The sequence below is a fragment of the Streptomyces sp. ADI96-02 genome (genome assembly GCF_003846185.1).
In the GTDB taxonomy this organism is placed as follows: Bacteria; Actinomycetota; Actinomycetes; order Streptomycetales; family Streptomycetaceae; genus Streptomyces.
The window spans coordinates 139,855-187,529 of sequence record NZ_ML123034.1 but is presented as its reverse complement, the minus strand read 5'-3'; the positions used below and the strand labels follow the sequence as shown (position 1 = coordinate 187,529).

Sequence of the window (47,675 nt, the reverse complement as noted above, 5' to 3'; positions counted from 1 at the left end):
TCGGAACCCGCGTCTCTCGGTTCGAACGACTGCGTCCCGCTGCCCGACGGCAGCGGGACGCAACCAGGGGCCCTCATTTACCAACAGTGTCACACGGCCCGGCCCCGGACCGACGGCACGGCCGCCCGGTCAGCAGGAGCGGAACACGTAGCCCTGCTGGCCGGCGGGCCGCACGTCCACGTCGCGGCGGACCACGGAGAGCTTCGCCCCCAGGGCCGAACACGTCTTGGTGAAGTCGCTCGACCGGTACTCGATGACGAAGACGCGGTTGCCGTACGCGGAGGCGTAGTCGGCGCACTCGTCGTACCGGCCGCACTCCTCGGCCACCGCGAAGTCGAAGCCGATCGTCCTGCCCTGGCTCAGCAGGTCGGTGGTGTTCTTCTGCCCGATCGCCAGACCGGCCGCGTGCGCCCGCGAGGCCAGCAGCTTGGCGAAGGCGGCGTTGTGCGTCCGGGTCAGCAGACCGTCGGAGCGCTCGTACGAATCGAGGTTGTCCGGCTCCACGGCCTGGTAGCCGGCCTTCTTGCAGCCGTCGATCCAGCCTCCGACGATCTTCGCGAGCCGGGTGCGCTTGGCCGAGGTGGACGTGTCGAGCAGCGCCTCGCCCCACGCCTCGTCGTTGACCAGGTCGCCGTTGCCGTCGCGCAGCAGCAGGTCGGGGTTCTTCTTCTGCCACCAGTCCATCTCACCCGGCTGAGTCTGGAAGGCGTTGACGTAGCAGACGTTGTACAGGCCGCGGGCCGGCTTGTCCCCGCGGTCCCGGGAGACGGCCTTGACCCCGGCGGGCGGCGTGTAGGCACCGCCGATCTGGTAGTCGAAGGCGGCGTTCGCCTTGGGGAGGACGACCTTGGGGGCCGCTTTCACGGCGGAGCCCGTCGCGAAGGCGTTGGACAGCATCAGGCCCGCCCCGGTCGCCACCGCGACACCGGCGGCGACGCCCGCGAGGGTGCTCCTGCGGCGGAAGAACGGGGGGACGGCGTGCTTGGACATGCGTACTCCTGTGCGTGGTCTGAGAACCTGCCCCCGCATCATGGACGGCCGATCATGAGTGAATCGTGAGCGTCATCGCCGCGCCCGCACTCCGCCGCGTCCGCCCGCGCGCCGACGCCGCGACCGGCCCGGTGCGAGCCGCAGCACGAAGACCGCGCCACCGCCGGGCCGGGCCCGCACGGTGAGGCTTCCGCGGTGGACGGTCGCGACCCGGTGCACCAGCGACAGGCCGATGCCCGTACCGCCCCCCGGCGAGCGGAAGCGCTCCATCAGCTCCGGCAGCCGCCCGGGCTCCACACCGGGGCCCCGGTCGGCGACCGAGACCGACGGCCCCAGCACGGACACCAGCAGATCAGCCCCGCCCGGCGCGCCCGGAGTCCGGCCGTGCCGTGCGGCGTTGTCCAGCAGGTTGCGCACCGCCACCCGCACCAGCCCCGCGTCGGCCTCGACCACGGACTCCTCCAGGCACAGCTCCAGCCGGTGCCCGCCGTCCGGCAGATCCGCGCAGACCTCCTCCACGAGCTGGTCCAGGCGCAGCGGCGTCGGCCGGACGGAGTCCACGGCCGCGTCCAGCTGCCCACGGGTCAGCAGGTTCTCCACCACGTCGGCCATCCGGTCCGCCGCCCGCCGGATGCGCGGCAGGTGAACGCCCAGCCCGCCCGCGCCGCCCTCGGCCACCTCCACCGAGCCGCGCATCACGGCCACCGGCGTCCGCAGCTCGTGCGCCGCGTCGGCCAGCAACCGCTCCTGCTGCTCCAGCGCCTGCCAGGCCGGACGCATGCTCCGGCCCGACAGCACGTGGCCGGTGAGCCCGGCGAGGGCCGTGAGCGCCCCGCCGCCGGCGGCCAGGGACAGGATCAGACTGCGGTGCTCGGCCGAGCCGCGTTCCGGGTCGCCGACCGCGACGGCCGCGCCCGCCATCGCGTCGGTGGCGTCGTGGTGGAAGGGCACGGCCAGCAGGTAGACGGGGTCGCCGGACCGGTCGTGCCCCGTCGAGCGCACCACGTCGTCCGCCCGCATCGCCGAGCGCGCCACCCGTTCCGCGGTCGCGTCCGCGACGTCGAACCGGCTGACCCGTCCGCGGAACACGAAGGCGTGCGGCCCGCCGGGCGGGGCCTCCAGCACCAGGATCTGCGGGGTGCCCGTGGTCGCCTCGTCGTCCTGGAGACCGTCGAGGCGGAGCCGGTCCTCCTCGTAGTAGACCAGCGAGGCCGCGACGGAGGCCCGGCGGCGCATCTCGTCGTACTCCGACGCCTGCCGGGACCGGTCGTCGGTGCGGATCACCAGCCAGCACAGGCAGCTCAGCCCGAGGGCGGTGATCAGGGTGTACGCGGCGGTCAGCCGCAGCTGGAGCCGGCGCAGCCGCCGTCTGGCCGGCGACCGCCGACGGCGTTCGGGGCGGCCCGCCATCAGGACGGCCCCCGTCCCGCGCTCATCAGGAACCCCTGACCGCGCACGGTGTGCACCAGCCCCGGCGAGCCGAGCTTGCGCCGTACGCCCGCGATGACGGCGTCCACCACGTTGGAGACCGGGTCGGCCATCTCGTCCCAGCAGTGCTCCAGCAGACCGGTGCGCGTGACCACGCTCTCCGCGTTCACCAGGAGCTGCTGGAGCACGGCGTACTCCTTCGGGCTCAGGGACAGCAGCACCCCGCCCCGCCGCACCTCGCGCCGGGCCAGGTCCATCACCACGTCCGCGCAGCCCAGGAAGGCGGGCAGGCGCTCGGTCGCCCGCCGGGTCAGGCTGCGCACCCGCAGCACCAGCTCGCGCATGGCGAAGGGCTTGGCCAGGTAGTCGTCCGCCCCGCTCTCCAGCCCGAACAGCCGGTCGTCGAGCGTGTCCAGGGCCGTGAGGCACAGGACGGGCACGGACCAGCCGGTCCGCCGCCGGCGCTCCAGCGGGACCAGGGTGTCGCCGAAGGGCACCATGCGGTCCAGGACCACGCAGTCGTACGCCGTGACGTGCAGCATCACATCGGCGTCCGGCCAGTCCGGCGCGCAGTCCACGGCGAAACCCGCCTCGCGCAGGCCCGCGGCGATCACCGCGCGCAGGTCGTCCTCGTCCTCCACCAGAAGTACGCGCAAGAGATCGCCTCCGGGAGTTGTCGGCAGGGGAACGGGAACACCCCTCCCCGAGGCGGCCCGGACGGACCGCCCGACGCGCCCGGGGGCCGGGAGAGACGCCATCCTAGGACGCCCCGGACCTCCCGTGACCTGCGGGGCCCGCGCCCGGCCCGCCGCCGGGGCGCAACGACACGGCGGCCTCGGCCGTCACCGCCCCGGCGACGGCCGCCAGGGACGGCGAGTCGAGCTTCCACTGCTGCCAGTACAGCGGGACGTCGACGGTGCGCCCCGGAGCCAGGTCCACCAGACGGCCCGCCGCCAGCAGGGCCTCCGCCTGGACGTCGGGCACCATGCCCCAGCCCATGCCGGCCGCGACCGCCGCCACGAACCCCTCGGAGGTGGGCACGTAGTGCCGCCGACCGCTCGCGCGGTCACCGCCGAGCCCCCGAACGAAGGTGTCCTGGAGGTCGTCCCGCCGGTCGAAGCCCACCACCGGCGCGGCGGCGAGCAGATCGCGCGGAGTCGTGCCCGCCCTCGGCCCGAACCACCGGTCGGCGAACCCGGATCCGGCCACCGGCAGGTAGCGCATCACGCCCAGGCCGCGCACCGAGCAGCCCGTCACCGCCTCCGGCGACGAGGTCACCGCCGCCATCACCCGTCCCTCCCGCAGCAGGGCGGACGTGTGGTCCTGGTCCTCCCGGCGCAGCTCGTAGCAGACCTCCGCCGTCTCGGGCACCCGGCGCAGGGCCGGGAGGAACCAGGTCGCCAGGGAGTCCGCGTTCACCGCGATCGACAGCCGGGCCGGCTCACCCGGGCCCGACATCCCGAGCGACGCCATCGCGTCGCGCTCCAGCCGGGCCAGCTGGCGGGCGAAGCGCACCACCACCTCGCCGGACTCCGTGGGCCGTACGGGCTTGGTCCGCATCAGCAGCACCCGTCCCGTCCGCTGCTCCAGCGCCTTCACGCGCTGGCTGATCGCGGACGGTGTCACGTGCAGCACACTCGCCGCCGCGTCGAACGTGCCCTCGTCGACGACGGCCAGCAGCGTGCGGACCTGATCAAGGGGAAGCTCCGGCATCACAAGCGCTAATGATACGTAAGAATTCTTAGCTGTACGTCAGCCCCCACGTCTCCGTAACGTCAGCACCATGACCAGCACGCTCAGCACCGCCGCCGCCGGATTCGCCACCGGTCTCTCCCTCATCGTCGCCATCGGCGCCCAGAACGCACTCGTCCTGCGCCAGGGGGTGCGCCGCGACGCCGTCCTGCCGGTGGTGGCGATATGCGCGCTGTCCGACGCGGTCCTCATCGCGCTCGGCGTCGCCGGAGTGGGGGCCGTCGTCGTGGCCTGGCCCTCCGCTCTGACGGTCGTCGCGCTGCTCGGCGGCGTGTTCCTGATCTGCTACGGCGTCCTCGCCGCACGACGCGCGCTGCGTCCGTCGGCCCTGCTCGCGGGGGATGCGCCGAACGGGACGCGGCGCGGCCCCGTGCTCGCCTGCCTCGCCATGACGTGGCTCAATCCGCACGTCTACCTGGACACCGTGTTCCTGCTCGGCTCGGTGGCGGCCGACCGGGGCTCCGGGCGCTGGGTGTTCGGCCTCGGAGCGGTCCTCGCCAGCCTGTGCTGGTTCGCCGCTCTCGGGTTCGGCGCCCGGCTGCTCAGCGGCGTCCTGGCGCGTCCGTCGTCCTGGCGGGTCCTGGACGGGCTCGTCGCGGCGATGATGATCGGCCTCGGCGCCAAGCTGATGCTGGGCGCCTGAGGGCCCCGGCGCGTTCCGCGGCGCGGCGCGGCGTCAGAGGGGGTACGGCGCGAGGCGGACCAGCTCGTCGGTGCGCTGGGGGGTCAGATCGAGCGCCGCGAGCACGGAGGGCGTGGTGATGCTGGGCAGCACGTGGTGCTGGAGCGTGAGGTAGCGCTTCTGGAGATCCTCGTAGTTGGTCAGGGTCTGGGAGACCGCCTGGATGCCGGCGAACGCGGCCACATAGAGATCCGCCGTCTCTGTGGGGTTGACGTGGGTGAGGAGTTCACCGTTGTGTTTGGCTTGCGCGAGGAGGCGGTGGGTGGCCTCCTGCCAGCGGAGGAAGGGGCCGCTGCGGTCGAGGCCCTGAGCCTGCTGGTCCATGGACAGGCGAACGCCGGCGCGGGCGAGGAGGCTGGTGCGCAGGCGATGACTGAAGAGCAGCCCCAGATCGATGAGTTCCTGGAGCTTGAGCAGTTGCTCCGGGACGGATTCCGGCGGCTCCTGGGCGTCGAGGACGCCGAGTGCGAGGTCTTCCTTGGATGTGAAGTGGAAGTAGAGCGCGCCCTTGGTGACGCCGGCGACCTTGAGTATCTGGGTGATCGTGGCGGCTTGGTACCCGTGTTTCTCGAAGGTCTCCGCTGCTGCCATCAGGATCGCTCGGCGGGTACGGATCGCCCGGTCCTGCTTGGCCATCCTGCCTCCTTCGTTGCGCTGGGCCGGTGGTGGTGCGACCGGGAGTCGGGCATGGGGGCCGGGGACCTCCCCGCCGGGGTAGAAAAAAACCGCTTAGTCTGTATGTTATCAGCGCACCGCTGGAACAACCCACTCGCCAACACATGACCCCTGGGGGGAGTTATGCCCGAAGCAGCAGTCCTGATCGATCCCGGGACGGTAGAGGTCCCGTTCGTCGAGCACGTCCCGGACGGGGGGCCGGTGCACCCCGTGAGGATGGAACTGGTGCATCGGAGCCGGGCGGAGGACGCCTTCGCGCGGAGCTGGGTACGCCGGGGCCCGGACCGGTTCTCGGTCGCGGCCGTCCTGCCGCACGACCATCCGTTCTTCGCGCCCGTTCCCGGGGACCGCCACGACCCGATGCTCCTGACCGAGGCGATGCGGCAGGCGGCGATGCTCGCCTTCCACGCCGGCTACGGCGTCCCGCTGGGCCATCACTTCCTGATGGCGGACCTCGACTTCGCCTGCCGCCTCTCCCGCCTGCGCGTCGCCGGCGGGCCCGCCGAGGTCGACATCGAGGTGACGTGCTCCGAGCTGAAGTGGCGCGGCGGAACGCCGGTGCAGGGGCGCGTGGACTGGGTGGTGCTCCGCGGCGGACTGGTGGCGGCGACCGGAATGGGCGCGACGAGGTTCACCAGCCCGCAGGTGTACCGGCGGATGCGCGGCGGCTCCGCGACACCGGGCACCTGCATACCCGATGCGCCCTCGGTCTCGCCGGTGCCGGCGGGCCGGGGCCGCGTCGAGGACGTCGTCCTGACGGAAGGCCCGCTGGAGGGCGTCTGGGAACTGCGCGTGGACACCCGCCATCCCACCCTGTTCCAGCGGCCCAACGACCATGTGCCGGGCATGCTGCTGCTCGAAGCGGCCCGGCAGGCCGCGTGCCTGGTCGCGGGGCCGGGCGGCTTCGTGCCGGCGGAGGGCAGCACGCGGTTCCACCGCTACGCGGAGTTCACCAGCCCCTGCTGGATCCGGGCGGTGGTCCTGCCCGGCGCGGCTCCCGATACGGTGACCGTGCAGGTGACGGGCCATCAGGACCGCAGCCCCGTGTTCTCCACCGTGCTCTCGGGGCCGCGCCTCACCGGCTGACCGAGCCCGGTCCGGGCCGCGACGGGGCCGCGCCGACAGGCCCTGAGCCGGCCGCCCGGCGAAGGCGGTGCCGCGGCGGCGCGACGACGCGCCCCGCGTGATGGTGTCGGGACGAGAGGAAGAGGTGGATGGTGCTTCTGGTGACGGGGGCGACCGGACCGGTGGGCCGCGAGGTCGCCGCACTGCTGGCGGCTGCGGGACCGGTGCGGATCCTGGCGCGGAATCCGGGACGGGTGACGGTACGGGGGCCCGGTGTCGAGGTCGTCGCGGGGGAGTACGCGGACCGCGGCTCCCTCGACCGGGCGCTGAAAGGCGTCAGCGGAGTCTTCCTGGTGACGAACAGCCCGGCGGAACCGGACGACGAGCGGGTCGCCGGAGCGGCACGCGCGGCAGGCGTCGGCCGTCTGGTGAAGCTGTCCATGATGGCGGTGGAGGAGCCCGGCGCGGACGACTTCATCACCCGGCGCCAGCGCGGCAACGAGCAGGCCATCAGGGAGTCCGGCGTGCCCTGGACGTTCGTCCGTGCCAGGACGTTCATGTCCAACACCCTCTCCTGGGCTCCGGGTATCCGGTCCGCCGGTGTGGTGCGAGCCCTGTACGGGGACTCGCCGGTCGCGTGCGTCGATCCGCGGGACGTCGCCGCCGTCGCGGTCGCCGTGCTCACCGGAACCGGCCACGAAGGCCGGGCGTACCCCGTCTCCGGTCCCGAGGCGATCACCGCGCGGGACCGGACGGCGCGGCTCTCCGAGGTGCTGGGAAGGCCCCTGCGCTATGAGGAACTCCCCCTGGAACAGGCGCGCGAGGCGCTCTTCGCGAAATATCCGGCCCCGGTGGCCCAGGCGTTCGTCGAGAGCGCGGAGCGTCAGCGCGCGGGAGCCAAGGCGGCCGTCGTCCCCACCGTGCGGGAACTGACGGGCCGTCCTGCCAGGACGTTCCGCACCTGGGCCGCCGACCACGCGGACGCCTTCGCCGCCGACCCGCCGGCATCGGGCTGAAGCCGGTCGCCCGTACGGGAGTTGGCCCGGTTGCGGACGGCCGCGCGGCGGTCCGGCTCTTCGCTGGAAATGAAACCGCTGAGTTGGTTTGATAACTCCCATGATGCCGTCTCACCCGCTCGGCCCGCAATCCCCGGTCCGCCCGGCTCTCCGCCCGGGCGGCGCTCCGGCCGTTCGGGACTTCCCTGGGAGGCTCCGGTGACCAAGCAGGAACGTGCCACCCGTACGCGCCAGGCGCTGATCCGGTCCGCCGCGGAGGCGTTCGAACAGCACGGATACGCCCAGGCGGGGCTGACGCTGATCAGCTCCGGCGCGGGCGTGAGCACCGGGGCGCTCCACTTCCACTTCGAGAACAAGGCCGCCGTCGCCGCCGCGGTCGTGGCGGAGGCGTCGCGCGGTCTGAGCGACGCCCATGACGCCGTCCGGCGCGGAACCGACACCGCGCTGCAGGCGCTCGTGGACATCTCGCACGCCCTCAGCGCCCTGCTGCGCCGGGACACCGTGGTCCGGGCCGGATTCCGGCTCAGTTGCGACGAGGAGTGCGCCGAACCCGCTCTGCGCGCCCAGTGGCGGTGTTGTGTCCGTGACCTGCTGGACGAGGCCGCCGTCGCCGGCGCGCTCGCCGACGGCGTCTCCCGTGCGGACGTGACCGCGGCGACGGTGGCCGTCACGACCGGGTTCGAGGTGCTGGGGCGGCACGACCCGCAGTGGCTCGCCGCGGAACGGCTCACCGGCTACTGGCGTCTGCTGCTGCCCGGCCTGGCCGTCGCCGAGGTCCGTGCCCGGCTGAACCCCGCGGGGACCGCCCCGTCGTACGCGCCCGAGGCCGTCGGCGGCGGGTCGTGAGAGCAGCACGGCCGGGCCCGTGCGGCGACCGCCCCGCGCTCACGGCCGCGTAGGGGCGGACCGGGCCCTGTCCCCGCCGCGTGGGAAACGGCTGGGCCCGGCCCCCCGCTCCCGGTAGTTTCCGGCCGCATGGCTGACACCCGCGCCCCACGCTCACACTCGCGCGCCTCGCCGCGCTCTACGACCGGCTCGACCCGGACCGCGGCGATCTCGACGCCTACCTGCGGACCGCGCGCGACCTCGGCGCGCGTCGCGTCCTGGACATCGGCTGCGGAACCGGCGTCTTCGCCCTGAGACTGGCCGATCGCGCCGTCGAGGTCGTCGGCCTCGATCCCGACCGGGCCTCCATCGACGCGGCCCGCGCCAAACCGGGCAGCGAGCGCGTCCGCTGGATCCGCGGCGACGCGACCTCGCTGCCGCCGCTGCGCGTCGACCTGGTGACGATGACGGCGAACGCCGCCCAGGAGATCATCGGACGGTCCCTCTGGCGGCGGACGCTGCGCGGGGCCCGCGAAGCACTGCGCCCCGGCGGCCGTCTGCTCTTCGAGAGCCGGGACCCGGCCATGTGCGCCTGGCAGGAGTGGAACCGCGAGACGTCCCGCCGGGTCACGGCGGTACCCGGGGTCGGCGAGGTCGAGAGCTGGGTCGAGCTGATCGAGGCCGACCTGCCGCTCGTCTCGTTCCGCTGGACCTACGTCTTCGCCGCCGACGGCGCGGTCCTCACCACGCGGTCGACGCTCCGCTTCCGTGAACGCCGCGAGATCGAGAAGGACCTGGCCGAGGCAGGGTTCCTCCTGGAGGACGTCCGCGACGCACCGGACCGCCCGGGCAGGGAGTTCGTCTTCCTCGCCCGACGCCCGGAGCGCACGCACGCGAGAGCAGCCGCGACGGAACACGGGTGACACACCTCTGACGCCCGCCCGGGGCCCGTCGCCTACGACCCCGGCGGTATGCGGGTCAGGTCGGCGCGGATCGCGTCCGATCCCCAACTCGCCAGCATCCGCAGGGCCTCGGCCGACGCCGATCCCGGTTCGCCGTGGAACGTCACCAGGAACTGCTCCTCGTCGTCCGGCAGATGCAGCGTCTCGTACGACAGGGACAGCTCGCCGGCGAGCGGATGCCGTATCAGCTTGACGCCGTGGCCCTTCTCCTTGACGTTGTGGGTGGCCCACAGCCGCCTGAACTCCTCGCTCTTGACGCTGAGTTCACCGACGAGCGCCGACAGCTCGGGATCGTCGGGATGGCAGCCCGCGTACAGGCGCAGATAGCTGACCGTGTCCGAGGCCTTGGCATCCCAGTCCACGAACAGGTCCTGGTAGGCGGGGGAGAGGAACACCAACCGGGCCCAGTTGCGCTCCTTGGGCGGCAGCGCGCCCCAGTCGCCGAACAGCGCCGCCGCCAGCGGGTTCCAGGCGAGGATGTCGGTGCGCGCGCCGGATACGTACGCCGGAACGCCGTCCATCGTGTCCAGGAGCTGCCGCAGGCCGAGCCGCACCTGCTGCACCCTGGCCGGCCGCCGCTTCTTCTTGTGCCGCGCCGGCTTGGTCATATGGGTCAGATGCGCGTGCTCGGCGTCGGTCAGCCGCAGGGCGTGCGCGATGGCGTCCAGCACCTCCGCCGACACATTGCGCCCGTTGCCCTGTTCCAGGCGGGTGTAGTACGCCACCGACACCCCGGCCAGCTGCGCCAGCTCCTCCCGCCGCAGTCCCGGCACCCTGCGGTGCCGGCCGAACTCGGGCAGCCCGACGTCCTGGGGCTTGAGCCGGGCCCGACGGGTGCGCAGGAACTCGCTGAGCTCCGCGCGCCGGTCGAACGTCTCGGGGCCGGAGGGTACGGGCTGGTCGTCCATGGCCTCCATGATGCCTGGTCCCACGACCGGGAGGCTGTCCCCGCCAGTAGTAGGACCGCTGGTCCTAGGCAAAGCGGTGACCTGGGTGAACGCGCGGTTGATCGGCATGCTGGAAGGCGTTCCAGACGCACCACCAGAGTTCCGCACGCATCACCAGAGGAGAACCACCGGCATGACCACCGTTGCCGCTTACGCCGCCCCCAGCGCCAAGGCCCCGCTGGAGCGTACGACCATCGAGCGCCGCCCGGTGGGTGAGTTCGACGTCCTGATCGACATCAAGTACTCGGGAATCTGCCACTCCGACATCCACCAGGCCCGCGACGGCTGGGGCGAGGGGATCTTCCCCATGGTGCCCGGCCACGAGATCGCGGGCATCGTCGCCGAGACGGGCTCCGGTGTGACGAGGTTCAAGGTCGGCGACCGCGTCGGCGTCGGGTGCATGGTCGACTCGTGCGGTCGCTGCGACGCCTGCGCCTCCGGCCGCGAGCAGCACTGCGCCGAGGGGAACACGCCGACCTACAACGCGCTCGACCGGAACGGCGAGCCCACGTACGGCGGCTACTCGACGCACATCGTCGTCCGCGAGGGCTTCACCGTCGGCATTCCGAACGGGATCGCACTCGACGAGGCCGCGCCGCTGCTGTGCGCGGGCATCACCACGTACTCGCCGCTCAAGCGCTGGGGAGCCGGCCCCGGCAAGAAGGTCGCGGTCCTCGGGCTGGGCGGCCTCGGCCACATGGCGGTCAAGATCGCACACGCGCTCGGCGCGGAGGTCACCGTGCTCTCCCAGTCGCTGCGCAAGAAGGAGGACGGTCTGAAGCTGGGAGCCGACCACTACTACGCGACCAGCGACCCCAGGACCTTCGAGGAACTGGCCGGCCGCTTCGACATCATCCTCTCCACCGTATCCGCGCCACTGGACTTCGGCGCCTACCTCGGCCTGCTGCGGACCGACGGAATCCTGGTCAACGTCGGCGCCCCCGAGGAGCCGATCTCGCTGAACCTCTTCTCGCTGATCGGCGGCAACCGCTCGCTGGCCGGATCGCTGATCGGGGGCATCGCGGAGACGCAGGAGATGCTGGACTTCTGCGCGGCCCACGGGCTCGGAGCCGAGATCGAAGTGATCGAGGCGGCCCGTGTCAACGAGGCGTACGAGCGGGTGCTCGCGAGCGACGTGCGCTACCGCTTCGTGATCGACGCCGCGACGATCTGACGCGTCTCGCCGCCGTACCGGCCGGGCCGGTACGGCGGCGCGGGCGGAGTCTGAACACCGCGATCCGCGCTCAGGTCGAAAGCCCCGGGCGCGGATCGCGGTCAGACCGAAGGACCTGCGGCGGACGCGACGGGGACGGCGCGGCCGGCGGCGTGGAGCACGGCCGGGAGGAGCCCCGGGAACAGTGCTTCCAGGTCGTCGTCGCGCAGTCGGCTCATGCGCGAGGTGCCCGCGTAGTGCTGACGGATGACTCCCGCCTCACGCAGCACCTTGAAGTGATGGGTGGAGGTGGACTTGCTCACCGGCAGATCGAAGGCGATGCAGGCCATGTCCTCGTGCCCGTCGGCCAGATCGCGCACAATGCTCAGCCGGATGGGATCGGCCAGCGCGTGCAGCACCGCCTCCAGGCGCATCTCGTCCTGGCGCGGATGCGCGAGCTGCCGCCCGGTCCCGCCGTCCCGCTCGGTGCTGGGCATCGATGGCCTCCTTCTGCTGTCTCCTCCCAAAGTACGAAGTTCTTCGTATTTTGACAAGCGGCGGGCGGCCGGTGCCCCGCCCGCCCGGTCCTCGCCGCGCCCGAGCGGCGCCGCGCACAAGCAGCGCCGCGAAGGCCGCCGGAGCTCCGAGGCGAAGGGGCCTCGGAGGCCGGCGAGGGGAACTTGGAGGTCAGAGCTGGAACTCCGCAGGGGAGAGCCCCAGCGTCACGCACGCCTCCCGGATGATCATCGCCTCGGCCTGGGAGAAGTCTCCGTCGGCGCCCGCGATCACCAGGCCGGTCTGGATCACGGCCCTTGCCTCGGCCGGCTTCTTCGCGGCCTTGGCGATCTCCTGCAACGCGTCGTTCTTGCCCTGCGCGAAGTTGAAGGAGAGCTGGTCCACGTGCTTGTTGAACCGCTGGCGCAGCTGCTCCGGCGGGAAGTTCTGCAACACATCGTTGCTGAGGATCATGCCCTCGACGCGCTGCCGCTCGGCCGGGTCGACGTGCCCGTCCGCCGCCGCGACCAGCGCGCACATCGCCATGCTGGCGTCGCGGTACGCGCCGCTCTTCAGCTCCGTCTTCAGCGAGCCGAGCTGCGTCTTCAGCACGCTGACCAGTTGGGCGCGTGAATTCCCGCCTGCCCCGCCCGCTCCGTCGACGCCGCTGCTCCGTCCTCCGCTCGGGCCGCGCCCGCCCTGGGACTGCTGCAGAGTCTTGGCCTGGTCCTTGAGTCGGTCCCACACAGCCATTGGCATTACCTCGGTATTCGTCACAGTCATCGGTCACGAGCCCGTATGCGCTCACCGGTCCAACGCCCGGCCTCGGGTAAAGGTTCCGCAAAGTCGACCGTCCTCGCGCACGGCCGCCGCCCCAGGGTGATCCTCGCCGCTGAAGGGCCCCGCCGATCGGCGCGGATCGGCGGGCGCGCGCCGACGGTGGGTGGCGGTGCGGGTGGCCGGAAGCGTGTCTTGACGTGGGCATGACCGAACGCGAGGCTGTGTGCGTCGCACAGCTCCACCCCCCACCCCGTCGGCCCCAGGAGACTGCCAGCATGCGACTCGCCAACGCACGGACACCCGGCCGGACGCGAAACAGACGGACCGCCGCCCTCGCCGCCCTGCTCGCCCTCGGCCTCGCCGCCCCCGTGGCCGCCGTCACCAGTGCCGACGCCTCGACCCGCAGCGCCGCCGTCGCCGCGGACGAACAGGTGCGGCAGTACGAGATCACCGGGCGGACCACGCCCGCCGCCCGCACCGCGATCGCCCGCACCGGCGTCTCGGTCGACGAGGTCCACGACCACGGCGTCGTCGTCACTGCGGACCCGGCCCAGGCCAGGAAGCTCCGGTCCCTCGGCCACGTACTCGACGCCCTGCCCGCCCCGGGCGCCGAACCGCACGCGAAAGGACCCGTCGGCGCCCTCGACTTCCCGTCCGCCGACTCCCGCTACCACAACTACGCGGAGACGAACGCCGAGATCGACGCCCGAATCGCGGCGAACCCCTCGATCATGAGCAAGCGGGTCATCGGGAAGACCTACCAGGGCCGGGACATCGTCGCGATCAAGGTCAGCGACAACGTCGCCACCGACGAGGCCGAGCCCGAAGTCCTCTTCACCGCCCATCAGCACGCCCGCGAGCACCTGACCGTCGAGATGGCGCTCTACCTGCTGCGCGAACTCGCCGAGGACTACGGCACCGACTCCCGGATCACCCAGGCGGTCAACGGCCGCGAACTGTGGATCGTGCCGGACCTCAACCCCGACGGCGGCGAGTACGACATCGCCACCGGCTCGTACCGCAGCTGGCGCAAGAACCGCCAGCCCAACTCCGGCTCCACCGCCGTGGGAACGGACCTCAACCGCAACTGGGGCTTCAAGTGGGGCTGCTGCGGCGGCTCCTCCTCCAGCCCCTCATCGGAGACGTACCGCGGAGCCGCGGCCGAGTCCGCGCCCGAGACGAAGGTCGTGGCCGACTTCGTCCGCAGCCGGGTGATCGGCGGCAAGCAGCAGATCAAGGCGGGCATCGACTTCCACACCTACAGCGAGCTGGTGCTGTGGCCGTTCGGCTACACCTACAGCGACACGGCCGCCGGCATGACGGCCGACGACCGCAACGCCTTCGCCGCCGTGGGGCAGAAGATGGGCGCGAGCAACGGCTACACCGCCGAGCAGTCCAGCGATCTCTACATCACCGACGGATCGATCGACGACTGGCTGTGGGGCTCGCAGAAGATCTTCGCCTACACCTTCGAGATGTACCCCGGATCGGCCTCCGGCGGCGGCTTCTACCCGCCCGACGAGGTCATCGAGCGGGAGACCTCGCGCAACCGGGACGCGGTGCTCCAGCTGATCGAGAACTCCGACTGCATGTACCGGTCGATCGGCAAGCAGGCGCAGTACTGCTCCTGACCGCTCGTCCGCCCGACAGGAGCCGGGCTCGGGAAGCGGGAGCCCGGCGCGACGGCGGGATGAGGGCCTTCGACGCGTGGTGCGTACCGGCGCACCGCGCCGGAGGCCCTCATCCGCGCCCGGACGGTCGGCGGGGGGCCGGGATCAGCCCCAGGTGAGCGGGTCGAGCCGGAGGTAGAAGCGCTCCCGGCCACGGTCGAGCGCGATCCCGTACCGGCGGCCGAACGCCTCGTCGGCGGCGAGCGCCGCGTCCTCGTCCGCCCATGTCTCACGGGAGTTGGCGAGCAGGAGTGCGATGTCGGCGTACGGATCGGCCCGTCCGGCGCGGCCGAGGTCGATGAAGCCCGACACCTCCAGCGTCCGCGGATCGAGGACGATGTTGGGCAGGCACAGGTCGCCGTGGCAGACGACGGCCTCGGCGGCCTCCTGCGCGAGGCGCTGTCCGACCTCCGGGGCGATGCGTGCGAGCAGTTCGCCGCCAGGCGTGTTCCGGTCGTCGTCGGGCAGGAAGTCGGGATCGACCGCGCCTCGCGCGACGACGTCCCCGGCGAGCGCGAACATCCGCTCCAGGTCGCGGGAGAACGGGCACCGCTCCACCGGCAGCCGGTGCAGGTGGCGCACGGCCTCCGCGATCGACTCCCACGCCGCGCCGAGCGTCCGGGCGGAGACGCGATCCGCGCCCACTCCCTCGACGGTGCTGGTCACCAGGCAGGCGGCGCCCTCGGCGCGGACGCGCCAGTCGAGCACCCGCGGAACCGGAACGCCCTGTGCGCCGAGCCACTCGACGCGGTCGCGTTCGTCCTGCAACGCGGCCGAACGCGCGGCGGGAACACACTTGGCGTAGCGCGAACCGTCGGCGGAACGATAGACCCCCGCCCCCGACTCGCCTCCGGTCACCGGCTCCCAGTCGCCCCCGTCGGGATCGGCGCTCAACATCTTCCGGAACATGGCATCGGTCACGGTGATCACTGTATGCGGCGGCGGTGGCGGCCAGGGGCAGGATTGCGCCGAACCACCGTGCCGGGCCGGGGACTTCCACATCGGCGACGAGGTGACGATCGCCGCCGAGGTGCGTCGCTACCGGGACGCCGGGGGACGGAGGTGGTGTTCTCCGGGACGGAGATCGCGGGAGACGCCGACCGCCGCCGTACCCGGGCGCTGCTGGGAGACCTGGCGGGCCGAGCGGCGGCGGCCGACCGGAGGCGGTTCCGGCCGTCGCCACCGGCGGCGCGGACGCTTCGGCCGCGGGCGGCTGCGGAGGACAAGTTCGTTGAAATCAAAAGATGTTGCGCGTTCGGAGCAGTGCTCCGGGCGGTTCCGTGCGCTGCCGGTGGGGCGCGTGGCGCGACGGCGCGTCCGAACAGGTGCATCTCGTCGCGACGCGAGCGCGCCCCGCCCGGATGCCGGCCGGCGCCGGGCCATGGTGAGTGCACCCGCACCACCCGCCAACGAGAAGGAGCGCACATGCTTCGCCGTATCGCCGTCACGCTGGCCACCGTCGCCACCGCCGGTCTCGTCGCCGCCGCCCCCGCCGCCGCCACCGGCTGGGAGGGCGGGAAGATCGGGGCCGAGTACGCCGCCGTCGAGGGATCCCGCGCGAGCGGTGAGATCCTCAACCTCGGCGGCCCGTACGGGATCACCTACGTCAAGGGCGAGAGGGAGCACTTCGAGGCCGAGCGCGGCCAGTTCCTCGCCGAGTACGCGCAGGGCCGCTGACCCTCACCGTTCCACACACCTCAGCACGCAGGGCCCGCTCCGGTCGTCGGGGCGGGCCTTCCGCGTACCGGGCGGCCGGGGCGGCCGACGGCTCCGCCCACGCACCGAGGCGCCGTGGCGCCGGTGCTACCCGGCAGCCCAGTCGCGCATCGCGCTGCGTGAGGCGAAGTCGGCCACATTCCGGTCCAGGGGCTTGTCCGCGTACTGATGGATGCGCCACTCCGCCTCGATCCGCGGGCGGCCCGCGGAGACGTAGTCGGCGATCCAGAGCCCGTCGCCCGCGTAGTCGGTCCGATCGTACGTGCGCCAGAAGGTGCGGTTGCAGTACAGCAGGGCCCGGTGGTCGGGTCGGCGCTTCTTGAGCTCCCGCAGGAAGCCGTCCTTGTCCGCGTTGCTCGCCCGTGTGCCGTCTCCGGTCTCCTCCCAGTCGACCGCGAGCAGGTCGCCGTCCTTCTCCGGGGTCTTGCTCAGGAAATAGGTCACCTGGTCCGCCACGTCTCCCGGCCACAGGAAGTGGTAGAAGCCGACCACGCATTCGGCGTCCCGTGCCCGCTTGACCTGTTCGTCGAGACGCGGGTTGACGTAGCTGCGGCCCTCGGTGGACTTGATGAGGACGAAGTCGAGGCCGTCCGTGTCGTAGTTGGGCTGGTAGGCGCTGACGTCGACACCGTGGAGCATGGGAACCGCCTCAAGAAGTGGATCACTGGCATTCCGTTTCCTGCCCACCCCTTGCTTGCCCGGAACGGTTCCATCCGTCCTGTTCGAACCACGGTGCCGGACCTGAGCGCGGGGGCGCGTGCGCCGGTGTGAGACGGGGGCGGTCGGACCTGAGCGCGCGAGCGGACCGCCGACGGTGAGAGTGTGACCTGAAATGTTCGGTCGCCGCCGTGCTGCGAGAAGCCTTTACGAGGTGTTCGGGGGTGTGGAGGTGGTATCCAACAGGGCTGTGTCTTCGTTGGTGTGGGTAGCATCAGCTGCTCACGTTGTTGGACGCACACCGAAGGACGAGGACTTCATGTCTGGAAACACCCCTACGTCCGGCCTCACCGCGGATTACGCACAGCGGATCGCCGACGATCTGTCCGCCAACAGGAGCGAGCAGGATCGGATGCGTACCGAACTCTCCAGGCTGCAGGCGGAGCTCGTGCAGTTGGAGGAGAGTGAGCAGGTGCTGGTGAAGATGCAGCACGTTCTCGGCAGCGGCACGCCGGGCAGCACCGCTGGCACGGGCACCGGCACGGCCGCCCGGAGCGCCAAGGGCGGCAAGACCGCGACCGTGCCGAGCGCCCGCCGCGCGAAGGCCGGGAGCGGCGCACCCCGGAAGTCCGAGGCGAAGACGACCGCCCCCAAGCGGCCCGCCAAGAAGACGGCCAAGAAGACGGCCAAGAAGGCCGCCAAGAGCACCCACGCCACCGAGACCACGTGGCGTGAGCTGATCACGGATCACCTGGCCGGGCAGGGCGAGCCCCGCTCCGCCGCCGAGATCACCACCGCCCTCGCCGAGGCGCACCCGGACCGCAAGGTCCAGGTGACGGTCGTGCGCAACACCTTGGAACAGGGTGTCGCACACGGCCTGCTGGAACGTTCCAAGCAGGGGCGCTCCGTCTTCTACAGCCCGGCTGCGGCCAAGGACGCCGCCCCGGCGGAGGCGGAGAAGGCGTCCGCCTGACGATGTGTCACGGCGGCGTCGCGGGTGGTGTGCGCGCGTACCCGGGGAGCGGCGAGCCGTCCCACGGCGCGTCCCTCTCCGGCTGACGCCCTCTCAGCGCGGATGCTGGATTCATGACCATCACCTTCATCACCGGGGCCAACAAGGGCCTCGGCCTCGAAACCGCCCGGCGGCTGACCGGGCTCGGCCACACCGTGATCATCGGAGCGCGGGACGCCGAGCGCGGTCGGAGCGCCGCCGAAGGGCTCGGCGCGCGGTTCGTCCGCATCGACGTCACCGACGAGGAGTCCGTCGCGGCGGCGGCGGCCGACATCCGGGATCACGAGCACCGCATCGACACCCTCATCAACAACGCCGGGATCACCGGAACGCACGCACCCGCCGAGGAACTGACGGGTGCGGAGGCCACTGAGGTCTTCGACACCAACGTGATCGGCGTCGTCCGTGTCACCTCCGCGTTCCTGCCGCTGCTGCGCGGATCCCGGAGCCCGGCGGTGATCAACGTCAGCAGCGGCATGGGATCGCAGGCGCTCACCCACGACCCCGACCGGATCGAATCCCGGTACGCCGCTCCGCTGTACACGGCCTCCAAGGCCGCGGTGACGATGCTCACCACGCAGTACGCCAAGGCGCTGCCCGGTATCCGGGTGAACGCCGTCGATCCCGGATTCACCGCCACCGACCTGAACGGCCGGCGCGGCACCCAGACGATCCGTGAGGGAACCGACGCCATCGTCGCCCTCGCCACGGAGCCGGCCGACGCCGGCACCGGCCGCTTCGTCGACCGCTTCGGCCCCGTCGCCTGGTAGACCGTGCGCCGGGCGACACCTCGCCGCGTGTGTTCCGACTCGTCCGCCGCCCGCCGCCCTATCGTTGCGCCGATGAGCCAAGGACACGGGAGAGGACGGCGCCGCGGCCGGCCGGACACTCGGAAGACGATCGTCGACGCAGCCCGCAGCCGCTTCCTGGAAGACGGCTACCACGCTGTGACACTCCGCTCCGTCGCCGCCGACGCGGACGTCGACATCGCACTCATCGGCTACTACTTCGGCTCGAAGAAGGGACTGTTCGGGGCGGCCCTCGCCCTGCCGGCGAACCCCGCCGAACTCCTCGCCGACCTGCTGAGGAGCGGCGACCACTCCGACTTCCCCGAACGGGCCGCACGCACCGTGCTCCGCGCCTGGGACGATCCCCGCACCGGGCCGGAACTCCTCTCGCTGCTCCGGCGCGCCGGTGTGGACGGGTCCCTCTCCGTGCTGTTGAGGGAAGTCCTCGAAGCCGAAGTGATCCGCCCCCTCGGCGCGTTGCTCGGCGGGAGCGACGCCCCGCAACGGGCCGCGTCCTTCTCGGCGATCATGACGGGCCTCGTCACGAGCCGCTATCTGCTGCGACTGGACCCGATCGCCTCGATGAGCACCGAGGACGTCGTCGCCCACATCACGCCGCTGCTCGGCCAGGCGCTGCGCGGCCCCGGGCGCACCCGCCGGCCGCCGGCGGCCACCGTCTGAAACCCGGCGACGCCCTGCTCGGCGGACCGTTTGTCAGAGCGGTTGCGACAGCGGTCGCCCGGTCGCCCGGCGTACGAAGTAGTCCTCCGCCGCCGTCGTGCCCCGGCCGTCGCGTCCGATGCTCGCGAGATAGCCGTCCGGGCGGACCACGAACGTTCCGCCGTGCGCCCCGAAGCCGTAGCGCCGCGCGATGCGCCGTTGCGGGTCGACCACGTCGACTCCGGGCCCCGGCTCGTCGCCGACCAGGAGTCGCCGGGTGCCGGGAGGCGTTCCGGGAGGCGCGGGGCGGGCATCGGCGTCAAGACTCTCGGGCAGGACGGTGACGACGGTGTGTCCCGGACCCTCCGCGAGGAGGCTGTGCCAAGGCGGCTGCCCCTCTGCCGTCCGGACGTCGGGAGCGGCGTCCCCCGGCTGGGGCCCGTGCCCGCGCTCGCCGCGTACGACAAGCGGACTGTGGCGGTAGTTGACCGTGATCTCCTCCGTCATGTCGGCCACACCGTGCTTCAGCGGAGCAAGGCCGGACGCCGTGTGCAGCAGGATGTTGCGCACGGTTCGCTCCGCCGGGCGCCGCAGCGTGCCGAGGTCGGTCAGCCGGGTCGTCTGTTCTATGACGCGCTGGGCGACGGGGTGCCGCTCGGCATGGTAGCTGTCCAGGAGTTCGGACGCCGCCTCGCCGCGCACGACCGCCGCGAGCTTCCAGGCGAGGTTGAAGGCGTCCTGCATCCCGGTGTTCATGCCCTGCCCGCCGGCCGGGCTGTGGATGTGCGCCGCGTCGCCGAGCAGCAGGGCCCGTCCCCGCCGGTAGCGCGGTACCTGCGCGTGGTGGATGTCGAAGACCGTCGACCAGTGCGTGGAGGTGACGGCGATCCCTCCGGCGCGTGCGTCGAGGACGTCCTGTACCTGTGCGGGCGTGGGTTCGGTGGTGGGTGTGTCGAGCGGGACCTGCGCGATGACTCTGACGCGGCGCTCCCTCATGGGGAACACGAGGAGCGGGCCGCCGCCCTCCGGCGGGAAGAACGTGTGGATCGCGGACGGGTCGAGCCGGTGCGTCGCCTCGACGTCGGCGAGGAGGAACCGCTCGCCCGTGAACGAGCCCACCAGCCGCTGCCCGGTGCCCGCCCGGACCGTGCTGTGACTGCCGTCGGCGCCCGCGATCCACGGCGTCTCCGCGGTCTCGCCGCCGCCATCGGGGAGGCTCAGCCGCGCCCGTGCTCCGTCGCCGTCCTGGGCGAACTCCGTCAGGGTCACTCCGCGCTCGATCCGCACGCCGAGTGACCGGAGACGGCGGGTGAGGATGAGTTCGGTGTCCGTCTGGGGGAGTACCAGGGAGAAGGGGAACGGGCTGTCCACCGTGTCGAGTTCCACGTGGGCGAGGACGTTCGGACCGTCGTGCATCTCGACGGCCGAGGCGCGTATGCCCGCCGCGAGGAAGTCGTCCAGCGCGCCGACCCGTTCGAGGGCTTCCAGCGTGCGGGCGTGAACGACGATCGCCCGGGACTGATCGGTGGGCCGGGGCAGGCGGTCGACGACCCGGACCGGTATCTCCCGGCGCGCGAGTTCGCAGGCGAGGACGAGGCCCACGGGCCCGGCGCCCACGACGAGAACCGGCGGGGCATTCCCTGTGCGCATGGTTCCTCCAGGCGGTCGTGAACCCGTTCCCCCATGAGTACTACGTCGCCGTCCGCGACGGGAGGCTGATGAATTGGGCGGCGCAGTGGGAAGCCCCCGCGCGAGGGCGGGACGAGCCGGGAAACCGGCGGTGTCCGGCCCCTTCCGCCGGGGCGGTTGCGCGGTCGCGGTCGGGACGGAGCCGTCGGCGTTGAATTTCCCGGGCCCCGGGACGGGCTGTCCTCCGCCCCGACGGGCCTGGTAGCCGCCGGGGCGGAGGAGTGAGGGGGGGCGAGCGCGTGCCCGGTGCCGGAGCCAGGCCCGACCGACCGGACGGCTCTCAGCGTCGCGCCATGAGGAACGCCCTGGTCACACGGGACTGGTGGTCGAGGGCCCGCCGTATCCGGGGGCCGGTGTGCGCGGTGCCGCGGCCGACCTCGGTGCCGCGTGCGGCGCCGGTTGCCGGCGCGACGGTGGTGTACACGTGCTCCTGGCCTCCGTACCCGAGGGCGAGGGTGGTCTCGACGACGGTGGTCTCGCGCCGGTACCGGAGGGTCACGTTCACCGGGTAGGGGCGCGGGCTGCGCAGGATCTCCGGGCCGGTGAATCCCAGCTCGGCCAGGACCGGCCCCATCGTGTTGACGGCCTCGGCCGTGAAGGCACGCACCCGTACGTCGACGCAGGCGAGCACGGGGGAGGAGAGCTCGGCCGGGCGGCCCGGTGGGGCCGACGCGGCGAGGGGAGTCCTCGAAGCCTTCACCGCGTGCCTCCCGTCCCGCCTCGGATCACTGTTTCGGTCTTCGGCCCTGCCGCCCCGGCGGGACGCCGTACCAGCGGACGCCGGAGCACCGCGATGCGGCCTGCGCCCACTATTGCCCTTTCCTCCGTGAATGTCGTTAGGGGAAATCCCTAGGAAGGATGGCTCCGGGAGCGACGATCATGTCGGGCTCCCGGCGATTCCGCTCCCGGCTCCGGCTTTCCGGCACCGGCTCCGGTACCGGCTTCCCGTCTCCCGTCTCCCGCTCTCCGGCCGTACGCCCGCTGCCCCGCCGCGGGTCGCCGTCGGGCGAACGCCATGTACGCAATCGCGTTCCGGGACATCGTGTCGATCGGCTGGGCGGCCGGAATCCCTTCTCCAACCAGGGCGTGAGGTACCGGGGTTCGCGCGACGACCGGGCGCTGAACGCGGGCGTGGAGCCGGATCGACGGAGTCGGAATCGCTCCCTGAGCCCTCGCGCCGGGTCCGCCCGGCACCCGCTCGCGGCACTGGGGCCGGGCGGTGCGGGGCGGACCCGGTGGCGGCCGGCGCGGGCTACTCGACGACGAGCTGGACGTCGATGTTTCCGCGCGTGGCCTTCGAGTACGGGCAGTACGCGTGGGTGGCCTCGACCAACTGCCGCGCCACCTCGCCCGTCAGGGAGTCCGGCAGCTCCACCCGCATCACGACGGCGAGGCCGAAGCCCGAATCGTCCTTGCCGATGGAGACCTCGGCGGTCACCGAGGCGTCCTTGGCGTCGACCTTCATCTCCCGGGCGACGGCTGCCATGGCGCTCGCGAAGCAGGCGGCGTACCCCGCGGCGAACAGCTGCTCGGGGTTCGTGCCCTTCCCGTCGCCGCCCAGCGCCGGGGGCATCGCGAGCGGGAGGTCGATCTGACCGTCCGAGCTCACGGCACGGCCTTCGCGACCGTTGGCGGTGGCGGCGGCGGTGTACAACGCGTCCATGGGTGACCTCCTCGATGGCGGGCGGCGACCGGTTCGGCCGCCCCACGGGGATAAGAGTTGCACACAACTAAATTGTGCACAACTTAGTTGTGTGTGGGCGGTACGCTGTTCCCATGACCACCGTCCCGGGCGTCCCGCCCGAACCACCCGCGCTCCGTGAAGAGGAACTGCTGCGTCTCGACCACCAGGTCTGCTTCTCGCTGCACGCCGCGTCGCGCGCGTTCGGCGGCTTCTACCGGCAGGCGCTGAAGGATCTCGGACTCACCTACTCGCAGTACCTGGTCATGCTGGTGCTGTGGGAGGACGGCCCTCAGCCGGTCAAGGTCATCGGAGAACGCCTCCATCTGGATTCCGGGACCTTGTCCCCCCTGCTGAAGCGGCTGGAGACGGCCGGACTGGCCCGGCGCGAACGCAGCCGCGAGGACGAGCGCTCCGTCGTGATCCATCTGACGGAGGAGGGCGCGGACCTGCGCGAGCGCGCCCTGCCCGTCCCGCGTGCCCTGTTCGCCGCGACGGGCCTGTCCATGGAGGAAGTCCTGGCCCTTCAGGACACGCTCGGCCGCCTCACCGCCGCGCTGGACGCCGGCCGCTGACGCCGGCCCACCGGCCTCCCGCCGCGGTGGCCGCTCCGGGGCCACCACTCGCCGGAGACCATGCCCGCGGGCACCTGTCAGCCGCGTTCGTCGAGCCGTATCCCCAGCGTCCAGGCCGCGATGCTCGACGGCGCCCACGCCTCGTGCTGCTTGCCGCCCGCCGAGACTCCGGCCACCGTGCCGTTCTCGGCCACGGGGGCGAGCTGCCACAGAAGAGAGCCCGGATCACGCTGACGCACCTCCGCGCCGATCCCGGTCAGCGCGTGCCCCGTGTCCCCCAGGGCCGTCGAGACGCGGGGAGCGGGCGTCTCGCCCGAGCTCTCCGCGAACCGTATGTGCCGGTCCACGCTGACGTCGCGCCCGTCGATCCTGAACGCCGACTTCAGGCAGACGGCATAGGCGTCGACCGTGCAGGGGTGGCTGTGCAGGTGGTCCTTGGCCCGCGCCGTCCACGCCTCACCGGCCCGGGGGAACGAGGCGGTCGCCAGGCTGCCGGGGCCGGGCGACGCCGTTCCGTCGTGCCAGTTGGCGCGGATTCCCCCGCCGATGAGCGTGAATCCTTCCGGGGCCGCCGCGGACACCGCCGGATGCGGGGCCTGCTCGCTGCGCACCCGGTGAACGAGGAGAAGCTCCTCGGCCAGTCTCCTCCTGCTGACTCCCTCGATCTTCAGGCCGATCGCGTAACCCGTCACCCGGTGCGGCTGGGGCACCGCGTGGTCCTTCGACGCGACCACCCACGCCCTGCCGTCGTCGGACGGGAACGAAGCCGTCAGAAGCGCCCCGTACGGCTCGACCTCACCGACCGCGCCGCCGCCGATCACCACCATGTCGTCGTCCACTCCGACGCGCAGGTCCATGCAGTGGGAGCGGCTGACGCCGGCCCGACGCCGGAAGACGGCGGTCGTGATCCTTCCGGACCGGTCGCGGCAACGCAGCAGCTCTTCGCCGACGTCGGCGCGCGCACCGGGCGGCCCGTCCTTGCGCGCGTCGCCCTCCCACGCCGGTGCTGCGGTCAGGGACTCCATCAGGTCCCACACGGCCTCCGGCCGACTCTGACGGCCGGTCCACTTCAGCGGCTGCGGGCGGACGGCCACCAGGTCGTCCAGCAGGCCCGCCCCCGACGCCGAACCGGATCCCGCGCCCCTCGGTATGCGCCAGGCGGCGTCGTCCGGACCGCACCACGCCACGACGTCGACGGGCTGTTCGGGCAGCAGGGGGCGAAGAGCCTCCGGGACTCCGTCGAGCGCGGCGCGAGGATGCCTGCCCGGCCCGTGGCCCGCCCGTCCCCACAGCAGGACGCCCTCGGCGCGGAAGAGGACGTCGAGGCGGCTGCCTCCCCTCCTCAGGGAGAAGACCGGCCCGGCGGCGCCGCGTCGGGCAGCGCCCCGCCGCGGCAGACCGATCGTGTAGACCGCCCCGTGGGGCGCTCGGTGGCCGTCCAGGAGGGCGCTGACCGCCGCCAGGACTCGGCAGCGGTCCAACAGGGCGGCGGGGGTGGGGAGCGCGAAGACGGGCGCGTTCGTGAGCATGCCCCTCATCGAACCACGCGCCACTGACATCGGCCGGGGCCGCCGCCGACCTGCGGTTCGTTCGCCCGACGACGCGGGGCGGTCGGCCCGGCGAGCCTCACGGATGCGGGGCGGCTGCCCCCGTTCCGCTCGCCTCCGTTCCGCCCCCCGCCGGCCCGCCGCCCCCGGGCCGGCGTCCCCAGGCGGTGATGAGCCCAGGGGACAGAGCGGCGCAGTCGGCCGCGTCCAGGTAGCGGATGCCCGCGTCGATCGCCGCGTCGTCGACCAGCCCCGTGGCGAGCATCGCCGCCCGGGACCGGTTCCAGGTGTCCGCCCAGAAGCGGCTGATGGCGCTGCCGGGCTCCAGCGGCGGGACGTGGACCTCGGCCGCGACCGAGGTGAGACCGGCGGTGCGCAGGAGGTCGGGATACTCCGCCACCCACGAGACGTCGGTGCCGATACTGGTCCTCAGGCCCTGCCACATCGCGCGCATCACCGTCGTGAACGGCGTGACGGGCGCGCTGTGCGAGGTCAGGTCGGCCGCGTCGCCGAGCACCAGCACACCGCCCGGCCGCAGCAGCGCGGCGAGCCGTCCCACGAGCCGCTCGCGTTCCGGCAGGTGCATCAGGACGAAGCGCGCGTGCACCAGGTCGAAGGAGCCGGGACGGAAGTCGTCCGCCGTGATGTCGGCCCGGAGTGCGGACAGCCCCGGCATCGCACGCGCCTCGACGAACCGTACGTCCCGGTCGACCGCCAGGACGCTCGCCACCCCGAGCTCCCCGATCAGGCGCCGCGCCACCGTGCCCGTCCCGGCGCCCACCTCCAGGCAGTGCGTGCCCGGTCCCGCACCGAGCCGTTCCAGCCGCGCCATCGTCACGTCGTCGTAGGCGAGGGCTCCGAGGTCGATGCGCTCGTCCTCGCCGCGCGCCCCGGGCGGGAAGACCCGGGCGCCGTAGCGGCCGGGCTCCTGTCCGGGGCCCACCGGTTCCGCCGCCGGAGTTGTCGGGGAGACTCGTTCGTCAGGGTCCACGGTCCACCACCGCCGATCTCGTCGTCCCCATTGTCGCGCCGCCCCGCGCGTCCCGCCGCCCGGGACCGGCGGTCTCCCGGCAGGAGCACGGGAGCGGCGGCGGGCCGGGCCGTCGCACCCCGCACGGCCCGGCCCACCGTCCTTTCCGTCCCGCACCGCTCAGTCCCGCACCGCCGGACGTCCTCCGGGAAGCAGGAACCAGGCGCAGACCAGCCCGACGGCGAAGACGCCCGCCGCGACGCCGAATCCGTAGACCATGGCCTCCGCGGTGTCCTGGGCCCGCAGCGCCGGGCCCACCGCGTGCTCGTGGGCCAGGATGACCGCCCCGACCACCGCGACCCCCAGCGTGCCGCCGAGCTGGCGGACGCTCTGCACGATGCCCGACGCCTGCGTGCGGTCCGCGGCCGGGACGCGGTTGAGCGCGTCCGTGTTGACCGGGGAGAAGATCAGACCCAGTCCGAGCCCGACCAGGGCCATGCCCGGAACCTTGGACAGGTAGGCGATGTCCGGCAGCCAGGCCGCCCAGACGATCGTGCCGACGGTCGCGAGCGCGAGGCCGGTGAGCAGCGGTGGCCGCACGCCCGAGCGGTCGTACCAGCGGCCGGCGATCTGCGCCCCCGCCATCAGGGGCAGGATGAGCGCCAGCGACGCGAGCCCCGCGTGGACGGGGCTGTAGCGCAGGAGGTTCTGGGCGTAGAGCGAGGCGAACAGCACGATCGGCAGGAGCCCGAACTGGGTCGCCAGCAGGACCACGATGTTCCCGACGAAGGCCCGGTGCCGCAGCAGCCGCACCTGCACCAGCGGGTCCGGCGCGCGGAGCTGACTGACGACGAAGACCGCGGTCAGCAGCAGACCGGCGGCGAGGGTCAGCAGTGTGTACGGCGAGGTCCACGTCCACGCGGCGGACTGCTGAAGCGCGTAGACGGTCGTGGAGATTCCCGAGACGAGCAGCACCACGTGCCACGGCCGTACGGTCAGCGAGGGCTGGGCCGGGTCGGCCGGACGAGCGTGCCGCACCAGGAGCAGGGCGGCCACGCCCACCGGAACGTTGATCCAGAAGATCGCCCGCCAGGTGGCCCACTCGGTCAGCGTGCCGCCGAGGAGGGGCCCGAGGGCCAGGGACACCTGGCTGATGCCCACGTACGCGCCCATGGCCCGCCCCCGTACGGAGGGCGGGAACGCGGCCATCACGATGGCGGCGCTCACCGGCATCATCAGCGCGGCTCCCGCTCCCTGGAGCGCGCGAGCCGCGATGAGCCAGCTCTCCCCGAGCGCTCCGGAGGGTGCGAATCCGCACAGGGCCGAGGCCGTGAGGAAGACCAGGACACCGATGCGGAAGGTGGTGACCGGTCCGAGCTTCGCGCCCAGTCGGCCGCCGAGCGCCACGGCCGCGGCCATCGCGAGGACGTAGGCGTTGACGACCCACTGCTGGCCGCCGGAGGAGAGCGGGAGGTCCCGGGCCATGGTGGGCAGCGCCACGGTGACGATGGTCTGGTCGAGCATGATCATCGACAGCCCGGCGGTCATCGCGATCAGCGTCGTCCACCCGGAGCGTGAGGCGCGGGCGTCGGCGGGGGCCGCTGCGGTGAGGTCGCTCATGACGCGGAACCGGTGGGCCGGGCGCCCTCGGCGACGCGGTCGGTGTGTTTGACGCCGTACACGACCAGCAGTACGGGGACGGCCCAGTTGAGCAGGATGTTGCTGGAGAACCCGCCGCCCGACGCCGAGAGCGCGCCCGCGATCAGATGGCAGAGGGCCATCACGGAGATGATTCCGGCCCACATCAGCGAGAGCCGCCGGTTCAGGCTCCGGAAGACGGGGCTCTCCCAGTACCTGCGGTCGATCCCGGCACGGGCGTACTGCTCGGTGAACGGCACGGTGAGGACGGAGACGAGCATGACCGCCGCGAGGACGAGCGCCGCGCCGCCGCGCGCGTAGTCCACCAGCAGCTCGCGCACGTGGTGGCCCGCGGCGAAGCCGGCCACCGCGAGGACGCCGAACGTCACGACGCCCGCGGCGTCGACGACCTTCAGCCCGTCCGCCCGCAGACCGCGCACGGCCAGCACCAGGGAGCCGAGGCAGGCGGCCAGGGCCGCGTACCCCACGGCGTCCGCCCCCAGACGTTCGGCGATCATCGAGAACAGGACCCAGGGCACCAGGCCGAGCAGCAGATTGGTGGATCTCATCGAGGTCTCCGGCGTTGTCGTCTTGAGGAACACCACCAGCATCCGAAGCTTCCCGCGCGCACACATCCGTCGCATGACAGAGGGTTTCGTGACAGTGCCCCGTGCGCGGAGCGTCACAGGCCGGCAGCCCGCCGGCCCACCGATCAGCGGCGACGGGGAGGAGGAGCGCTCGGCGGTACGCGCTCGTCCTCAGTCGTCCTGGCTGCCCTGGGCTCGGCGGGCGGCGACGGCGGCGAGTTCGACGCGACTGGTCAGCCCGAGTTTCGCCAGTGCGTGGGAGACATGGGTCTGCACGGTGCGGGGCGAGACGTGAAGGGTGCGGGCGATGTCGGGCCCGGAGAGCCCGGAGGCGATCAGTTCGGCGATCCGCGCCTCCGTGGGCGTCAGGGCGGCCCAGCCGGTGGTCGGCCGCCGCCGCGCGGACGCCCCGCCCAGCCGCACGCCCACCGCGCGCAACCGCCCGGTCACCCGGCCCGCCACACCCGAGGCGCCGCTCTCCTCCGCCCGCTGGAGCGCCTGCCGCGCGCACTCGCGGGCGTGGTCCTTGTCGCCGCGCGACGCGGCGGCCACCGCGGCCTCCTCCCACGCGGCCGTCTCCGTCAGGGCCTCGCCTGCCAGACGGGCCGCTTCGGCGGCTTCCAGGGCCTGCCCCACGATCCGGTCGCCGGGCCCGGTGAGGGCCTGGGCCAAGAGCACCGCCGGAGCGAGCGCCGGGCTGAGCGGGCGCGGAAGCCGTGCCAGGTCCCGAGCGATCACGGCCCGCAGCTCGTCGTCGGCGGCGCGCAGTGCCACTCTGCTCCACTCCGGCGCGACGGTGGCCAGCCACAGGAAGCAGTTCCGCCCGGCCGCGTCCGCCCACAGGACGCGGGCCAGCCGCGCGGCCTCCGCGTACTTCCGACGCGCCTCCAGCAGCGCCACCCGTGCGCGGGCCGGCTGCGGAATGCCGAACTGGAGCGGGCCGTCCCCGGACTCCCACGCGCGTAGCCGTACGTCGGCGGCGTCCAGGTCGCCCCGCAGGACGTCGATCAGTGCGCGCGCGCCGACGGACATCGACGTCCAGGCCAGCTCCCCGGACTCCGCGAGTTCGAGACCGGTGTCGAAGGAGACGGCCGCGTCGTCCAGCCGTCCCGCACTCATGTCGATCGACGCGCTCAGCAGCTGGTGGGGCGCGGCCTGCCAGTGGGCCGCCCGGTCGTCGCGCAGCCGCCGTACGTCGAACATCGCCTCCTGCGCCGCCCGGGGCCCGCCGAGGAAGAGTTCGACGAAGGGCGGCCAGATGTCGCTCGACACACCTTCGTACGGGTCCACGCCGGCCGACATGTGGCGGCGCGAGGCCTCCCACGCGAGTTCGGCGCCCGCGTGCGGCGAACCCGTGAGGCACAGCCGGACCGCCTCGGTGACCAGCCCCGTCAGCGTCAGCTCCAGCGGATCGGGAACGGGCGGTCGCAGCGCCAGGGGTTCCAGGCCGCCGAGTTGGACGAGCTGTCGGCGGTGCTCGACGAGGATGTCCCGCACATGCGGCGGCACGGCCCCGGCCAGAGCCTCGTCGACCAGGGTCAGTGCCGCCGCCGTCTCGCCCCGGACGGTGAGCGCGAAGATCAGCACACGGCGCAGTTCGACCGTGCGGACCGGGTCCGCGGTCATCGCCAGGGCGGTGCGCGCCGCTGTCTCCGCCCGGCGCATCTGCCCCGAACGGGCCAGGGCCCGCGACCTCCTGGCCGCCAGCTCGACGGCCGCCGCGGAGGAGCCGGACTCCGGGGCGGACCGGGCCAGGAGGTCCGCCTCGACGGCAGGCGCGTGGGCCAGGTCGTCCGCCGCGTCCTCGACGGCGCTCAGGACGGCCTCGGGCGGCGCGCCGGAGGCGATCACATGGTGGACGCGCTCCGCCGAGGGCGCTCCGTGGCGTGCCGCCGCCGCGTGCAGGACACGGCGCAGCGGGTCGGGCGTGGCGCGGTCGACGGCGTCGCGGTAGCCGTCGTGTGTGAAGGCGATCCGTCCCTCGGGATCGAAGCCCACGACCCCGCGGTCGATGAGCTCCTGGACGGGTTCGACGATCGCGACGGCCTCCCGCCCGGCGACGGCGGCGAGTTCGTCGGGTCCGACGGGCCGGCCCAGGACGGCCAGGGCGCGGGCCACCTCGCGGACGGGTCCCTCCAGACGCCCGGGCACGGCTCCCATGGCGTGGTCGCCTTCGAGAGGCCCGGCCGGGCCGGTTTCGCGGCCCGGCAGCAGTTCGACCCGGTCCCCGTCGCCGAGCGCCCCGAGGCGCGCCAGGTCGTCGATCAGCGTGGTGACGCGCAGCGCGTTGTCCCGGTGCGGGAGCAGCGCCGAGCGGAGGCGCGGGCCGGGCCAGCGGCCGGTGCGCTCGCGTACCAGGGCGTCGAGGTCGATCTCGTCCATCGGCGGCAGCACGAACTCGGCCACTCCCGGAGTGCGCAGCAGCCGCGTCAGGTGCTCGCGCTCGGGATCCGGGCATCGGGCGATGAACAGGACGAGCGGCAGGTCCCGGGCGGCCGACGCCATCATGTGCAGTACCGAGAGGGACGCCGCGTCGGCCTCATGGGCGTCGTCGACCGTGAGCAGGGTCGGCGACGCCGCGCACAACTCGTCGAGACGCGCCAGCAACCGGTCCTCCGCGTCGGCCGGGACCGGACGCCCGAGATCGATGCCCAGCACCCGGCTCACCACCGCGTACGGCCCTCGATCGGCGAGCTCCCCGACCGCGGCACGCCGGACCAGGACCCCCGGCCCCGGCGAGGCGTCGCGCAGCACGCGGCTCTTGCCGGTGCCCACGCCGCCGGTCACGACCAGCACCGACGGCCCCGCCCTTCCGGCCGCGGTGAGGGCCCCGGCGGCGGCCTCGGTGAGGGCCGCGTCCAGGTCACGGCGGTTGCGCGGTGGCGAATGGTTCACGCGGACCACCCTAAGCGGCCGGACGCCGGCAGCCCCGGGGCGTCCGGCAGGGCGCCCGCCGGTGGGCCGCACACCGGGCTGACCACCGAGCCCGTACGGGAACGGCGGGCCGGGCGGAGGTGGTCGCTACGGGGACCGGGCCCGGCCGGGTGTGCCGTCTGCCGTGCGGACGCCGGAGCGGAGCGCGATGATGAATGCGGCGATGATGATTGCGGCGTTCCGAGCCGGTGCGGCGGGCGGACACGCCCCGGCACCGCACCCGCACCCGCTGCGCGGCACGGGCGTGTGCGCCGCGGCGCTGAGGCTGATCGCGGCCTTCGACGTCCTGGACGAGCCGCACCGCGTCCTGGTGCGGTGACGGTCGTCGGAGCGAAACACGTCGGGGGAGGAGTCACGGAACACGACGGAGGAGGAGATCGGTGAGTGAGAACCGCATTCCCACCCTGGACCTGCGCCGCTGGCGGGAGGGGGACACCGAGACGCGCAGGGCGCTCGCCCGCACCGTCGACAGCGCCTTGCAGGCAGCGGGGTTCCTCCTGGTCACCGGGCACGGAGTGGACCCGGTACTGCGGGCGGCCGTCCGGACGGCCGCGCGAGCGTTCTTCGTCCTCCCTGTCGAGGTGAAGCAGACCTACGCCGTGAAGGTCGGCGGGCGTGGGTGGCTCGGTCCCGGAGCCGAGGCGAACGGATACGCGGAAGGCACCGAGACCCCGCCCGACCTGAAGGAGTCGCTGACCTTCGCCACGGACGAGCCCTTCACGGACCCCGTCGTCAACGCCGAGTGGTACTCGCCCAACGTGTGGCCGGCCGAGACGCCGGAGCTTCGGGCTCCGTGCGAGCGGTACCTGGCCGTGATGAAGGCCCTGGAGCATGAGTTGCTGTCCCTGCTGGGACACGCCCTCGGACTCCGGCCCGACTTCTTCTCCCGGCACATGGAGCATCCGACCTATGGGTTCAACATCAACTGGTACCCGGGGACGGAGGTCGTCGGCGAGCCCGCGCCCGGCCAGTTCCGGATCGGTCCGCACACCGACTTCGGCACGCTCACGCTCCTCGACCGGCAGGCGGGCAAGGGCGGGCTGCAGGTGTACACCGACGAGGGAGGGTGGCAGGACGCGCCGTACGACCCGGACGCCTTCACCGTCAACGTCGGTGATCTGCTGGCCCGTTGGACCGGGGACCGCTGGCGGTCGGGTCGGCACCGGGTCCTGCCGCCGCCCGTGGACGCACCGTCGGAGGAACTGATGTCGCTCGTGTACTTCGGTGAGTGCACCCCGGGAACGCAGGTGGAGTCCCTGCCCCCGCCGGTGGGGCGCGTGGCGTATCCGCCCATCGACTCCCACCTGTACCTGCGCGAGAAACTGAACTCGATCACCGTCGAGTGATCCGGAGACGACTCCACCGCCGCCGGGCGCACGTCTGACTTCGCCACGCCCAGGTCCGTTCGGGCCCGACTGCCGACTGCCGACTGCCGACTGCCGACTGCCGACTGCCGACTTCCGCGACAGCCGTCGACCTCCGCGACCGTCACCCTTGATAGGCAAGTCGCTGCTTGCCTATGGTCGTCGTCATGGCGGAGGATGTCTTCAAGGCGCTGGCCGACCCCACACGCCGGCGCATCCTGGACGAACTGACCGAACGGGACGGCCAGACCCTGTTCGAGATCTGCGCCCGGCTGGTGACCGAGCACTCGGTGGGGCTGTCGCGCCAGGCGATCAGCCAGCACCTGGCCGTCCTGGAATCGGCCGGACTGATCCGTTCGCGCCGCCAGGGCCGCTACAAGTTCCACGACCTGAACACCGAACCCCTTGAGCGCATCGTGACCCGGTGGCTCAGGCCCGACGCACCGGAGAGCAACCATGAGGATCCACCTGTCTAGCGTCTTCGTCGACGACCAGGACAAGGCCCTGCGCTTCTACACCGACGTGCTGGGATTCGTGAAGAAGACCGAGGTGCCGCTCGGCGCGGACCGGTGGCTGACCGTGGTCTCGCCGGAGGATCCCGACGGCACCGAACTGCTGCTGGAGCCGGACGGCCATCCGGCGGTGAAGCCGTACAAGACGGCCCTGGTCCAGGACGGCATCCCGGCCACCTCGTTCGCCGTCGACGACGTGCCGGCGGAGTTCGAGCGGCTGAGCGGGCTCGGGGTGCGGTTCACGCAGGAACCGCTGCGGATGGGGCCGGTCACCACCGCCGTCCTGGACGACACCTGCGGCAATCTCATCCAGATCGTCCACAGCGCGTAGAGCGCCGCGCGTGGAACGGGCGGTGCGTGGAACCGGCACGCGCGCCGAGGCCGTCGAGGAGACCGCTCACCGCTCCTGTTCCGGCAGCGCCTCCCGGAGCCCCCGAAGGAATGCGGGGCACGCCAGGATGTCGCCGTGACGGCAGGTCAGAGCATGCGCCAGGCGTGCACGAGCCTGTTCCATCTCCCTGATCCGGTCCTCGATCTCCCGGGACTTGGAAGCGATGGACCGCCGCACGGCGTCCGGCTCGCCATCAAGGACCGCGACCAGCTCGTTCAACGAGAAGCCGGTGGCCCGCGCGTTGAGGATGAGCGCGATCCGGTCGAGTACGTCCGGCGTGTAGGCCCGGCGCAGACCGTTGCGGGCGGCCGGGGCCAGCAGCCCCAGACGCTCGTAGTAGCGCAGTGCGGACGGTGACGTGCCCGTCCGCCGGGCCACCTCGCCGATGTCCAGCAGCGGCGGGCGGGCGGACGCGTCGTGGCTGCCCGGTGTCGTCAACAGAGCCTCCGGCTGCCGGCCTTGACTTGAAGCGGGGTTCAAGTGACAGCGTACGGAATCCCGGCGGCGACGAGCGCCGCGGGTAGACACCCCAGTCCGCCTGGAGGCCCCATGCCGTCGCACGCCGCATCCGGAATCCGCACGGTCGCGATCGCCGCGATCGCCGCCGTCCGCCGCCCCGTACGCACCGACGACCCCTTCGCCGACGTCCAGGCGGCCACCCGCCTCCACCGCCGCCGCCACCGCTGCGGCGCCTTCGCCTACGGCGACGGATCGCTGCCGGCCACGGTGGCCGCCGCGACAGGGGCCCGACGCATCGTCGAGGTCGGCACCGCGCTGGGGTACACCGCGCTGTCCATGGCCGCGACCGTGCCCGGCGCACGGGTGGACACGATCGAGGCGGACGACCAGCACGTACGACTCGCACGGGCGACGATCGCCGGGCACGGGCCGGCCTCCCGCGTCACGGTGATGCCCGGCAGAGCCGAGGAGGTCCTGCCGACCCTGGCGGAGGCGGAGTACGACCTGGCCTTCTTCGACGGGTTCGCCCCCACCCTGTCCGTCGTCCGCGGACTGCACCGGCTGCTGCGCCCCGGCGGCAGCCTGATCGTCGGCAACCTCATCCTGGGGCCGGAACGGGCAGCCGCCGACCACCTCGGCTCGGCCCGCCTGTGGCAGACTCACGTCTTCGGCGAGACGGCCCTGTGCGTCAAGCGCGCGGCACCGGAGGGCGAGGCGGCGTGAACCCCGTTCGGGTTAAATGACCGGGTAAAAGGCAAGGGTAAGGACTGTTAGGGTCCGCGGTGGAGGTAGCACCATGGCATCCGAGGAAGAGCTGTTCGCGTCGGTCGACGCCCTGTTGGAGGAGGAGCCGCAGCTCCCGCCTCCCGCTGAGCGTGCCCGGCTTCGGGAGGCCGCGGGCATCACCCAGGCCCGCCTCGCCGTCGCCCTGAAGACGTCGACCCAGACGGTGAAGAACTACGAGAACGGCCGCAGCGAGCCCAAGTCGCCACGCCTGGAGGCCTACCAGCGGTTGCTGAACGGCTGGGCGGCGAAGCATCCCGTGTCGTCGGCTCCCGTGGTCGCCCCCGCCCTCCCAGGCGTGCCGCAGCCGGCTCCGGCCGCCCTCGACGGTCCGCCCGCCGCTGCGGAAGCCGCCCTGCCCGACGCGCCCGCGGCCGTACGGCAGCCGCCCGCCCCGGTCGCCCGCCCCGCATCACACCGCCCCGTGCGCAGGACGCCCGCCGAGCCCGCCGGCGACCCGCGCTTTCCGCACGGCCCGCTCGCCGTGCTGGACGGCGACGGGTCCGCTTACGGCGTGAACGGGATCGTGCTGGAGTGTCCGGCGACCACCGTGCCCGAACTGGTCGCCTGGACACTGCGCGAGTCCGGACTCGGCGCGGCGAAGCTGCACCGCAACGGCAAGGACGCCGATCCGCTGGTCGCGCTCACGGCGTCCGCCGCCGTGAAGCTCGGCCTCCCCGAGCGGCTGGAGGGCCACGAACAGCGCCGCTCCCTGCGCCTGCCCGGGGACCACCCCGTCGTCAAGCAGATCGCGCGGGCGAAGTGGCAGCTCACCCAGCGCGGATTCGGACCATGGGCGCGGATCTACCGCAAGGCGTCCGGGAACCAACGCCAGTGCGTGCAGCTCGCCCTGCTGTCCTGGGACGCGCTCGACGACCGGTCCTGGCCCGGCGTGGCGGAGATGGAGCCGGCCGAGGTCGCCCGCGTCCTGGGCGTGTACGCCCAGCGCGTGATCACGCCGCGCGGCAGCACGGCCGTCTCCGGGCTGGAGCTCATGACGGCGTTGCGGCCCCCGACCCGGGCCGTGCAGGACCGCGCGACCGGCAACTGGGTCTCCGGCCACAACCCCGGATCGCTCGGTACGGAACCCATGGACCCGGCCCCGCCGGAGGCCACCGCCGAGCACCCGGTGGTCGTCGACTCCGGCTGGACCGGCGGCTTCCTGGACGAAGAGGCCTACCAGTGGGTGCGTTCGGTCGACCTCCTCACCGACGAGGAATGCCTCCTGCCCCACGCCGTCGGCCTGGACCTGAACACGGCCTTCCTCGCCGCCGCCGCCCGGCTCACGGTCGGCCTCTCCGCCCCCGACCACTTCCACGCACCGGCGTTCAACCCGAAGATCCCCGGCTCCTGGCTGGTGGACCTCTCGCACGTCGAGCTGGATCCACGGCTCCCGTCGCCGTTCACACCGTCCGGCGCCCGCCCGACCGGTCCGGCCTGGTACCAGACGCACACCGTCGCCTACGCCCAGGAGCTCGGCCACAACGTCCGGCCCCTGGAGGGGTTCCTGCGCCGCGAGAGCGGCGCGTATCTGGACCCGTGGCACGACCGGCTCCGCAACGCCTACGTCGACACCCTCGCCGATCTGGGCGTCACCAGGGAACTCGACGACGCCGCGTTCCTGGCCGCGATGGAACGGCACAAGCAGGCCGATCCGGCGCTCGCGGCCGTCCTCGCGGCCGTCAAGGCCACGGTGAAGGGCGGCATCGGCAAGCTGCGCGAGCGCCCGCAGGGCAGGCACTACAAGGAGGGCGACCGGTGGCCGGCCCTGGAGCGCCCGACCTGGCGCCCCGACATCAGGGCCGCGGTCATCAGCAAGGCGCGTGTGAACATGCACCGCAAGCTGCTGAACATGTCGCGGATGACCGGCCTGTTCCCTCTCGCCGTACTGTCCGACTGCGTCGTCTACCCGAGCCCGGGACCCGGCCCCCTGGACTTCCTGCCCTACGCGGCCTCCGGCAAGCCCCAGCCCGGCGGCTTCCGCCTCGGCCCCACTCCGGGCCTGGCCAAGCTGGAGGGCGTCCAGGAGATGGCCTGGGCGGTCGACCTCATGGAGCGCGGCTTCAACCCGGCCCGCCACATCAAGGGCGGCGACGCCGTCCTGGACGAAGGGGAGTGACCGGTGGGCGAGATCGAGGACGCCATCGAACGGGCCGACCGGGAGGCGTTCACCCGCCGGCCGCCCGCGACCCTCAAGGGCAGGATCGGCTACCTGCTCAGGCAGTTGGGCAGCGCCAGGGCCGTGGCGGCGGAGTTGGGCATCACCGCCGACTCCGTCAACCGCTACCGGCGCGGAGCCCGGCGCAACCCGCCGCACGACATCGCCGCGAGGATCGACGAGGCCGTCCGGTCCCGCTGGCAGCCGCAGGTCCGCAAGCGCCGCCGGAGGCAGGCAGCCGCCACCGGGATCACGGTGGAGACCCGGGCCCGGTTCGGCTACACGGCCGCCCCGGGAACGACCGACGACGGCCGCTTCCGCCGTCTCACCGTCCGCCTGCCCCCGGCGTACGCGCAGCGCCTGTTCGACGCCCGCGAGGCCGGGGCGCAGGACGGGCAGCTGCGCGACATCATCGCCGAAGGGTTCAAGGACGTGTACTTCCAGGACGGCGGCTCCCGGGCCATGGGCATCTCCGACGTCTCCATCAACGACATCGACTACCTCGACCTGGACTACTGACCTTGCGGCGCGCGCTTCGCAACCCGTTCTCCTCCGGCTCGTCCGCGAGCCCCCAAGCCGCCCTGTACGCCCTGTGCGTCAGCTTCTTCATGATCTGCCTGGACGCCACGATCGTGAACGTGGCCGTCCCCGACATCCGGGCGTCCCTCGGCGCGTCCCTCAACGACGCCGTGTGGATCAACAGCGCCTACGCCCTGTGTTACGCGGTGCCTCTGATCCTGGCCGGGCGGCTCGGCGACCGCTACGGCCCCAGGCGGGTCTTCCTCACCGGGCTCGTGGGGTTCACGCTGGCCTCGCTCGCCTGCGCCCTCGCCCCGGACGCCCCCGTCCTGATCGCCGCCCGCGCCGTCCAGGGGCTGAGCGCCGCGCTGATCGCCCCGCAGACGATGTCGTTGATCGTGCACCTCTATCCCGTGGGACAGCGGGGCAGGGCGCTCGGGGTGTGGGGTGCGGTCGGCGGGGCGGCGATGGCGGCCGGGCCGGTACTCGGAGGGCTGCTCGTCGCCTGGGCCGGCTGGCGCGGCATCTTCCTGGTCAACCTGCCGATCGGGGCGGCCGGCTGGTTCGCGGCGGCCCGCCTGCTGCCCGACTGGCGGCCGGCCCGCGACCACCGACTGGACCTGTGGGGCGTCGCCCTCAGCGGCCTGGGACTGACCGCGCTGGTCTTCGGCGTGCAGAGCGGCGAGGCGTACCACTGGGGCACGGTGGCGGGGCCCGTCACCATCACCTGGATCCTGGTCCTCGGAGTCCTCAGCCTCGTGGCCTTCGTGGTCTGGCAGCATCGCAATCCCCGCGAACCCCTGCTGCCGCCGCGGCTGTTCCGTCACCGGGACTTCTCCGCGGCGGCCACGGCGGGCGGCGCCATGGGAGCCGCCATGGGCGGGCTGTTCCTCCCCTTGATGACCTACCTCCAGACCACGCTCGGCCACAGCCCGCTGACGGCGGGGGCCGTGACCGTGCCGATGTTCGTCCTGTCCTCGATGTGCGCCCGTCTGGCCGGCCGACGCTCCGACACCGTCGGACCGCGTCTGCCGGCCGCCCTCGGATTCGCCCTGCTCATCCTCGGCATCGCCTCGCTGGCCCTGCTGCTGAACCCGGACACCGGGCTCTGGCGGTTGATGCCGTCCCTGCTGGTGTCCGGCGTCGGCATCGGTCTGGTCTCCGCACCTCTGGCCGGCATCGCCACCCGGACCCTGGAACCCTCGCTCGTCGGCGCGGCCTCCGGGGTCTTCAACACCACCCGCCAGCTCGGCGGCGCCCTCGGCAGCGCGGCCACCGGCGTCCTCCTCCAGGCGCACATCGGAGGCGACGCCACCACCGCCACCCAGGCTTCCCTGGCCTTCCCGGTCGCCATGCTCGTGGTGGGGCTCGCCTGCTGTGCCGTCGTACGCCCGACCTCCAGGGCGGGCGGCGGGCGGGAGTAGGCGACTCCCGCGCCCCGCCCCGCCCGTCCTCTGTCAGGCGTCACCCCGTCACCTGCCACCCGTTACGCGGCGGACGGCGGATGCGGCAGCCGGTCCCGTACGTGCGGCGGAGTCAGCTCGCACTCCGCGGCCACCAGATCGAGGAAGGCCGAGGTGACGGAGTCGGGGGAGCCATGGGCGTACGCCGAGAGAGTTCTGCGGACCGGCGGGTCAGGCCGGAACAGCCGACCGCCGAAATCGCGGGAGATGTTGTTCGCCGGGATCAGGGCGATCCCCATACCGGCGTCGGCGAAATTGGCCGCGAAGGAAGCCTGTTGGGTGCGCAGAGCGACCCGGGGCCGGAATCCCGCTCCGGCGCACGCCTGGTCGAGGATGTCGGCGAGTCCGCTCGGCGGTGTGAAATGGACCCAGTCCCTCTCGGCGAGTTCCGCGAGAGGGACGGACGGGCCGGTGGCGCTCGCCGCCAGCGGATCGTCGGCCGACGCGACGAGCAGGAACTCCTCGACTCCCAGGGGGCGGACGGCGCCCCGCCAGTCCGGCGGCTCCGGGCCGATCGCCACGTCCGCCTTCCCGGCCTCCATCGCCGCGGCGAGGTCGTCCATGCGCTCGTACTCGAAGAGGGTGATCCGCAGGTCCGGGTGGTGGGAGCGCCAGACCGCCAGCACCCGGGGCAGGACGCCGAAGCTGACCGAGTAGAGCGTGGCGAGCTGCAGTTCGCCGGAAGCGACGCCCGTGGCCCGGCGGGCGGCCGTCGTCGCCCGCCGGACCTCCGCGAGCGCGGCCCGCGCCGACGGCAGCATGGCCCGCCCGGCGGCGGTCAGCCGCACGCCGCGGGGCAGCCGCTCCACCAGCCTGCCGCCCAGCTCCTTCTCCAGGGCCTGGAACTGGTGCGAGAGACCGGGCTGCGTGACGTTCAGAGCGGCGGCGGCGCGCGTGAACGACCCTTCGTCGACGATCGTGACGAAGTACTCCAGTTGACGCAGCGTAGCCATGCGCTCAGTTTATCGAAACGCCAAGATTCTTTCCTTGGACGCATGGGGCCGGGGTGAGGCAGTCTCTGAAGCACGCCGAACGCAACACATCGGCACCCCTTCCGCCTCCTTCCAGAAGCAGGTCATTTCCGTGTCCACGCCCCCCTTTCCGCCCCTGACCGTGGGCAACGTGGCTCTCTCGTTCCACCGCGCAGCCGCGGCGGTCGTCCGCCGGGTGCTGGAGGGGTCGGGTCACGAGGTCGACCAGGTGGAGGCTCCGCACGAGCGGTTGTTCGCCCTTCAGGCCGCCGGAGAGATCGACGTGCTGGTCTCGGCCTGGCTGCCCGCCAGCCACGGCGACTACCTGGCCCGCTATCAGGAGGACGTGGAGGTCCTGGAGCCGCACTACACCCCGTACTGCGTCTGGGCCGTGCCGCCCTACGTGCCCGCGGGGGCGGTCTCGGAGGTCGCCGACCTGAAGCGGCCGGACGTGGCCGCCCGCATGACGCCGGCACTCGACGGGATCAACCCGGGAGCCGGAATCAGCCGCTTCTCCGCACGCATGATCACGGAGTACGGGCTGGACACCGCCGGCTACTCGTTCCGGCCCGGCACCGAGCGGTCGTTCATCCGGCGGGTGGAGCGCGGTATCGCCGAGCGGGAGTGGTTCGTCATCCCGATCTGGCGGCCCCAGTACCTCAACTCGGCCCACGGGCTTCGCCCTCTCGCCGAACCGCTGGGCCTCCTCGGCGGAACGGACAGTGCGAGCCCGATCGTCACCCGCGCCGCGCTCGCGACCATGGCCCCGGCGGCCCGGGAGCGACTGCGCGCGGTCGGCCTCGGCAACGACGGCGTGGAAGCCATCGACACACTGATCAACGTCGAAGGGCTCACGCCGCTGGAAGCCGCCGACCACTACCTCCGCGACACGGGTCGCGACAGTCGCTGACCACCGACGTCATCCACCCCACCCTCACCATCGTCCTCACCTTTACGCTCACCCCACCGCCATCATCAGGAGACCGGCATGTCCGCCACCGCCCACACCACCGACACCCCTCTCAACGCAGGGCTCGACCACATCGCTCTGCGCGCGTACGACATCGACGCCACGGTCCGCTTCTACACGGAGGCGCTGGGCTTCCGGTTCCTCAACGAGTGGGCGGCGCCGGAGGCGGGTGTGAACCGCTGCGTGTTCCTGGACGCCGGTGACGACCGGATCATCGAGATCTTCGACGCGGCGTCCACCCCGCCCGGCGGCGACTCCCGCCCACTGGACGCGGACACGGGCCGTCCGGGCGACGAGGAGCGGGCGCGGCACGCGGCACTGGTGCACTTCGCCGTGCGGACCGAGGACCCCGCGACGCTGTTCGACCGGGCCGTCGCGGCCGGAGCCCGGCCGCTGATGGCCCCGGCCCGGGTCGACGCCAAGGGCGCCGCACCGATGACGCTGACCGTCGCCTTCGTGTACGGGCCGGACGGAGAGGTCGTCGAGTTCATCAAGCGCCCCGCGCTGCGGACCGCCTAGCAGCCCCGGCGTGCCCGCCCCGACCGGGTGGCGGGCGTTGGCCGGCACGTCGACGCCAGGCTTTAACTGTGCCTTCCAGATGGTACAGTTTGGGCATGCGACCGAGTTCGAGGAATCTCATCCTGGATGCCGCCGTCCGTGTGACCGAGCGTGAGGGTATCACCGGCCTGACCCTGGAATCGGCGGCCGAGGAGGCCGGTGTGACCAAGGGCGGGCTCATGTACCACTTCCGTACGCGCGACGAACTCCTCATCGCGATCCATCGGCACCTGACCTCGGCGTGGGACGAGCAGTTGTCCGCCGAGCTCGGCAAGCCGCTCGCCGAGGCGTCGACCCGGGAGACCATCGCCGCGTACACGCGGGTCGGTGCGCGGGTCGGGACCAAGGCCGATCTCGCGTTCATGATCGAGTCGGTGAGCCACCCCGGTCTCGCGCAGGTGTGGAACGAGCTGATGAGCCGCTGGGCGCCCCTCCCGGAGTCGGTCGATCCGCGGGACGTGGACCTGCTCCTGGCCCGGATGGCCGTCGATGGACTCTGGCTCTACCAGGCCACGTACGGGGCGGTGCTCCCCGAAGACGTCAGGGCGGCTCTCACGGAGCGGCTGAGCACCCTGTGCGAAGAGGGCGACAGCCCCTGACGCGGCGAGGCGCCCGACCCCGGGAGTGAGGTCGGACGCCTCGTGCCGCCGGTCGCGGAACCGACTACGACGCGTCCACCAGGACCCGCCCGTCGGCCGGGGCGAGTGCGGCGAGGCCGAGGCCGTTGGCGTAGAAGGACTCGACGCGGGCCTGCTCGGTCGCGTTCGGGACCGCGTTCCGGCAGGCCGTGCCGGCGGTCGAGCCGGACATCAGCTGGGAGCACGGGCCGGGCTTGGTGTCCGGCAGGCCCAGGCTGTGGCCCAGCTCGTGCGCGGCGATCCGGGTCTTGTCGTGGCCCTGCGTCACCGCCTGGCTGCCGAGTTCCACCCGACCCTGGCCGCCCGGACGGACCGGGCCGAGCGTGGCCTGCGGCCAGCCGCTGGTGGCCACGATCTGGATCTCCGCGCGTGTGCCGGGCGCGGCCTCGACCAGCTTGACGTTGTCGACGTTCGCGTTCCACGAGGCGACTCCGGCCGCGATCGCCGCCTCCCAACCGCCGGCCCGGCTGTCGTCGTACCGGAGCGTCACGGCTGCCGCCGCACCCTCCGTCGCCGCCGGGTCCGGCGCGGGCGCGGCGTTCGCCGCCGTCGCCGCGGCCAGGGTGAACGCTGCGGCGACGCCGGCCGCTCTGAGCCAGATGGAATCCAGCATTGCTGTCCCTTCACTCATGGGGGCTCGGGTCCGTGCGGAACCGAGAGTGCGGGAGGACGGGGGTATGCGAACGGACCGAGGTGAGGGCCGGTCGCCGAGCCTCCCGGGGGGCCGTTGAACCTATGCCCCGCCCTGACAGATCGTCATGCCCCTGTCATTACTGATGGGCTGGAAAGGCACCCCGCCCGCCGACCGGCCGGGGCCCGTGCGCGGCATGCCGGGCGGCGGTGGCGGGGCGGCTCTGAGATGCTGCGGAAGTGACCTCAGCCGCGCACGATCCGGAGCCGGTGTCGGCCGAACCCTCCTCCGTGCCGGCCGTTCCCCTGCTCACGCAGGCATGGCTGGATCTGGCCTTTCTGCACTGGGCCGTCGACCCGGCCGACGTGGCGCCGCTGCTGCCACCGGGAACCGTGCCGGACGAGATCGACGGCGTCACGTACGTGGGACTGGTGGCGTTCCGGATGCACCGGACGGGCTGGTTCGGGTTGCCGGGCATCCCGTACCTGGGCACCTTCCCGGAGACCAACGTCCGGCTGTACTCGGTGGACTCCGAAGGAAGGCGCGGAGTGGTCTTCCGCTCCCTCGACGCCTCGCGGCTGATCGCGGTCGCCACGGCGCGGATCGTGTTCCGGCTGCCCTACGTATGGTCCCGGATGGACATCACGCGCTCGGGCGACACCCTCGCCTACACGAGCACGCGGCGCCGGCCGGGCCCCCGCGGGGCGAGGAGCAGGATCGTGATCCGCGTCGGCGAGCGGATCGGGGAACCGACCGGCCTGGAACACTTCCTGACCGCCCGTTGGGGCGTGCACGGCACGTTCTTCGGTCGTCCGGTCTTTCTGCCCAACGCCCATCCGAGCTGGCCGCTGCGCCGGGCGGAGCTCCTGGACTGCGACGAGGACCTCGTCGTGGCCGCGGGACTGCCGGCACCGGTCGGTGACCCCGTGAGCGTCCTCTACTCCGCCGGTGTCGCCGTGCGATTCGGGCGTCCGGTCACCCGGCACGGCGACGACGTGCCGCGACGCCGTCGAACCTGATCGAGCCCCTGCGTGGCGAGCGCGGGTCTCTCCGCCTTGCGACCTCATGACATCCGTCATGGGAAGCGGTGACAGACCGCACTGCCACGGGTTCGACGGCGAGGGGAGGGTAGGACGCATGGGCACCTTCACCGAAACCGCCGGTCCGCGGGGCATCCGTGAGAGGTTCGACGCCGTGCGGCGAGGGTTCCGCCGGGACTCGCGGCAGTGAGTACGGCGGAGCCGGGGACGAAGGAGTGGGAACTCTTGAGCGTGAACGACTGGGTGGAACGGCTCGGCGGCCCGGACGGCCCCGGCCGCTACCGCCGGTACGCACTCGGCAGCGTCGCCTACTTCGCGCTCTTCGAGGTCGGGCTGTGGGCCCTGTGGGTGGCGCAGACCGACTCGTCGGCCGCGACGCTGACCTCCGTGGCGGTGTCGGCCGTGCTTCACGCCCTGATCCAGGTGGTCCTGGGACGTGCCGCCCTGCGCCACTACCTCGGGGACGGACCGCTGCCCGCCCGGCTGATCGTCCTGTACACGACCGCGACCCTGGCCCTGGCCGCCCTGGGGTGCGTCCTGGTGGCCACGGGCCGCATCGGCGAGGACAGCCTGCCGCCGTATCTGTTCTGGCTGGTGATGCTCTACGCGGGGCCGCCCGCACTGGCCCTGTCGCGCGGCGGGGGAGCCGCGCTGGTCGCGGTCGTCTCGGTGTCCATCACGGCGGGCGGCGCGGCCGTCGGGCTCCGGGGGACCCAACTGGCGCTCGTGGTCGGCGCGGCCGTGTTCCTGGCTCCCGTCATGGCCGTGGCGTTCCGGGCCAGCGGCTGGAGCGTCCGGCTCGTCGAGGAACTGGCCGCGGCACGGCAGACGCAGACCCGGCTCGCCGTGGCCGAGGAGAGGCTGCGCTTCGGCCGCGACCTGCACGACGTGCTGGGCCGCAATCTCGCGGTCGTCGCGCTCAAGAGCGAACTCGCGGTGCAACTGGTGCGGCGTGGCAGGCCGGAGGCCGAGGAGCAGATGAGGGAGGTGCAGCGCATCGCGCAGGACTCGCAGCGGGAGATCCGGTCGGTGGTGCGCGGCTACCGCACCGCCGATCTGCACACCGAACTGGCCGGCGCCCGTTCGGTGCTGGAAGCGGCGGGCATCACCTGCCGCATCGAGGAGGGCCCCGCCGCCCGGCTGCCCTCCGACATCCAGGCCGCACTCGGCTGGGCGGTGCGCGAGGCGACGACGAACGTGCTCCGCCACGCCCAGGGAGCCTCACGCTGCAACGTGTCGCTGCGCACGGCCGGGCCGGGCGCGGTGCTGCTGGTGGTGGAGAACGACGGGGCGCCCGAGGCGGCGGAGGGGCCCGGCACCGGGCTGCCGGGCCTGAGGGAACGCCTGTCCGCGCTGAACGGCACGCTGGTCACCGAACGGCGGCCGGGCGGGGTCTTCCACCTGACCGTGCGCATTCCATGGGAGGCAGACGCATGATCAGGGTCCTGCTGGCGGACGACGAGCACCTGATCCGCGGTGCCCTCGCCTCGCTCCTCGGACTGGAGGACGACATCGACGTGGTCGCCCAGGCCGGAACGGGCGACGAGGCGCTGGCCATGGCCGTGGCGCACCGCCCCGACGTCGCCGTCCTCGACCTCCGGATGCCCGTCCTGGACGGTGTCGTGGTCGCGGAGCGGCTGCGCGACACCCTGCCCGGCTGCGCCTCGATGATCGTCACCAGCCACGCCGGTCCGGGGGCGCTGAAACGTGCCCTGAGCGTCGGGGTGCGCGGCTTCGTACCCAAGACGGTGTCCGCGCGGGAACTGGCGCGGATCATCCGCACCGTGCACACGGGCAGCCGCTACATCGACCAGGAACTCGCGGCCGACGCCATCGCCGCGGGCGAGTCGCCCCTGACGCCCCGCGAGGCGGAGCTTCTGGCGTACGCGGAGGACGGTGCGCCGGTCAGCGACATCGCGTCCCGCGCGTCGCTGTCCGCCGGGACCGTGCGCAACTACCTCTCGGCCGCCGCGGCGAAGCTCGGCGCCGAGAACCGCCATGTCGCCGCCCGCATCGCGCGCGAACGCGGATGGCTCTGAGAGCCCGCTTCCGCCCCTTCGCCCGGGAGGTGCCGCTCGAAGGTGGTGACCGTCAAGGACGGGGAGGGCCACGGGGTCTACCTCCTGAGCGGGAACGCGTGTGCGGACGCGCTGGAGAAGTCCTCTCTGATCACCGGGAAGCTCGCGGTGAAGGACACCGTCCGCGCACCGGTCGCGCCCCGCACCTCCGGGACCCACAAGCCCTGGCTGCCGCGCCCCTCGAACCGCTTCCGAGCCACCCCTCGACAGGCCCCGGGGGTCGCACGCCATGTGGCCCCCACATCGAACGCCCCCCGGGCATCGACCAGACTCGCCACATCAACCCGGTCCGTCCGGATCAGGGCCGATCCGGCCGCCGTCGTCGTCGAGGGCGGCGATCGCGCGCATCTCCTCGTCGCCGAGCCGGAAGTCGAAGACGTCGATGTTCTCCTCGATCCGTGACGGGTTCACGGACCGGGGGATCACCACATGGCCGAGCTGGAGGTGCCAGCGGATGACGACCTGGGCCGCCGTCTTCCCGTGCCGCCCGGCGATGCCCAGCAGCACGGGCTCGTCGAGCAGCGCGCCGCCCTGGGCCAGCGGGCTCCACGCGCCGGTCGCGATGGACCTGAGGGCGCACGACTCCCGCATGCGGCGCTGCTGGAAGTAGGGGTGGAGCTCGATCTGGTTGAGGGCCGGAACGACATCGGTACACGACAGCAGGCGTTCCAGGGTCGCGGCGGTGAAGTTGGAGACGCCGATCGCCCGTGCGCGTCCGTCGCGGTGGAGCTGTTCGAGCGCCCGGTAGGACTCGACGTACAGGTCCTGTTCCGGAACGGGCCAGTGGATCAGGTAGAGGTCGACATAGTCCGTGCCCAGGCGCTGGAGGGCGGCGTCGAAGGCCCGCAGTGCGGCGTCGTAGCCCTGGTCGGCGTTCCAGAGCTTGGTGGTGAGGAAGACGTCCTGCCGCGGGATCCCGGCATCCCGGATCGCGCGGCCGACCCCTGCCTCGTTGTCGTACACCCGGGCGGTGTCGAAGTGCCGGTAGCCGCAGGCCAGGGCGTGCGAGACGGCGGCGTACGCCTGGGCGTCGGTCAGCGGCCAGACGCCGAGGCCGAGCCGGGGGACGGACACCCCGTTGCCGAGGGTCAGTGTCCGCATGCGGCGATCCTTCCGGGTACGGGTACGGGGGCGTCGTCGAGCCGCCGGCTGTCAGGGGCCCGGCGGCGGGCCTGGCGCGGGCGGCCCGGCGACGAGGCCGATGGCTTCCACCGGGCACAGGGCCGCCGCGTCCTCGGCCGACTCGTCCGACGCCGGAGCGTCGGGCCGTGCCCGCGAGCGGTTGTCCCCGCCGGGTTCGAAGTGCCGGGGCGCGGTGGCGAGGCAGATGCCGGACCCGATGCACAGGGCCGGGTCGACGAAGACCCGGGCCGCGGCCTCCGGGCCTGCCGCACGAGCCGTACGGGGCTCGCCTTCACGGGGCACGACCGCCTCACCAGCTCACGGGCAGGCTGCGGGGTCCCCGCGTCTTCAGACCGGTCTTCCACTCGGTCGGCCCGGCGGCGCGCAGCCCCGGGAACCGGCGTACGAGCCCGGCCAGGGCTTCCTGGAGCTGGACGCGCGCGATCTGGGCGCCGACGCAGTGGTGGACGCCGTGGCCGAACCCGAGATGCGGATTGCGTTCGCGGGCCAGGTCGAGGAGATCGGGGGCGTCGAAGACGTTCTCGTCGTGGTTGGCCGACGAGTTGATCGCCATCACGGCCTCGCCCTCGGCGATCCGGACGCCGCCGATCCGGAGCTCCTCGGTGGCGACCCGCAGGTTGGCCTGCACGTTGGTCTGGGCGTAGCGCAGCAGTTCCTCGACGGCGCGGGGGATCGTCGCCGGTTCGCGGACCAGCTGTCCGTACCGCGCGGGGTCGTCCAGCAGCAGGTGCACCGAGCCGGCGAGCCGGTCGGCCGTGGTGCCGTAGCCCCCGGCTAGCAGCACGAGAGCGAAGGAGACCAGCTCGTCCTGGCTGAGCCGGTCGCCCTCGTCCCGTGCGGCGATCAAGGTGCTCAGCACGTCGTCGCCGCCTCGCCGGCGCTTGGCCGCGACGAGCCCGGTCAGGTAACCGGTCATCTCCCCGACGGCGGCCGTGACCTCCGCGTCCGGGGCGGCCGTCAGATTGCGCAGGGCGTCGCACCAGGCGTCGAGCCGATCGCCGTCCTCCCGGGGGACACCGAGCAGGTCGCAGATCACGGCCAGCGGGAGCGGCCGGGCGAGCAGCGGAACGAGATCGGCGGGCCGCTCGTGCGCGGCGAGCCGG

Annotated in this window: 49 protein-coding genes and 2 pseudogenes; 27 read left to right on the top strand and 24 right to left on the bottom strand. The window is 72.7% G+C overall.

The genetic code is table 11. The annotated features are described in order from the left end of the window. Nucleotides 1–129 precede the first annotated feature (129 nt). From EES43_RS00795 to EES43_RS00780, 4 genes are all read right to left on the bottom strand, one after another. The gene (locus EES43_RS00795; protein ID WP_124266833.1) at nucleotides 130–990 is read right to left on the bottom strand and encodes an endo alpha-1,4 polygalactosaminidase; all 861 of its coding nucleotides are present in this window, start codon (nucleotides 988–990) and stop codon (nucleotides 130–132) included. A gap of 72 nt (nucleotides 991–1,062) precedes the next feature. Further along, nucleotides 1,063–2,400, bottom strand: coding sequence for a sensor histidine kinase (locus EES43_RS00790; protein WP_124266832.1), 1,338 nt, complete (start codon nucleotides 2,398–2,400; stop codon nucleotides 1,063–1,065). Then, nucleotides 2,400–3,074 carry a response regulator transcription factor gene (locus EES43_RS00785; protein WP_124266831.1) on the bottom strand — a complete coding sequence of 225 codons (675 nt, stop codon included), beginning with the start codon at nucleotides 3,072–3,074 and terminating at the stop codon, nucleotides 2,400–2,402. The genes EES43_RS00790 and EES43_RS00785 overlap by 1 nt, the downstream gene beginning before the upstream one ends. A gap of 103 nt (nucleotides 3,075–3,177) precedes the next feature. Continuing rightward, on the bottom strand, nucleotides 3,178–4,134 hold the full coding sequence (locus EES43_RS00780; protein WP_124266830.1) for a LysR family transcriptional regulator ArgP: 957 nt from the start codon (nucleotides 4,132–4,134) through the stop codon (nucleotides 3,178–3,180). A 67-nt stretch (nucleotides 4,135–4,201) separates the two neighbouring features. Here EES43_RS00780 and EES43_RS00775 point away from each other — a divergent pair, with 67 nt between their 5' ends. Further along, the gene (locus EES43_RS00775) at nucleotides 4,202–4,813 is read left to right on the top strand and encodes a LysE/ArgO family amino acid transporter (protein ID WP_124266829.1); all 612 of its coding nucleotides are present in this window, start codon (nucleotides 4,202–4,204) and stop codon (nucleotides 4,811–4,813) included. Nucleotides 4,814–4,846: 33 nt separating this feature from the next. Here the strand turns inward: EES43_RS00775 and EES43_RS00770 are convergent, their stop codons facing one another. Beyond that, on the bottom strand, nucleotides 4,847–5,488 hold the full coding sequence (locus EES43_RS00770; RefSeq protein ID WP_124266828.1) for a ScbR family autoregulator-binding transcription factor: 642 nt from the start codon (nucleotides 5,486–5,488) through the stop codon (nucleotides 4,847–4,849). A gap of 162 nt (nucleotides 5,489–5,650) precedes the next feature. On the opposite strand from EES43_RS00770, the gene EES43_RS00765 reads away from it, so the two are divergent. The 4 genes and pseudogenes from EES43_RS00765 to EES43_RS00750 form a co-directional block, all read left to right on the top strand. Then, nucleotides 5,651–6,613, top strand: a complete 963-nt coding sequence (locus EES43_RS00765) for a ScbA/BarX family gamma-butyrolactone biosynthesis protein (RefSeq protein ID WP_124266827.1) — start codon at nucleotides 5,651–5,653, stop codon at nucleotides 6,611–6,613. Between the two features lie 131 nt (nucleotides 6,614–6,744). Further along, nucleotides 6,745–7,608, top strand: a complete 864-nt coding sequence (locus tag EES43_RS00760; protein WP_124271728.1) for an NmrA family NAD(P)-binding protein — start codon at nucleotides 6,745–6,747, stop codon at nucleotides 7,606–7,608. 198 nt (nucleotides 7,609–7,806) lie between these two features. Further along, nucleotides 7,807–8,454 carry a ScbR family autoregulator-binding transcription factor gene (locus EES43_RS00755; RefSeq protein ID WP_124266826.1) on the top strand — a complete coding sequence of 216 codons (648 nt, stop codon included), beginning with the start codon at nucleotides 7,807–7,809 and terminating at the stop codon, nucleotides 8,452–8,454. A 164-nt stretch (nucleotides 8,455–8,618) separates the two neighbouring features. Further along, nucleotides 8,619–9,356: pseudogene (locus EES43_RS00750) on the top strand (class I SAM-dependent methyltransferase); the annotation flags it as partial. Nucleotides 9,357–9,388: 32 nt separating this feature from the next. Here the strand turns inward: EES43_RS00750 and EES43_RS00745 are convergent. Continuing rightward, nucleotides 9,389–10,303 carry a helix-turn-helix domain-containing protein gene (locus EES43_RS00745; RefSeq protein ID WP_124271727.1) on the bottom strand — a complete coding sequence of 305 codons (915 nt, stop codon included), beginning with the start codon at nucleotides 10,301–10,303 and terminating at the stop codon, nucleotides 9,389–9,391. 172 nt (nucleotides 10,304–10,475) lie between these two features. On the opposite strand from EES43_RS00745, the gene EES43_RS00740 reads away from it, so the two are divergent. Then, a complete protein-coding gene (locus EES43_RS00740) occupies nucleotides 10,476–11,516 on the top strand; it encodes an NAD(P)-dependent alcohol dehydrogenase (protein WP_124266824.1) in 1,041 nt (346 codons plus the stop codon). Between the two features lie 101 nt (nucleotides 11,517–11,617). Here the strand turns inward: EES43_RS00740 and EES43_RS00735 are convergent, their stop codons facing one another. Further along, nucleotides 11,618–11,992, bottom strand: a complete 375-nt coding sequence (locus EES43_RS00735) for an ArsR/SmtB family transcription factor (RefSeq protein WP_124266823.1) — start codon at nucleotides 11,990–11,992, stop codon at nucleotides 11,618–11,620. 190 nt (nucleotides 11,993–12,182) lie between these two features. Beyond that, nucleotides 12,183–12,743, bottom strand: a complete 561-nt coding sequence (locus tag EES43_RS00730) for a tellurite resistance TerB family protein (RefSeq protein WP_124266822.1) — start codon at nucleotides 12,741–12,743, stop codon at nucleotides 12,183–12,185. Nucleotides 12,744–13,045: 302 nt separating this feature from the next. Between EES43_RS00730 and EES43_RS00725 the strand changes: the two genes are divergently transcribed. Further along, nucleotides 13,046–14,401, top strand: coding sequence for a M14 family metallopeptidase (locus EES43_RS00725; protein ID WP_124266821.1), 1,356 nt, complete (start codon nucleotides 13,046–13,048; stop codon nucleotides 14,399–14,401). Between the two features lie 144 nt (nucleotides 14,402–14,545). Here the strand turns inward: EES43_RS00725 and EES43_RS00720 are convergent, their stop codons facing one another. After that, on the bottom strand, nucleotides 14,546–15,349 hold the full coding sequence (locus tag EES43_RS00720; protein WP_241192595.1) for an APH(3'') family aminoglycoside O-phosphotransferase: 804 nt from the start codon (nucleotides 15,347–15,349) through the stop codon (nucleotides 14,546–14,548). 91 nt (nucleotides 15,350–15,440) lie between these two features. On the opposite strand from EES43_RS00720, the pseudogene EES43_RS31095 reads away from it, so the two are divergent. Together EES43_RS31095 and EES43_RS00710 are read left to right on the top strand one after the other, a co-directional pair. Next, nucleotides 15,441–15,580: pseudogene (locus EES43_RS31095) on the top strand (LLM class F420-dependent oxidoreductase); the annotation flags it as partial. A 285-nt stretch (nucleotides 15,581–15,865) separates the two neighbouring features. Further along, nucleotides 15,866–16,117 carry a hypothetical protein gene (locus EES43_RS00710; protein ID WP_124271725.1) on the top strand — a complete coding sequence of 84 codons (252 nt, stop codon included), beginning with the start codon at nucleotides 15,866–15,868 and terminating at the stop codon, nucleotides 16,115–16,117. A gap of 126 nt (nucleotides 16,118–16,243) precedes the next feature. On the opposite strand, the gene EES43_RS00705 is transcribed toward EES43_RS00710, so the two are convergent. After that, nucleotides 16,244–16,795 carry a glycoside hydrolase family 25 protein gene (locus tag EES43_RS00705; RefSeq protein ID WP_124266820.1) on the bottom strand — a complete coding sequence of 184 codons (552 nt, stop codon included), beginning with the start codon at nucleotides 16,793–16,795 and terminating at the stop codon, nucleotides 16,244–16,246. Nucleotides 16,796–17,132: 337 nt separating this feature from the next. Here EES43_RS00705 and EES43_RS00700 point away from each other — a divergent pair, with 337 nt between their 5' ends. From EES43_RS00700 to EES43_RS00690, 3 genes are all read left to right on the top strand, one after another. Then, entirely contained in the window at nucleotides 17,133–17,786 is a 654-nt protein-coding gene (locus EES43_RS00700; RefSeq protein ID WP_124266819.1) for a hypothetical protein, read from the top strand. A gap of 113 nt (nucleotides 17,787–17,899) precedes the next feature. After that, nucleotides 17,900–18,595 (top strand): SDR family NAD(P)-dependent oxidoreductase, encoded by a 696-nt coding sequence (locus EES43_RS00695; protein ID WP_124266818.1) that lies wholly within the window; start codon nucleotides 17,900–17,902, stop codon nucleotides 18,593–18,595. A 72-nt stretch (nucleotides 18,596–18,667) separates the two neighbouring features. Beyond that, nucleotides 18,668–19,294, top strand: a complete 627-nt coding sequence (locus tag EES43_RS00690) for a TetR/AcrR family transcriptional regulator (RefSeq protein WP_124266817.1) — start codon at nucleotides 18,668–18,670, stop codon at nucleotides 19,292–19,294. A 33-nt stretch (nucleotides 19,295–19,327) separates the two neighbouring features. Here the strand turns inward: EES43_RS00690 and EES43_RS00685 are convergent, their stop codons facing one another. The 3 genes from EES43_RS00685 to EES43_RS00675 form a co-directional block, all read right to left on the bottom strand. Beyond that, nucleotides 19,328–20,923, bottom strand: coding sequence for an FAD-dependent monooxygenase (locus EES43_RS00685; protein ID WP_124266816.1), 1,596 nt, complete (start codon nucleotides 20,921–20,923; stop codon nucleotides 19,328–19,330). A gap of 319 nt (nucleotides 20,924–21,242) precedes the next feature. Then, nucleotides 21,243–21,662: a hypothetical protein gene (locus EES43_RS00680; protein WP_124266815.1), complete on the bottom strand. Its 420-nt coding sequence runs from the start codon at nucleotides 21,660–21,662 to the stop codon at nucleotides 21,243–21,245. 552 nt (nucleotides 21,663–22,214) lie between these two features. Further along, the gene (locus EES43_RS00675; RefSeq protein ID WP_124266814.1) at nucleotides 22,215–22,625 is read right to left on the bottom strand and encodes an organic hydroperoxide resistance protein; all 411 of its coding nucleotides are present in this window, start codon (nucleotides 22,623–22,625) and stop codon (nucleotides 22,215–22,217) included. Between the two features lie 113 nt (nucleotides 22,626–22,738). On the opposite strand from EES43_RS00675, the gene EES43_RS00670 reads away from it, so the two are divergent. Beyond that, nucleotides 22,739–23,218: a MarR family winged helix-turn-helix transcriptional regulator gene (locus tag EES43_RS00670; RefSeq protein WP_124266813.1), complete on the top strand. Its 480-nt coding sequence runs from the start codon at nucleotides 22,739–22,741 to the stop codon at nucleotides 23,216–23,218. 77 nt (nucleotides 23,219–23,295) lie between these two features. On the opposite strand, the gene EES43_RS00665 is transcribed toward EES43_RS00670, so the two are convergent. From EES43_RS00665 to EES43_RS00645, 5 genes are all read right to left on the bottom strand, one after another. Then, nucleotides 23,296–24,747: a hypothetical protein gene (locus EES43_RS00665; RefSeq protein WP_124266812.1), complete on the bottom strand. Its 1,452-nt coding sequence runs from the start codon at nucleotides 24,745–24,747 to the stop codon at nucleotides 23,296–23,298. A gap of 97 nt (nucleotides 24,748–24,844) precedes the next feature. Continuing rightward, nucleotides 24,845–25,708 (bottom strand): class I SAM-dependent methyltransferase, encoded by an 864-nt coding sequence (locus EES43_RS00660; RefSeq protein ID WP_241192594.1) that lies wholly within the window; start codon nucleotides 25,706–25,708, stop codon nucleotides 24,845–24,847. A gap of 207 nt (nucleotides 25,709–25,915) precedes the next feature. Further along, nucleotides 25,916–27,355, bottom strand: coding sequence for an MFS transporter (locus tag EES43_RS00655; RefSeq protein ID WP_124266811.1), 1,440 nt, complete (start codon nucleotides 27,353–27,355; stop codon nucleotides 25,916–25,918). Then, nucleotides 27,352–27,942: a hypothetical protein gene (locus tag EES43_RS00650; protein WP_124266810.1), complete on the bottom strand. Its 591-nt coding sequence runs from the start codon at nucleotides 27,940–27,942 to the stop codon at nucleotides 27,352–27,354. Before EES43_RS00650 ends, EES43_RS00655 begins: the two co-directional genes overlap by 4 nt. Nucleotides 27,943–28,131: 189 nt before the next feature. Next, the gene (locus EES43_RS00645) at nucleotides 28,132–30,855 is read right to left on the bottom strand and encodes a helix-turn-helix transcriptional regulator (protein WP_124266809.1); all 2,724 of its coding nucleotides are present in this window, start codon (nucleotides 30,853–30,855) and stop codon (nucleotides 28,132–28,134) included. Between the two features lie 202 nt (nucleotides 30,856–31,057). Here EES43_RS00645 and EES43_RS30440 point away from each other — a divergent pair, with 202 nt between their 5' ends. From EES43_RS30440 to EES43_RS00630, 4 genes are all read left to right on the top strand, one after another. Then, nucleotides 31,058–31,213, top strand: a complete 156-nt coding sequence (locus EES43_RS30440) for a hypothetical protein (RefSeq protein ID WP_164493090.1) — start codon at nucleotides 31,058–31,060, stop codon at nucleotides 31,211–31,213. Nucleotides 31,214–31,274: 61 nt separating this feature from the next. Next, the gene (locus EES43_RS00640) at nucleotides 31,275–32,240 is read left to right on the top strand and encodes an isopenicillin N synthase family dioxygenase (RefSeq protein WP_124266808.1); all 966 of its coding nucleotides are present in this window, start codon (nucleotides 31,275–31,277) and stop codon (nucleotides 32,238–32,240) included. Between the two features lie 185 nt (nucleotides 32,241–32,425). Beyond that, nucleotides 32,426–32,734, top strand: a complete 309-nt coding sequence (locus EES43_RS00635) for an ArsR/SmtB family transcription factor (protein ID WP_124266807.1) — start codon at nucleotides 32,426–32,428, stop codon at nucleotides 32,732–32,734. Continuing rightward, nucleotides 32,715–33,101 (top strand): VOC family protein, encoded by a 387-nt coding sequence (locus tag EES43_RS00630; protein WP_124266806.1) that lies wholly within the window; start codon nucleotides 32,715–32,717, stop codon nucleotides 33,099–33,101. The genes EES43_RS00635 and EES43_RS00630 overlap by 20 nt, the downstream gene beginning before the upstream one ends. Before the next feature lie 66 nt (nucleotides 33,102–33,167). Here EES43_RS00630 and EES43_RS30435 read toward each other — a convergent pair whose 3' ends face one another. Next, nucleotides 33,168–33,599 carry a MerR family transcriptional regulator gene (locus EES43_RS30435; RefSeq protein WP_164493089.1) on the bottom strand — a complete coding sequence of 144 codons (432 nt, stop codon included), beginning with the start codon at nucleotides 33,597–33,599 and terminating at the stop codon, nucleotides 33,168–33,170. Between the two features lie 111 nt (nucleotides 33,600–33,710). Between EES43_RS30435 and EES43_RS00620 the strand changes: the two genes are divergently transcribed. From EES43_RS00620 to EES43_RS00605, 4 genes are all read left to right on the top strand, one after another. Beyond that, a complete protein-coding gene (locus EES43_RS00620; RefSeq protein ID WP_124266804.1) occupies nucleotides 33,711–34,343 on the top strand; it encodes an O-methyltransferase in 633 nt (210 codons plus the stop codon). A 73-nt stretch (nucleotides 34,344–34,416) separates the two neighbouring features. Then, nucleotides 34,417–36,522 carry a telomere-associated protein Tap gene (locus EES43_RS00615; RefSeq protein ID WP_124266803.1) on the top strand — a complete coding sequence of 702 codons (2,106 nt, stop codon included), beginning with the start codon at nucleotides 34,417–34,419 and terminating at the stop codon, nucleotides 36,520–36,522. 3 nt (nucleotides 36,523–36,525) lie between these two features. Further along, nucleotides 36,526–37,080: a telomere-protecting terminal protein Tpg gene (locus EES43_RS00610; protein WP_124266802.1), complete on the top strand. Its 555-nt coding sequence runs from the start codon at nucleotides 36,526–36,528 to the stop codon at nucleotides 37,078–37,080. Between the two features lie 2 nt (nucleotides 37,081–37,082). After that, nucleotides 37,083–38,504, top strand: coding sequence for a DHA2 family efflux MFS transporter permease subunit (locus EES43_RS00605; protein WP_124266801.1), 1,422 nt, complete (start codon nucleotides 37,083–37,085; stop codon nucleotides 38,502–38,504). 62 nt (nucleotides 38,505–38,566) lie between these two features. On the opposite strand, the gene EES43_RS00600 is transcribed toward EES43_RS00605, so the two are convergent. Next, a complete protein-coding gene (locus EES43_RS00600) occupies nucleotides 38,567–39,496 on the bottom strand; it encodes a LysR family transcriptional regulator (RefSeq protein WP_124266800.1) in 930 nt (309 codons plus the stop codon). 130 nt (nucleotides 39,497–39,626) lie between these two features. Here EES43_RS00600 and EES43_RS00595 point away from each other — a divergent pair, with 130 nt between their 5' ends. The 3 genes from EES43_RS00595 (at nucleotide 39,627) to EES43_RS00585 (ending at nucleotide 41,641) form a co-directional block, all read left to right on the top strand. Next, a complete protein-coding gene (locus EES43_RS00595) occupies nucleotides 39,627–40,424 on the top strand; it encodes a glycine betaine ABC transporter substrate-binding protein (RefSeq protein ID WP_277426048.1) in 798 nt (265 codons plus the stop codon). Between the two features lie 78 nt (nucleotides 40,425–40,502). Then, entirely contained in the window at nucleotides 40,503–41,003 is a 501-nt protein-coding gene (locus EES43_RS00590) for a VOC family protein (protein WP_124266798.1), read from the top strand. Between the two features lie 95 nt (nucleotides 41,004–41,098). Then, complete coding sequence (locus tag EES43_RS00585; RefSeq protein WP_124266797.1) at nucleotides 41,099–41,641, top strand: TetR/AcrR family transcriptional regulator; 543 nt, start codon at nucleotides 41,099–41,101, stop codon at nucleotides 41,639–41,641. 64 nt (nucleotides 41,642–41,705) lie between these two features. Here EES43_RS00585 and EES43_RS00580 read toward each other — a convergent pair whose 3' ends face one another. Then, nucleotides 41,706–42,293, bottom strand: a complete 588-nt coding sequence (locus EES43_RS00580) for a snapalysin family zinc-dependent metalloprotease (protein WP_124266796.1) — start codon at nucleotides 42,291–42,293, stop codon at nucleotides 41,706–41,708. 287 nt (nucleotides 42,294–42,580) lie between these two features. On the opposite strand from EES43_RS00580, the gene EES43_RS00575 reads away from it, so the two are divergent. The 3 genes from EES43_RS00575 (at nucleotide 42,581) to EES43_RS00565 (ending at nucleotide 45,390) form a co-directional block, all read left to right on the top strand. Next, complete coding sequence (locus EES43_RS00575) at nucleotides 42,581–43,330, top strand: YqjF family protein (protein WP_241192593.1); 750 nt, start codon at nucleotides 42,581–42,583, stop codon at nucleotides 43,328–43,330. Between the two features lie 252 nt (nucleotides 43,331–43,582). Then, nucleotides 43,583–44,788, top strand: a complete 1,206-nt coding sequence (locus tag EES43_RS00570; protein ID WP_346774348.1) for a sensor histidine kinase — start codon at nucleotides 43,583–43,585, stop codon at nucleotides 44,786–44,788. Beyond that, entirely contained in the window at nucleotides 44,785–45,390 is a 606-nt protein-coding gene (locus EES43_RS00565; protein ID WP_124266793.1) for a response regulator transcription factor, read from the top strand. The genes EES43_RS00570 and EES43_RS00565 overlap by 4 nt, the downstream gene beginning before the upstream one ends. A 318-nt stretch (nucleotides 45,391–45,708) precedes the next feature. Here the strand turns inward: EES43_RS00565 and EES43_RS00560 are convergent, their stop codons facing one another. From EES43_RS00560 to EES43_RS00550, 3 genes are all read right to left on the bottom strand, one after another. Continuing rightward, on the bottom strand, nucleotides 45,709–46,530 hold the full coding sequence (locus EES43_RS00560; RefSeq protein WP_124266792.1) for an aldo/keto reductase: 822 nt from the start codon (nucleotides 46,528–46,530) through the stop codon (nucleotides 45,709–45,711). A gap of 51 nt (nucleotides 46,531–46,581) precedes the next feature. Beyond that, a complete protein-coding gene (locus EES43_RS00555; protein WP_124266791.1) occupies nucleotides 46,582–46,854 on the bottom strand; it encodes a ferredoxin in 273 nt (90 codons plus the stop codon). Nucleotides 46,855–46,861: 7 nt separating this feature from the next. Continuing rightward, on the bottom strand, nucleotides 46,862–47,675 hold an 814-nt coding region (locus tag EES43_RS00550), incomplete at its 5' end, for a cytochrome P450 (protein WP_164493088.1).

Excerpts from the sequence above, each read along its gene's own strand:
- EES43_RS00730 (WP_124266822.1), bottom strand. The coding sequence starts at position 12,743 with ATGGCTGTGTGGGACCGACTCAAGGACCAGGCCAAGACTCTGCAGCAG.
- EES43_RS00670 (WP_124266813.1), top strand. The coding sequence starts at position 22,739 with ATGACCACCGTCCCGGGCGTCCCGCCCGAACCACCCGCGCTCCGTGAA.
- EES43_RS00615 (WP_124266803.1), top strand. The coding sequence starts at position 34,417 with ATGGCATCCGAGGAAGAGCTGTTCGCGTCGGTCGACGCCCTGTTGGAG.
- EES43_RS00590 (WP_124266798.1), top strand. The coding sequence starts at position 40,503 with ATGTCCGCCACCGCCCACACCACCGACACCCCTCTCAACGCAGGGCTC.
- EES43_RS00560 (WP_124266792.1), bottom strand. The coding sequence starts at position 46,530 with ATGCGGACACTGACCCTCGGCAACGGGGTGTCCGTCCCCCGGCTCGGC.
- EES43_RS00795 (WP_124266833.1), bottom strand. The coding sequence starts at position 990 with ATGTCCAAGCACGCCGTCCCCCCGTTCTTCCGCCGCAGGAGCACCCTC.
- EES43_RS00690 (WP_124266817.1), top strand. The coding sequence starts at position 18,668 with ATGAGCCAAGGACACGGGAGAGGACGGCGCCGCGGCCGGCCGGACACT.
- EES43_RS00655 (WP_124266811.1), bottom strand. The coding sequence starts at position 27,355 with ATGAGCGACCTCACCGCAGCGGCCCCCGCCGACGCCCGCGCCTCACGC.
- EES43_RS00770 (WP_124266828.1), bottom strand. The coding sequence starts at position 5,488 with ATGGCCAAGCAGGACCGGGCGATCCGTACCCGCCGAGCGATCCTGATG.
- EES43_RS00685 (WP_124266816.1), bottom strand. The coding sequence starts at position 20,923 with ATGCGCACAGGGAATGCCCCGCCGGTTCTCGTCGTGGGCGCCGGGCCC.
- EES43_RS00740 (WP_124266824.1), top strand. The coding sequence starts at position 10,476 with ATGACCACCGTTGCCGCTTACGCCGCCCCCAGCGCCAAGGCCCCGCTG.
- EES43_RS00585 (WP_124266797.1), top strand. The coding sequence starts at position 41,099 with ATGCGACCGAGTTCGAGGAATCTCATCCTGGATGCCGCCGTCCGTGTG.
- EES43_RS00650 (WP_124266810.1), bottom strand. The coding sequence starts at position 27,942 with ATGAGATCCACCAATCTGCTGCTCGGCCTGGTGCCCTGGGTCCTGTTC.
- EES43_RS00620 (WP_124266804.1), top strand. The coding sequence starts at position 33,711 with ATGCCGTCGCACGCCGCATCCGGAATCCGCACGGTCGCGATCGCCGCG.
- EES43_RS00790 (WP_124266832.1), bottom strand. The coding sequence starts at position 2,400 with ATGGCGGGCCGCCCCGAACGCCGTCGGCGGTCGCCGGCCAGACGGCGG.
- EES43_RS00745 (WP_124271727.1), bottom strand. The coding sequence starts at position 10,303 with ATGGACGACCAGCCCGTACCCTCCGGCCCCGAGACGTTCGACCGGCGC.
- EES43_RS00705 (WP_124266820.1), bottom strand. The coding sequence starts at position 16,795 with ATGCTCCACGGTGTCGACGTCAGCGCCTACCAGCCCAACTACGACACG.
- EES43_RS00630 (WP_124266806.1), top strand. The coding sequence starts at position 32,715 with ATGAGGATCCACCTGTCTAGCGTCTTCGTCGACGACCAGGACAAGGCC.
- EES43_RS00580 (WP_124266796.1), bottom strand. The coding sequence starts at position 42,293 with ATGCTGGATTCCATCTGGCTCAGAGCGGCCGGCGTCGCCGCAGCGTTC.
- EES43_RS00565 (WP_124266793.1), top strand. The coding sequence starts at position 44,785 with ATGATCAGGGTCCTGCTGGCGGACGACGAGCACCTGATCCGCGGTGCC.
- EES43_RS00600 (WP_124266800.1), bottom strand. The coding sequence starts at position 39,496 with ATGGCTACGCTGCGTCAACTGGAGTACTTCGTCACGATCGTCGACGAA.
- EES43_RS00725 (WP_124266821.1), top strand. The coding sequence starts at position 13,046 with ATGCGACTCGCCAACGCACGGACACCCGGCCGGACGCGAAACAGACGG.
- EES43_RS00720 (WP_241192595.1), bottom strand. The coding sequence starts at position 15,349 with ATGTTCCGGAAGATGTTGAGCGCCGATCCCGACGGGGGCGACTGGGAG.
- EES43_RS00775 (WP_124266829.1), top strand. The coding sequence starts at position 4,202 with ATGACCAGCACGCTCAGCACCGCCGCCGCCGGATTCGCCACCGGTCTC.
- EES43_RS00700 (WP_124266819.1), top strand. The coding sequence starts at position 17,133 with ATGTCTGGAAACACCCCTACGTCCGGCCTCACCGCGGATTACGCACAG.
- EES43_RS00675 (WP_124266814.1), bottom strand. The coding sequence starts at position 22,625 with ATGGACGCGTTGTACACCGCCGCCGCCACCGCCAACGGTCGCGAAGGC.
- EES43_RS00695 (WP_124266818.1), top strand. The coding sequence starts at position 17,900 with ATGACCATCACCTTCATCACCGGGGCCAACAAGGGCCTCGGCCTCGAA.
- EES43_RS00635 (WP_124266807.1), top strand. The coding sequence starts at position 32,426 with ATGGCGGAGGATGTCTTCAAGGCGCTGGCCGACCCCACACGCCGGCGC.
- EES43_RS00665 (WP_124266812.1), bottom strand. The coding sequence starts at position 24,747 with ATGCTCACGAACGCGCCCGTCTTCGCGCTCCCCACCCCCGCCGCCCTG.
- EES43_RS00735 (WP_124266823.1), bottom strand. The coding sequence starts at position 11,992 with ATGCCCAGCACCGAGCGGGACGGCGGGACCGGGCGGCAGCTCGCGCAT.
- EES43_RS00710 (WP_124271725.1), top strand. The coding sequence starts at position 15,866 with ATGCTTCGCCGTATCGCCGTCACGCTGGCCACCGTCGCCACCGCCGGT.
- EES43_RS00765 (WP_124266827.1), top strand. The coding sequence starts at position 5,651 with ATGCCCGAAGCAGCAGTCCTGATCGATCCCGGGACGGTAGAGGTCCCG.
- EES43_RS30440 (WP_164493090.1), top strand. The coding sequence starts at position 31,058 with ATGATGATTGCGGCGTTCCGAGCCGGTGCGGCGGGCGGACACGCCCCG.